At 39.2% G+C, this 57671-nt stretch carries 59 protein-coding genes, 1 tRNA gene and 1 other annotated feature (1 of these 61 running past the window's edge); of the genes, 51 read left to right on the top strand and 9 right to left on the bottom strand.

Annotation, left to right across the window (positions count from 1 at the left end; translation table 11 throughout):
- A protein-coding gene (gene cydC / locus FF105_RS02315; protein WP_290046324.1) for a thiol reductant ABC exporter subunit CydC crosses the window boundary here: on the top strand, positions 1-1073 show its 3' portion. 649 nt of this gene lie to the left of the window's left edge; 1073 of the gene's 1722 nt are visible here — the last part of the coding sequence; its start codon lies beyond the left edge, outside the window; the stop codon is at positions 1071-1073.
- Positions 1073-1705, top strand: a complete 633-nt coding sequence (locus tag FF105_RS02310) for a glycoside hydrolase family 73 protein (protein WP_010280152.1) — start codon at positions 1073-1075, stop codon at positions 1703-1705. The genes cydC and FF105_RS02310 overlap by 1 nt, the downstream gene beginning before the upstream one ends.
- Before the next feature lie 31 nt (positions 1706-1736).
- On the opposite strand, the gene FF105_RS02305 is transcribed toward FF105_RS02310, so the two are convergent.
- Entirely contained in the window at positions 1737-2243 is a 507-nt protein-coding gene (locus FF105_RS02305) for a GNAT family N-acetyltransferase (protein ID WP_031941070.1), read from the bottom strand.
- Between the two features lie 174 nt (positions 2244-2417).
- Here FF105_RS02305 and pcrA point away from each other — a divergent pair, with 174 nt between their 5' ends.
- From pcrA to FF105_RS02285, 4 genes are read left to right on the top strand one after another with little or no spacing between them, the layout of a single operon-like run.
- Positions 2418-4667 carry a DNA helicase PcrA gene (gene pcrA, locus FF105_RS02300; RefSeq protein WP_010281275.1) on the top strand — a complete coding sequence of 750 codons (2250 nt, stop codon included), beginning with the start codon at positions 2418-2420 and terminating at the stop codon, positions 4665-4667.
- Positions 4664-5152, top strand: coding sequence for an AAA family ATPase (locus FF105_RS02295; RefSeq protein ID WP_010281277.1), 489 nt, complete (start codon positions 4664-4666; stop codon positions 5150-5152). The genes pcrA and FF105_RS02295 overlap by 4 nt, the downstream gene beginning before the upstream one ends.
- 8 nt (positions 5153-5160) lie before the next feature.
- On the top strand, positions 5161-7206 hold the full coding sequence (gene ligA, locus FF105_RS02290; RefSeq protein WP_147651290.1) for an NAD-dependent DNA ligase LigA: 2046 nt from the start codon (positions 5161-5163) through the stop codon (positions 7204-7206).
- Positions 7203-8345, top strand: a complete 1143-nt coding sequence (locus FF105_RS02285; protein WP_290046321.1) for a CamS family sex pheromone protein — start codon at positions 7203-7205, stop codon at positions 8343-8345. Before ligA ends, FF105_RS02285 begins: the two co-directional genes overlap by 4 nt.
- A gap of 35 nt (positions 8346-8380) precedes the next feature.
- Here the strand turns inward: FF105_RS02285 and FF105_RS02280 are convergent, their stop codons facing one another.
- Together FF105_RS02280 and FF105_RS02275 are read right to left on the bottom strand one after the other, a co-directional pair.
- A complete protein-coding gene (locus FF105_RS02280; protein ID WP_010281281.1) occupies positions 8381-9073 on the bottom strand; it encodes a MucBP domain-containing protein in 693 nt (230 codons plus the stop codon).
- A gap of 66 nt (positions 9074-9139) precedes the next feature.
- A complete protein-coding gene (locus tag FF105_RS02275) occupies positions 9140-11185 on the bottom strand; it encodes an ATP-dependent Clp protease ATP-binding subunit (protein ID WP_031941071.1) in 2046 nt (681 codons plus the stop codon).
- 163 nt (positions 11186-11348) lie between these two features.
- Here FF105_RS02275 and FF105_RS02270 point away from each other — a divergent pair, with 163 nt between their 5' ends.
- The 27 genes from FF105_RS02270 (at position 11349) to trxB (ending at position 36569) form a co-directional block, all read left to right on the top strand.
- Positions 11349-11522, top strand: a complete 174-nt coding sequence (locus FF105_RS02270; RefSeq protein WP_010281286.1) for a hypothetical protein — start codon at positions 11349-11351, stop codon at positions 11520-11522.
- A gap of 88 nt (positions 11523-11610) precedes the next feature.
- Positions 11611-12618 carry a rod shape-determining protein gene (locus FF105_RS02265; protein ID WP_004914314.1) on the top strand — a complete coding sequence of 336 codons (1008 nt, stop codon included), beginning with the start codon at positions 11611-11613 and terminating at the stop codon, positions 12616-12618.
- A 106-nt stretch (positions 12619-12724) separates the two neighbouring features.
- Entirely contained in the window at positions 12725-13582 is an 858-nt protein-coding gene (gene mreC / locus FF105_RS02260; protein ID WP_010281291.1) for a rod shape-determining protein MreC, read from the top strand.
- The gene (locus tag FF105_RS02255) at positions 13582-14109 is read left to right on the top strand and encodes a rod shape-determining protein MreD (protein ID WP_010281295.1); all 528 of its coding nucleotides are present in this window, start codon (positions 13582-13584) and stop codon (positions 14107-14109) included. Before mreC ends, FF105_RS02255 begins: the two co-directional genes overlap by 1 nt.
- Positions 14110-14144: 35 nt before the next feature.
- Positions 14145-14366 (top strand) — a binding site (T-box leader).
- A gap of 196 nt (positions 14367-14562) precedes the next feature.
- Entirely contained in the window at positions 14563-15204 is a 642-nt protein-coding gene (locus FF105_RS02250) for an amino acid ABC transporter permease (protein ID WP_010281297.1), read from the top strand.
- A 4-nt stretch (positions 15205-15208) separates the two neighbouring features.
- Positions 15209-15847, top strand: a complete 639-nt coding sequence (locus tag FF105_RS02245; protein WP_010281299.1) for an amino acid ABC transporter ATP-binding protein — start codon at positions 15209-15211, stop codon at positions 15845-15847.
- Positions 15847-16701, top strand: coding sequence for an amino acid ABC transporter substrate-binding protein (locus FF105_RS02240; RefSeq protein WP_010281303.1), 855 nt, complete (start codon positions 15847-15849; stop codon positions 16699-16701). Before FF105_RS02245 ends, FF105_RS02240 begins: the two co-directional genes overlap by 1 nt.
- An 81-nt stretch (positions 16702-16782) precedes the next feature.
- A complete protein-coding gene (cls, locus tag FF105_RS02235) occupies positions 16783-18237 on the top strand; it encodes a cardiolipin synthase (protein WP_139967137.1) in 1455 nt (484 codons plus the stop codon).
- Positions 18234-19496 (top strand): EF-P 5-aminopentanol modification-associated protein YfmF, encoded by a 1263-nt coding sequence (yfmF, locus tag FF105_RS02230; RefSeq protein ID WP_139967136.1) that lies wholly within the window; start codon positions 18234-18236, stop codon positions 19494-19496. Before cls ends, yfmF begins: the two co-directional genes overlap by 4 nt.
- Before the next feature lies 1 nt (position 19497).
- Positions 19498-20769, top strand: coding sequence for an EF-P 5-aminopentanol modification-associated protein YfmH (yfmH, locus tag FF105_RS02225; RefSeq protein WP_010281310.1), 1272 nt, complete (start codon positions 19498-19500; stop codon positions 20767-20769).
- 14 nt (positions 20770-20783) lie between these two features.
- The gene (locus tag FF105_RS02220; RefSeq protein WP_010281313.1) at positions 20784-21671 is read left to right on the top strand and encodes a helix-turn-helix domain-containing protein; all 888 of its coding nucleotides are present in this window, start codon (positions 20784-20786) and stop codon (positions 21669-21671) included.
- 11 nt (positions 21672-21682) lie between these two features.
- On the top strand, positions 21683-22264 hold the full coding sequence (gene pgsA / locus FF105_RS02215) for a CDP-diacylglycerol--glycerol-3-phosphate 3-phosphatidyltransferase (protein WP_010281316.1): 582 nt from the start codon (positions 21683-21685) through the stop codon (positions 22262-22264).
- A gap of 139 nt (positions 22265-22403) precedes the next feature.
- Positions 22404-23558 (top strand): recombinase RecA, encoded by a 1155-nt coding sequence (gene recA / locus FF105_RS02210; protein WP_010281319.1) that lies wholly within the window; start codon positions 22404-22406, stop codon positions 23556-23558.
- An 83-nt stretch (positions 23559-23641) separates the two neighbouring features.
- Positions 23642-24328: a response regulator transcription factor gene (locus FF105_RS02205; protein WP_010281321.1), complete on the top strand. Its 687-nt coding sequence runs from the start codon at positions 23642-23644 to the stop codon at positions 24326-24328.
- A gap of 180 nt (positions 24329-24508) precedes the next feature.
- Positions 24509-25417: a phosphate ABC transporter substrate-binding protein gene (locus tag FF105_RS02200; protein WP_010281324.1), complete on the top strand. Its 909-nt coding sequence runs from the start codon at positions 24509-24511 to the stop codon at positions 25415-25417.
- A gap of 95 nt (positions 25418-25512) precedes the next feature.
- Entirely contained in the window at positions 25513-26853 is a 1341-nt protein-coding gene (locus tag FF105_RS02195; protein ID WP_290046306.1) for a sensor histidine kinase, read from the top strand.
- Positions 26854-27051: 198 nt separating this feature from the next.
- Positions 27052-27933 (top strand): phosphate ABC transporter substrate-binding protein PstS family protein, encoded by an 882-nt coding sequence (locus tag FF105_RS02190; protein WP_010281329.1) that lies wholly within the window; start codon positions 27052-27054, stop codon positions 27931-27933.
- A 52-nt stretch (positions 27934-27985) separates the two neighbouring features.
- Entirely contained in the window at positions 27986-28909 is a 924-nt protein-coding gene (gene pstC, locus FF105_RS02185) for a phosphate ABC transporter permease subunit PstC (RefSeq protein ID WP_010281332.1), read from the top strand.
- Positions 28909-29793: a phosphate ABC transporter permease PstA gene (gene pstA, locus FF105_RS02180; RefSeq protein ID WP_010281335.1), complete on the top strand. Its 885-nt coding sequence runs from the start codon at positions 28909-28911 to the stop codon at positions 29791-29793. The genes pstC and pstA overlap by 1 nt, the downstream gene beginning before the upstream one ends.
- A gap of 7 nt (positions 29794-29800) precedes the next feature.
- Positions 29801-30643 (top strand): phosphate ABC transporter ATP-binding protein PstB, encoded by an 843-nt coding sequence (gene pstB / locus FF105_RS02175; protein WP_139967129.1) that lies wholly within the window; start codon positions 29801-29803, stop codon positions 30641-30643.
- Positions 30640-31410 (top strand): phosphate ABC transporter ATP-binding protein PstB, encoded by a 771-nt coding sequence (pstB, locus tag FF105_RS02170; RefSeq protein ID WP_010281342.1) that lies wholly within the window; start codon positions 30640-30642, stop codon positions 31408-31410. The genes pstB (FF105_RS02175) and pstB (FF105_RS02170) overlap by 4 nt, the downstream gene beginning before the upstream one ends.
- Positions 31411-31465: 55 nt before the next feature.
- Complete coding sequence (gene phoU, locus FF105_RS02165; RefSeq protein ID WP_004913284.1) at positions 31466-32140, top strand: phosphate signaling complex protein PhoU; 675 nt, start codon at positions 31466-31468, stop codon at positions 32138-32140.
- Positions 32141-32258: 118 nt separating this feature from the next.
- Complete coding sequence (locus FF105_RS02160; protein WP_010281350.1) at positions 32259-32615, top strand: phage holin family protein; 357 nt, start codon at positions 32259-32261, stop codon at positions 32613-32615.
- 1 nt (position 32616) lies between these two features.
- Positions 32617-33582: an HPr(Ser) kinase/phosphatase gene (gene hprK / locus FF105_RS02155; RefSeq protein WP_139967127.1), complete on the top strand. Its 966-nt coding sequence runs from the start codon at positions 32617-32619 to the stop codon at positions 33580-33582.
- Positions 33575-34585, top strand: coding sequence for an NAD(P)H-dependent glycerol-3-phosphate dehydrogenase (locus tag FF105_RS02150; RefSeq protein ID WP_031941072.1), 1011 nt, complete (start codon positions 33575-33577; stop codon positions 34583-34585). The genes hprK and FF105_RS02150 overlap by 8 nt, the downstream gene beginning before the upstream one ends.
- 16 nt (positions 34586-34601) lie before the next feature.
- Positions 34602-35477, top strand: coding sequence for a UTP--glucose-1-phosphate uridylyltransferase GalU (gene galU, locus FF105_RS02145; RefSeq protein WP_010281362.1), 876 nt, complete (start codon positions 34602-34604; stop codon positions 35475-35477).
- Between the two features lie 132 nt (positions 35478-35609).
- On the top strand, positions 35610-36569 hold the full coding sequence (gene trxB, locus FF105_RS02140; RefSeq protein WP_147652028.1) for a thioredoxin-disulfide reductase: 960 nt from the start codon (positions 35610-35612) through the stop codon (positions 36567-36569).
- A gap of 76 nt (positions 36570-36645) precedes the next feature.
- On the opposite strand, the gene FF105_RS02135 is transcribed toward trxB, so the two are convergent.
- Genes FF105_RS02135 through FF105_RS02125 form a run of 3 tightly spaced genes read right to left on the bottom strand, consistent with a single transcriptional unit; the run spans position 36646 to position 38839 of the window.
- A complete protein-coding gene (locus tag FF105_RS02135) occupies positions 36646-37029 on the bottom strand; it encodes a VOC family protein (protein WP_010281368.1) in 384 nt (127 codons plus the stop codon).
- A 57-nt stretch (positions 37030-37086) separates the two neighbouring features.
- Positions 37087-37821, bottom strand: a complete 735-nt coding sequence (locus tag FF105_RS02130) for a hypothetical protein (protein ID WP_010281371.1) — start codon at positions 37819-37821, stop codon at positions 37087-37089.
- A 1-nt stretch (position 37822) separates the two neighbouring features.
- Positions 37823-38839: a zinc-dependent alcohol dehydrogenase family protein gene (locus tag FF105_RS02125; protein ID WP_010281376.1), complete on the bottom strand. Its 1017-nt coding sequence runs from the start codon at positions 38837-38839 to the stop codon at positions 37823-37825.
- A gap of 148 nt (positions 38840-38987) precedes the next feature.
- On the opposite strand from FF105_RS02125, the gene FF105_RS02120 reads away from it, so the two are divergent.
- The 5 genes from FF105_RS02120 to FF105_RS02100 all read left to right on the top strand — a co-directional run bounded on the left by FF105_RS02120 (position 38988) and on the right by FF105_RS02100 (position 44358).
- Positions 38988-39968, top strand: coding sequence for a LacI family DNA-binding transcriptional regulator (locus FF105_RS02120; protein WP_147651292.1), 981 nt, complete (start codon positions 38988-38990; stop codon positions 39966-39968).
- Positions 39969-39994: 26 nt separating this feature from the next.
- Complete coding sequence (locus tag FF105_RS02115; RefSeq protein ID WP_010281379.1) at positions 39995-40654, top strand: DedA family protein; 660 nt, start codon at positions 39995-39997, stop codon at positions 40652-40654.
- Positions 40655-40694: 40 nt separating this feature from the next.
- Entirely contained in the window at positions 40695-42395 is a 1701-nt protein-coding gene (locus tag FF105_RS02110) for a phospho-sugar mutase (protein WP_010281385.1), read from the top strand.
- Between the two features lie 123 nt (positions 42396-42518).
- Complete coding sequence (gene rplS, locus FF105_RS02105) at positions 42519-42878, top strand: 50S ribosomal protein L19 (protein ID WP_010281387.1); 360 nt, start codon at positions 42519-42521, stop codon at positions 42876-42878.
- A 124-nt stretch (positions 42879-43002) separates the two neighbouring features.
- Positions 43003-44358, top strand: coding sequence for a gluconate:H+ symporter (locus FF105_RS02100; RefSeq protein ID WP_031941073.1), 1356 nt, complete (start codon positions 43003-43005; stop codon positions 44356-44358).
- A 323-nt stretch (positions 44359-44681) separates the two neighbouring features.
- On the opposite strand, the gene FF105_RS02095 is transcribed toward FF105_RS02100, so the two are convergent.
- On the bottom strand, positions 44682-45383 hold the full coding sequence (locus tag FF105_RS02095; RefSeq protein WP_010281391.1) for a YslB family protein: 702 nt from the start codon (positions 45381-45383) through the stop codon (positions 44682-44684).
- Between the two features lie 86 nt (positions 45384-45469).
- On the opposite strand from FF105_RS02095, the gene murI reads away from it, so the two are divergent.
- From murI to FF105_RS02050, 9 genes are all read left to right on the top strand, one after another.
- Positions 45470-46309, top strand: coding sequence for a glutamate racemase (gene murI, locus FF105_RS02090; protein ID WP_031941074.1), 840 nt, complete (start codon positions 45470-45472; stop codon positions 46307-46309).
- A complete protein-coding gene (locus FF105_RS02085) occupies positions 46306-46908 on the top strand; it encodes an XTP/dITP diphosphatase (protein ID WP_010281400.1) in 603 nt (200 codons plus the stop codon). The genes murI and FF105_RS02085 overlap by 4 nt, the downstream gene beginning before the upstream one ends.
- A 28-nt stretch (positions 46909-46936) precedes the next feature.
- Positions 46937-47473 carry a YfcE family phosphodiesterase gene (locus FF105_RS02080; RefSeq protein WP_010281402.1) on the top strand — a complete coding sequence of 179 codons (537 nt, stop codon included), beginning with the start codon at positions 46937-46939 and terminating at the stop codon, positions 47471-47473.
- A gap of 86 nt (positions 47474-47559) precedes the next feature.
- A complete protein-coding gene (ruvB, locus tag FF105_RS02075) occupies positions 47560-48618 on the top strand; it encodes a Holliday junction branch migration DNA helicase RuvB (protein ID WP_010281405.1) in 1059 nt (352 codons plus the stop codon).
- Entirely contained in the window at positions 48615-49475 is an 861-nt protein-coding gene (locus FF105_RS02070) for a metallophosphoesterase family protein (protein WP_010281408.1), read from the top strand. Before ruvB ends, FF105_RS02070 begins: the two co-directional genes overlap by 4 nt.
- Positions 49476-49477: 2 nt before the next feature.
- A complete protein-coding gene (gene queA / locus FF105_RS02065; protein WP_010281410.1) occupies positions 49478-50539 on the top strand; it encodes a tRNA preQ1(34) S-adenosylmethionine ribosyltransferase-isomerase QueA in 1062 nt (353 codons plus the stop codon).
- A 15-nt stretch (positions 50540-50554) separates the two neighbouring features.
- Entirely contained in the window at positions 50555-51469 is a 915-nt protein-coding gene (locus FF105_RS02060; RefSeq protein ID WP_010281413.1) for an alpha/beta hydrolase, read from the top strand.
- Between the two features lie 151 nt (positions 51470-51620).
- Positions 51621-52211 carry a Holliday junction branch migration protein RuvA gene (gene ruvA / locus FF105_RS02055; protein WP_031941075.1) on the top strand — a complete coding sequence of 197 codons (591 nt, stop codon included), beginning with the start codon at positions 51621-51623 and terminating at the stop codon, positions 52209-52211.
- A 95-nt stretch (positions 52212-52306) separates the two neighbouring features.
- Positions 52307-52939, top strand: coding sequence for a deoxynucleoside kinase (locus tag FF105_RS02050; protein ID WP_010281416.1), 633 nt, complete (start codon positions 52307-52309; stop codon positions 52937-52939).
- A gap of 77 nt (positions 52940-53016) precedes the next feature.
- Here FF105_RS02050 and mscL read toward each other — a convergent pair whose 3' ends face one another.
- A complete protein-coding gene (gene mscL / locus FF105_RS02045) occupies positions 53017-53397 on the bottom strand; it encodes a large-conductance mechanosensitive channel protein MscL (RefSeq protein WP_010281419.1) in 381 nt (126 codons plus the stop codon).
- 166 nt (positions 53398-53563) lie between these two features.
- Here mscL and FF105_RS02040 point away from each other — a divergent pair, with 166 nt between their 5' ends.
- The 3 genes from FF105_RS02040 to FF105_RS02030 all read left to right on the top strand — a co-directional run bounded on the left by FF105_RS02040 (position 53564) and on the right by FF105_RS02030 (position 56483).
- Positions 53564-55024 (top strand): ABC transporter permease, encoded by a 1461-nt coding sequence (locus FF105_RS02040; RefSeq protein WP_290046282.1) that lies wholly within the window; start codon positions 53564-53566, stop codon positions 55022-55024.
- 33 nt (positions 55025-55057) lie between these two features.
- Positions 55058-55717, top strand: coding sequence for an ABC transporter ATP-binding protein (locus FF105_RS02035; protein ID WP_010281424.1), 660 nt, complete (start codon positions 55058-55060; stop codon positions 55715-55717).
- Positions 55718-55868: 151 nt separating this feature from the next.
- Complete coding sequence (locus FF105_RS02030) at positions 55869-56483, top strand: ECF transporter S component (RefSeq protein ID WP_139967111.1); 615 nt, start codon at positions 55869-55871, stop codon at positions 56481-56483.
- Between the two features lie 5 nt (positions 56484-56488).
- Here the strand turns inward: FF105_RS02030 and FF105_RS02025 are convergent.
- Positions 56489-56561, bottom strand: a tRNA-Arg gene (locus FF105_RS02025).
- Positions 56562-56670: 109 nt separating this feature from the next.
- On the opposite strand from FF105_RS02025, the gene FF105_RS02020 reads away from it, so the two are divergent.
- Complete coding sequence (locus tag FF105_RS02020; RefSeq protein ID WP_010281430.1) at positions 56671-57285, top strand: ECF transporter S component; 615 nt, start codon at positions 56671-56673, stop codon at positions 57283-57285.
- Positions 57286-57671 lie beyond the last annotated feature (386 nt).

The following is a 57671-nucleotide window of genomic DNA, read 5'->3' as shown; positions in this document are numbered from 1 at the left end:
GGGTACTCTCGGGCAGGCAAGCGGATTTGGTTTCACGGCAGGGTAAAGTGATGTCAGAATTGGCTGATGTCAAAAATAAAGGCATGAAATTTGGTTGGTGGCGTGATTTCATAATTCAAATGTTGGTGTTGCTGCTAACGCTTACAACTTTGATTTGGGCTGGTAATCAATTTGCTAATGATCGTGATTTGGTCAACTATATCGCAGCCTTCACACTAGCCATATTTCCGCTGGTTGATAGCTTTGTTGGTGTCAATCAAGGCGTTAGTGAGGCCTCGTTTTATGAAGATAGTATTACACGTTTAAATCAGTTACCAGTTGTTAAAAAAATTGAAAGTGCACCAATTCCTACAAATACCACAGTAAAATTTGACAAAGTAACGTTTGCTTATGATGATAAAACAATAATTGATCACTTAGATTTGACAATACCAACAGGTGAAAAAATTGCGTTATTGGGTCGTTCGGGTGCTGGTAAAACAACAATATTAAAACTGCTAGCAGGGGATATTAAGCCATATCAAGGTGAAGTGACTATTGGGGGTCAGTCAGTTAGCCAATTACAGCCAAAAATGTCAGAATTGGTAGCTGTTTTGGACCAACAAGCTTATTTATTTGATTCAACAATCTTAAATAATGTGCGCATGGGTAATATTCATGCTTCTGATGAGGCAGTAGCAGCAGCTATCAAACAAGCTGGTTTACAACCGCTAATTGATGCTTTGCCAGAGGGATATCACACACAAATGCGTGAGGCTGGTGCTCGATTTTCGGGCGGCGAACAGCAACGGTTTGCCTTGGCGCGTATTTTATTGCAAGCTGCACCGATTGTTGTTTTGGATGAGCCAACAGTATCTCTTGACCCAAAAACTGAACATGATGTCTTGACACAAATCTTTTCAGTATTGCAAGATCGTACGATTATTTGGGTAACGCACCATTTGACAGGTATTGAAAATGTTGATAAAGTATACTTTTTAGAAGCAGGCAAATTTGTTTTGTCAGGTAAACCATCACTTCTTCGTGATGAATCAGAAAGATTTAAGCAATTACTACTAATGGATCAATATTAATGGCAAAGAAAAAGCGTCGTAAATCCAAAAAAAAGCTTCGCCACCAACGATTATTGTGGTTAATCGGTGGTCTTTTTGTTTTGGTGATTGTTGCTTCTATAGTTTCAGAAACGGTTATTTATCAGAAGCAACAAGCACAATCAGAGAATACTGACCATGAGCAAAAAGTTGCTTGGATTAATCAACTTGCGCCTTATGCCCGTGAATTGCAAGAAAAATATCATGTCATTGCCTCAATCAGTATTGCGCAAGCTATCTTAGAATCCAATTGGAATACAAGCACATTGGCGACACAATATCATAATTTATACGGTATCAAGGCAGACACAGGACAAAAAAGTGTGGTATTGCCAACTAAAGAATTTGAAAATGGGCAGTGGATCACGATTCAGGGACGTTTTGCTGCTTACAGTAGTTGGCAAGAGAGTATGAAAGCTCACGCGATGCTCTTGTATCGCGGGACTAGTTGGAATACAAACCAATATCAACACGTTTTGGCGGCAAAGGACTATGCCACTGCTGCACAAGCTTTGACACAAGATGGCTATGCGACTGATCCTTCTTATGCAAAAAAACTAATTACAATCATTCAAACGTGGCACCTCGATAGATTTGATGTGCCAACAAAATAAAAAACTAACAATTATTATCATTGTTAGTTTTTTATTTTGTTGGTTTTTCAAATTCTGATTTAAAAATGCCCATCATGAGACTATCGTGATAGCGACCTTCGGCAAAGAAATGCTGTCGCAACGTTCCCTCAGCGATAAAACCAATTTTTTTATAAATATGAACAGCTGCTGCATTTTTGACATCAACATACAGATAGACCTTGTGCATATTAAGGACTGTAAAAGCATATTCAATGCCGGCTTTCATCGCACTTTGTGCATAACCATGGCCCTGATATTTACTATGAATGATAATTTGAATTTCAGTATGCCGATGGAGTGTGTCGATATCCATTAATTCGACGACACCAATGAATGATTCGTTGTCTTCAATAACAAAGCGACGTTCAGTTTGGTCCAGAATGTGGCGATCATATAAAATCTGTAGTTCATCAAATGAAGAATAAGGTTCTTCAAACCAAAGTGCCATGACGCGACGAGAATTTTCCTGTTCATAAATATAGGGTAAATCTCTTTTCTCTAATGGTCTAAGTTTCATTTTTGATACACTTTCTTTTGTTTTGTCCATAAAATAGGATTTGGTCACTCATAGTTTAACACAAATTGATATTTTATCATAACGGGTAATAAAAAATCCTGATGCAGTGAATAGAGATATCGGCCTATTGGTGGTAAAATAGAAAGAGCTAATTTACAGATAAAGGACAACAATATGCCATTAGAAACACTTGTTTCAGGAATGAATGATCGACAATCAGAAGCAGTACAAACGACGCAGGGACCATTATTGATTATGGCGGGTGCTGGCTCAGGAAAAACGCGTGTGTTGACACATCGTATCGCACATCTCATACAAGATTTAAATATTTATCCTTGGCGCATTTTGGCAATTACATTTACTAATAAAGCAGCACGAGAAATGCGTGAAAGAATTGCCCAACTTGTTGATGCTGAAGTAGCAAAAGAAATTTGGGTTTCAACATTTCATGCCTTAGCAGTACGGATTTTGCGACGTGATGGTGAAAATATTGGCTTATCACGTAATTTCACCATCGTTGATACTAGTGCGCAGCGTACTTTGCTCAAAAGGGTGATTAATGATTTAAATCTTGATACAAACCAATATGATCCCAGAACAATTTTAGGGACAATTTCCAATGCCAAAAATGATATGCTGACACCTAAAGCCTATGCAAAACAAGCCGGCAATGTATACGAAGAAACAGTAGCAGAAGTATATGCAGCCTATCAATCTGAATTGCGTCGTGCACAAAGTGTGGACTTTGATGATTTGATTATGCTGACAATCGATTTGTTCAATCAAGTACCAGATGTATTGTCAAAATATCAAAATCAATTTGAGTATTTACACGTCGATGAGTACCAAGATACAAATGATGCGCAATATACAATTGTTAATATGTTAGCCAAGAGGTCACGTAATTTGGCCGTGGTTGGTGATGCAGATCAATCGATTTATGGCTGGCGTGGCGCTAATATGAATAATATTTTAAATTTTGAGAAAGATTATCCTGACGCCCATACCGTCATGTTAGAGCAAAATTATCGGTCAACACAAAATATTTTGGACGCCGCCAATGCTGTTATCAATAACAATAATGAGCGCATTGATAAAAATTTGTGGACCGAAAATGGTAAGGGTGACAAAATAACTTATTATCGTGCCCAAAGTGAACGTGATGAGGCTAATTTTGTTTTGTCAAATATTCAAAAAATGCGACAAACGGAAAAAATGGCGTACAGTGATTTTGCTGTTTTGTATCGTACTAATGCCCAATCACGAGGTATTGAAGAAGCTTTAGTTAAAGCTAATATGCCATATACGATGGTAGGTGGGCATAAATTCTACGAGCGTAAAGAAATTTTAGATATTATGTCGTATATGAATTTAATCACCAATCCATCAGATAATGCTGCGTTTGAACGTATCGTGAACGAACCCAAACGAGGCATTGGCGCAACTTCAATTAATCGTCTACGTGCTTTTGCCAATCGTATGGATTTATCCTATATGGGTGCCATTGAAAATATTGAGCTAGCGCCCGAAATTACTGCAAAAGCCGCTTCAAAGTTGATTAGTTTTGCTGAAATGATGCACAATCTGCGTCAACAAGCTGAGTTCTTGAATGTTACTGAATTAGCAGAAATGGCGATGACAACCTCTGGCTATCGCAAAATGTTAGCAGAAAAAAATGATCCAGAAAGTCAAGGACGTTTAGAAAACTTGGAAGAGTTCTTGTCAGTTACCAAAGAATTTGATGCTAAATACAATCCCGATGATCCTGATTCAGTTGATCCAATGACAGATTTTCTCGGTTCAACTGCTCTGATGAGCGATTTGGATGATTTTGAAGAAGGTGATGGCGCAGTGACATTAATGACACTACACGCTGCCAAAGGTTTGGAGTTCCCTGTTGTATTTCTTGTCGGCATGGAAGAAGGTATTTTCCCGCTATCGCGTTCAATGATGGATGACGATCAACTTGAAGAAGAACGCAGGTTGGCTTATGTGGGTATTACACGTGCAATGAAAAAGTTGTTCTTAACAAACGCTTATTCACGCTTACTTTATGGTCGTACACAATCTAACGAAGCGTCGCGTTTCATTGATGAAATATCACCTGAACTACTCGACATGGTTAATAGTGGATTTAATAGTTCTGCTAGTCTAGACCGCCATTTACCGTTTGACAATCGTACGCAACGCGCCACGGCAACAACCTATAAAGCAAGTCCTGTAACAAAAACGACATCAGGCACAACTGGAGCTGATCAAACACCATGGCGAGCTGGCGATAAAGTGTCACACAAGAAATGGGGCATTGGGACAGTGGTCGCCGTTTCCGGAGACGCCCAAGATCAAGAATTGAAAGTAGCTTTTCCTTCTGAAGGGGTTAAACAACTTTTGGCAGCTTTTGCACCAATTACACGTGCCGAATGACAAAAATTATTATTATTAGAGGGAATTCTGGAAGTGGTAAAACCACGTTAGCACAAGCTTTGCATGATCAGTGTGATAGTAGTTTTCTAATTTCACAGGATGTTGTTCGCCGACAGATGCTGCAAGTCGACGATCATGCAGGCAATTTAGCCATTAATTTGATGGCGGAATTAATTGAATTTGGACGATTGCATGTTGACGTTGTGATTTTGGAAGGTATTTTACGTCAGGATGTATACAGGGAATTATTACAATCTGTCCTAACAAAATTTGATATTGTTATACCAGTTTATTATGATTTGCCGCTGACAGAAACAATCAGTCGTCACCGAACAAAACGATTTGTATCATTTACAGAGTCAGATGTTGCCAAATGGTATCGAAAAAACGATTATCTTGGATGGCCGGACGAAATAATTTTCAATCAAACAATCACGTTGAAACAAGCCATGGCAGCAATTATGCAACGAATCAATCATCAGTGAGGTAGGAAATGTTACCAGAATTTACACCAATCGAAAAAATGACCACAGAGACAGCGCAGCAGGAAATTGCGCACTTACAGACCGAGTTAATAAATTACGGCGTTGCCTATTATGAAAACGATGAGCCCTTGGTTGAGGATCATATTTACGACACACTATATGCACGACTTGTTGCATTAGAAAGTGCATTTCCTCAATTTGTAACACCAGATTCCCCAACACAAAATGTTGGTGGTGCCGACACTAAATCGGAACTGGCCAAAGTCACGCATCCTGCGCCAATGTTGTCACTCGGGGATGTGTTCAGTTTGGCAGAACTCGAGGAGTGGGATGAGCGTACGACTAAATCATTGGGATTTCAATCGGCGTACAATTTAGAACTCAAAATTGATGGCTTAGCAGTGGCACTCACCTATGAACAAGGCAAACTCGTACAGGCCTCAACACGTGGTAATGGTGTTGTTGGTGAAGATGTCACGCGTAATGTGAAAACAATTAAATCAGTGCCACAAACGCTGACAGAGCCACTCACCATTGAGGTACGTGGTGAAATTTATATGCCGAAAAAAAGTTTTGCTAAGTTGAATTTGCAACGCGAAGCGGATGGATTAGAGCCCTTTGCAAACCCTCGTAACGCGGCTGCTGGCTCATTGCGCCAATTAGACGTAAATATCACGAAATCACGTGAATTGTCTGCGTTTGTTTATTACACAGCTGAACCGGAAGTTTTGGGTGCGACGACACAAAGTGGCGCTTTAGAGCGATTTGCATCACTTGGGTTACCAACCAATCGACAAAACCGTGTGATACCAAAAATGGTAGATATTGCTGACTATATTTCAGAGTATACTGCTAAGCGTGATGAATTAGCATACGGGATTGATGGTGTAGTTGTCAAAGTTGACCAACTAGATTTGCAAATTGATTTAGGCAATACGGTTAAAATCCCTCGTTGGGCAATTGCCTATAAGTTTCCGCCAGAAGAAGCTCTTACGGTGGTCAGAGACATTGAATGGACAGTTGGTCGAACTGGTGCTGTGACACCGACTGCTGTGATGGATCCGGTTCAGTTAGCCGGCACAACAGTGCAACGCGCCAGTTTGCATAATCCTGATTATTTGAATGAAAAAGGGGTGCGAATTGGTGATACTGTGACACTTCACAAAGCTGGTGATATCATTCCAGAAATCGGGCAAGTGATATTAGATAAGCGACCAATTGATAGTACCATCTATGAAATTCCCACTTTTTGTCCAGCCTGTCAATCGGAATTAGTCCATATTGAAGGTGAAGTTGCCTTGCGTTGCATTAATCCATTTTGTTCAGCTCAAATTCAAGAAGGGTTAACGCATTTTGCTTCGCGCAATGCGATGAATATTGATGGCATGGGGCCACGCGTTATTGGTCAATTATTGAAAGCAGATTATATTAAAGACGTTGCTTCAATTTATCGATTAGAGTTGTCACAACTTTTAACGCTAGACAAATTTAAGGAAAAATCTGCAACTAATTTAATCAATGCGATTGCTCAATCAAAGAATAATTCGTTAGAACGTTTGTTGTTTGGACTAGGCATTCGTATGGTTGGGGCAAAAGCGGCACGGTTAATTGCCGAAAAATTCAAAACACTCACCGAAATAGCAAATGCCAATGTTGATGAAATTTCGGCTATTCCTGGAATTGGTGAAGCAATTGCTCATTCGTTAGTACAATACTTTAGTATGCCTGCTGCACACCAGCTTCAGCAAGAATTAACAGATGCAGGTGTTAATCAAATTTATTCATCTGGCGTAGAAGTTGATGAAAATTCGTTTTTTTATGGCAAAAAGGTCGTGTTAACTGGTAAACTAGAACAGAGTAGTCGTCCGGTTGCGACTAAGTGGTTGCAAGATCATGGTGCTAGTGTTGCTGGGTCTGTTTCAGCAAAAACAGATCTGCTCATCGCTGGCGGCGCTGCTGGTAGCAAGTTAGAAAAAGCAAACGAACTGGGCGTCTTGGTTTGGACAGAACAAGCATTTGTTGATGCACAGTTAAAAGAGGATAACAAGTCATGAAACGCATTAGTTTCCGAATTTATATGATAATTGCCGTGGTAGTTTTGGCAGTGGCGGTTGGCGCATTATATTTTTTTAATGCCAATCGGGTTACACCAACAACGACTAAAAAGTCTAGTGGCGTACAAATTACACAGAGTACACCGGGGGAGTACCAAACGGTCATTAAGAATGGTCGATATTTGGTCAGTGCTGCACGAGGCATTACTGCTTCTTCTGAACCAAACAGTCTTGATGTTAAAAACTTTGAATCTTCTTTACTAGATTTGGCAAAAAATCACTTTAAACCTAGTCGTTATATTTTTCAAGAAGGACAATATTTGGGTTCATCCCTAGTGACAGATTTATTGGGACGTAAAAGTAGTAGTGACACCATTGGTCTTAACCCAGAAGATAACGGTAAAACCGATAGTTCACGAAACCCGATTTATGTACAGACATTGACTGAGCAAGACTTTATGGTCAAAGACGGCGATAATTTGAAACTGTCGGGTATGATTATTGGTGTTGCCATGAACACGCAAGATGAATATCAAAAAGAACAGTATGGTGCAACCTATACGCAGAATATATCTGAGGCGGATCGTGTTGCTTACGGTAAAAAAGTTGCCGCACAAATTCTTAAGCAAGTACGTGAACAAAAAGGTGTAAGTGATGATACGCCTATCGTGATTGCAATGTATGCTAATTCACAAGCAGATTCACTTGCACCAGGTAGTTTCTACGCACAGACAACAAGTGATAAAGGAACAACAATTGAAAAATGGTCAGATATTGACGACCAATCCATTGTGTTACCGAAAGAAGCAACTGATACCTCAAAGTTGGGATCAGTTGCTAATACGGGTTTTGCTAATTTTAAAAATGATGTTGCCAATTTCTTCCCAAATATAGCAGGCGCGACAGCTGTAGCTGACTTCAAGAACGGCACATTGTCAAGCATGACTGTGAATGTTACAACGCAATTTTATAGTCAAACTGAAATCGAAAGTTTCACAACCTATATTTCACAATCGGCCCTGAAGTATTTACCCAGCAATGTACCAATAAAAATTATAGTGCAAACAGCAAATGAAATGCAGGCAATTTTGATTCGTAAATCTGGTGAAAAAACTTTTACAACAACGCTATTAGATTAAAAAAGAAGCAAAGTAGAAATACTTTGCTTCTTTTTTTATAAACGGTCAATATACACACCGTTTATCCAACCCTTAGTAGCTAATTTTAACCATACGACACCGTTAGCATCATGCAACTCATCTGAAATAGCCACGAAGTCGCCATCTAGAACACTGCCAACAGGTAATCCGTATGGGGCTTCAAAAACTTCCGTTGATTGTCCTGGCAGAAAGTTAACAATCGCATTAGGTTGATCATTTTCAACCTTTTCAGGATTATTGAAATAATTGACATTTGTTTGATCTGGTGCGTTATCTGATAGCGCCATTTGACTTGCGTCGTATCTTAACCAGTGATGATCACCTATCTGATACCAAAATTGACCATTACTAGTAATGACGCGAAGGTGAGTGCTCCAATATTCTTTCGGAGAAATTGTGGTGCTAATTGGACTAAGATCACTAGGCGTGGGATAAACTGGCAGTTTGGTTAACGTTTCTACAAACATATCAATACGGTGTACAGCTCGCCAGTCATTAGGACGATAATATAAGACTGCTGTTTGTGGTAAATTACCAAAAACCCCTGTCAATTGACCAGAGCTATCAACATATTCATATTGTTTAATCGCGACAGGTGATACGTGGTAATCATTGCCAGATTCTCCGTCTAATCGACGTGGTTCCTGTAATAGTTCACCCGTTGCAATATCTTTATCGTAAACCCATACGGGTGCAGTATTTGCCATAGAATAATCCCCTTTGAATATGTCACCATTATATCACAAACAAAAAAAGACCCGCAGGTCTTCAATTTACTTTTCAATTCGGGCTGGCTCGTTTTGAACTTCGTTAATGGTAAAGTCTTGGTCTTGCCAATCGGCATACAATTGATGGACATTTGGATGAGCCAGATAATAATCAGCAATGCCATCGGCAATTTTGTCTTGTAACACTCGCCGCAACGGACGAGCACCCATTGAAGGATCATATCCTAAAGATACTAACTGCTTTTTTGCAGAATCACTCACTTCAATGTGTAGACCGTTTTCTGATAAATTATCGTTCATATTGTGCAACAATAAATCAACAATCTTAAGCAAGTCATCCTGTGATAGGGGTTGAAATTCAACGATATCATCAAAACGATTCAAAAATTCAGGTCTAAAATAATTTGCTAGACGCTGCATCAGTCGATTTTGAGTGTCCGCTTGTGCAAAGCCAACAGGTGAATTACCAGTATCTGTTGAACCGGCATTAGATGTCATAATAACAATTGTGTCCTTAAAGCTAACCACGTGACCTTGGGCGTCTGTCAAGCGACCATCGTCTAGAATTTGTAAGAACATATTCATAATATCGGGATGTGCTTTTTCAACTTCGTCAAATAGCACCAGAGAATATGGGTGACGGCGAACCTGCTCAGTAAGTTGACCGGCTTCTTCATAACCAACGTACCCCGCAGGCGCACCAATCATTTTTGAGGCAGTGTGTTTTTCCATGTATTCTGACATATCAAAACGAATCATTGCATCTTCACTGCCAAACATTTCTTTGGCAAGCTGCTTTGCAGTTTCGGTTTTACCGACGCCGGTTGGACCGACAAATAAAAATGAGCCAATAGGGCGACCCGATTTTGTCAAACCAATCCTGTTTCGGCGCACTGCTTTAGCGACAGTTTCAACAGCATTTTCTTGACCAATAACGTGTTTGGACAAATTTTTATCCAGATCTTGTAGTTGATTGGCTTCATTTTCTTTCAATTCGCCAACCGGAATATCTGTTTTTTCTTCAACGATATCTAAAATGTCTTTTTCATTAATGTTTTGTGGTTTCGACATTTCGGGATGTGCCTCAACTTGTGCTTTTTGTGACTCGAGTTGATTCACTTGATCACGCCAATAACTAGCTTTTTCAAAATCTTCCTTGTCAATTGCTTCTTGCTTGAGACGATCGGCGGCGTCGATTTTACCTTGAATCGTTTGTGGATCAGCAACATTCATAGTTAAGTTTTTACGTGAACCAGCTTCATCAATCAAGTCAATGGCCTTGTCGGGTAAAAAACGTTCTGGAATGTAACGATCGGATAAATCAACGGCAGCCTTTAAGGCATCATCTGTGTAAATGACATGATGATAATCTTGATATCGTTGGCGAATTCCTTGCAAAATTGTGAGTGTTTCTTCTTTAGATGGTTCTTCAACTTGGACTGGTTGAAAACGGCGAGCGATTGCGCCATCTTTTTCAATTTTACGATACTCATTTAAGGTGGTGGCACCAATTAATTGAAATTCACCACGAGCCAGAGCTGGCTTTAAAATATTGCCAGCATCCATTCCGCCCTCTGCGTTACCAGCGCCCATAATTTCATGAATTTCATCGATAAATAAAATGACATCATCATTGTCAGTCACTTCTTTCATCAATTGTCGCATTCTTGCTTCAAATTGCCCACGCATGCTCGTTCCTTGAACCAAAGCTGACATGTCGAGACGAATAACTTCTTTTTGTTGAAGCTTATCGGGTACTTTTCCTGCCACAATAGCTAAGGCCAAGCCTTCAACAACTGCTGTTTTACCAACTCCAGGCTCACCAATAAGTACGGGATTGTTTTTTGTACGTCGATTTAAAATTTCAATTGTTCGTGATACTTCATTGCCACGTCCAATAACGGGGTCGAGCTTACCGTCACGAGCTTGTTGAGTTAGGTTAATGCCGTATTCATCCAGCAATTGATGTTTGCTATTTTTATTCTTTTTTGATTGTGTATTTTGTTGACCTTGAACCTGTGCCATTTGCTCGTTCATAGCGCGGAACATGTCGTCTAAGTTATTAAAACCAAAGGGATCTTGTTGTGCCATATTTACTATATGTATGGCTTGTACGATATTGAAAGCCATACTCTCCTTTCATAGGTTATAAGACTATTATAACATAAAGCAAGCAAAAAAGTTCATTGAATTAGCACTCTGTAATAATGAGTGCTAAAAATAAAACGTGTTACAATTGTAGTTGAGGTGAAACATGGATTACACAATAGCATTGAATGACTTGCGTGATGGCAAGATAGATGAAATTAAAATCAACCCCGAGAACTTTCCAGCATTCCAAAAGGCGTGGGCGTTATTTGCGTACCAAAATGCGATTCGAGGTGTTGCACACGCCCACGGTCAGGTGACGTATGTCCGTGCAAATTAGTATACGAAAAGCAGGTTTTTTATGCTACAATGTTATAAGTTAAGTAAAAAATAATAGTATTTTAAATGGCAATTAAAGGGGCAGTGACGTGGCATTTTCATTTGGACAACGCAATGTCGGTATTGATTTAGGTACCGCAAACACTTATGTATATATTGAAGGTCGTGGCATTGTTTTGCGTGAGCCTTCAGTTGTCGCGCGTAACACTCAAACAAACGAAGTAGTTGCAGTCGGTTCAGAGGCAAAAGATATGTTGGGTCGCACACCAGCTAGTATTGCGGCTATTAGACCAATGCGAGATGGTGTTATTGCTGACTATGATACAACAGTTGCAATGATTCGTTATTATTTGCAAAAAGCCCTTGGGGGTCGTATAGGTAAGCCATATGTTACCATTGGTGTACCTTCTGGCGTGACAGCAGTTGAACGGCGTGCTGTAATTGACGCTGCTCGCGTTGCAGGTGCACGCGATGCCTACGTTATTGAAGAACCTTTTGCCGCTGCCGTTGGAGCAGGGTTGCCCGTTATGGATCCTACTGGTTCAATGGTTGTTGACATGGGTGGTGGTACAACGGATGTTGCGACAATTTCTCTAGGCGGTATTGTATCGAGTCGCTCAATTCGTATTGCTGGTGACAAGTTAGATGAAGCAATTGCCAATTTTGTACGTAATAAGTACAACGTTACGATTGGTGAACCAACTGCCGAACGCTTGAAAATTGAAATTGGTGCTGCGTCACTAGATTTGGCGCGTACTTTACCCAATGCAACCGTACGTGGTCGCGATTTGCTGACAGGATTACCAAAAACAATTGATGTTACAGCGGAAGATGTTGCTGCTGCTATTCAAGAGCCAGTGCAAGAAATTGTTGCAGCTATTCGTGAGACTTTGGAATCAACACAGCCTGAGTTGGCAGCTGATGTGATTGATCACGGAATGGTTCTAACTGGTGGCGGGGCATTGTTGCGCGACATGGATAAAATTATTCAGGAAGCGACTAAAGTACCTGTTCTGATTGCTAACGAACCACTAGATGCTGTGGCGATTGGTACTGGAGAGGCATTAAAGTCAATTGATGTCATGCGACAAAGTTAATCTTAATTTTGTGTTTTAGAGCGTGGCGCTTGCGCTACGCTTTTATATTTTTAAGTTATTTTGCGGTTAGTGGCATACGCTGCTACTTCACGTTTTGGGGAAAAACATGAAAAAAATATTTTCATCACGTACTGTAGTCACATTGATTGTTAGCATTATTGTGATCGTTAGTTTAATAGCAGGATCAAATTGGTGGGCTAAACGCACAAATACGCCCCCTTTTTTGCAGAGGTTTGGGAATGATTTGGCTGGGGGCGTCAGTCGCGTTATTGCTGTTCCTACAACGGCAATCGGTCGGACAGCCAACAGCATTGGAAACTTGCTTGATACTTTTGAAGAAAATAAAGCCTTAAAAGCAAAAATTGATGCTTTTGCGCAAGACAAAGTTAGGCTTCAAACTGTAGAAGAAGAAAATAAGTCTCTTAAAGAACAGTTAAAATTGAAAGCAACGTTAACAGATTATAAAACAATATCAGCTGTAACAATTAGCCGCTCGCCAACTACCTGGCAATCACAGCTTGTTATTAATCAGGGTTCGAACGCTGGCTTAAAAAAGGGTATGCCGGTTCTTGCTGGCGCTGGTATTATTGGACGTATTAGTGAAGTTAATACCACTAACTCAAAAGTCGCTTTAATTTCTGATACAAGTTCTGATGCTAATCGATTTGCTATCACTATAAAAGGTGACAATGGGGATGTTAATGGCATTGTAACAAGCTTTAATCGTGAAAAAAATCAGTTGATCATGGGACAGGTGACTTCTGATAATAAAATCAAAAAAGGTGACTTAGTCGAAACATCGGGACTCGGTGGTGTTATTCCTGCTGGTTTATACGTTGGAAAAGTTGCTAAAGTCAGCACTGATGATTATGGTTTGTCAAAGAAAATCTATATTGAACCAGCTGCTGATTTGGGCAACATCACGACGGTGATGGTTGCAGTTTCTCAGATTGGAGCAAACTAATGGCTTTTTGGCAACTAACAAGATTACGTGTCATTTATCCGATATTGTTGATATTGACATTATTTATTGATGGGACATTGATGTCAGGATTAGGTGGCATATTAACACATTTTCCATGGCATGTTTTACCTACCCTCACACTAGGATGGGCGTTTCTGGGTGTACAGTTTGATGTTGACAATGACTTGCCACTATGGTTTTATGTTGCGCTTGTGGGTATTTTGTTTGATATGTACTATACTGGCATTTTTGGTACTTATACGTGCGCATTCTTGGCCGCAGTCGGAGTCATGAAGCAGCTTCATCGTATTTTAGATGAAAGATTATTAAGTGGATTATTTCTCTATTTAGCTGGATTAGTGGTGTATTTATTCATCACCTATTTTGCCGGTTTTATCATTGGACTAGCTAATATTAGCTTGTTGACGTTCTTGATGTATGAAGTGCTACCAACAGTCTGTCTAAATGTTGGGTTAGCAGCTGTGGTTTATTATCCGATATGGTCTTTTTTTCAATTTTTGCGTTGACAAATTAGATAATCCTAGTATAATTAGAAACATATAATAAAACGTTGAGCGAAAGAGTAATTTTTCATAGTATTAAGAGAGTTTGCGGTTGGTGTGAGCAAGCAACTATGATTGATGAACCACATTCGCGAGTGAATGATTGAATTGAGTAGGTCATGCCGGTGATGCCCGTTATTGCATACAGTCTTTGACTGATTGAGGTGTTGACAGTGATGGCAACATAATCAAGAGGTGGTACCGCGTTAAACGCCCTCTAAATACTAATTGTATTTAGAAGGCGTTTTTGTTTAGTAGTAGATTGACTGATTGAGAAGTTTTGTGTGAACAAAACTTAAACTTGGGGTGGCACCACGCTTTAGCGTCCTCTTGCAATGATAAAATCGTTGTAAGAGGACGTTTTTCGTTTTATGATATATCAAAATTATAATTAATTTCTTAAAAGGAGTACAGGACATGAGTTATTTAGCGACAATATTACCGAGTTTGTTATCAGGTTTGAAAATGACATTGGGGATTTTCTTTCTAACTATTGTTGGATCAGTACCATTGGGGATCATTGTTTCTTTGGGATTGAAATCACAATATTTCACTATCAGATGGTTAATTAATGGTTATATTTGGATTATGCGTGGAACACCATTATTGCTTCAGTTGATTTTTATCTATTATGGTCTAGGCATGATTGGGGTAACATTTCCTCGTTTTGAGGCAGCAATAATTGCATTTATTATTAATTATGCAGCTTATTTGGCGGAAATATTCCGTGGTGGGTTACAGGCGATACCCGTTGGACAATATGATGCTGCCAAAGTATTAGGATTCAACAAGTTTCAGACATTTTTCAAAATCATTTTGCCGCAAGTGATTAAAATTGTAGTTCCGTCATTTGGTAATGAAGTGATTAATTTAGTTAAAGATACGTCACTTGTTTATGTTATTGGTCTAGGTGATATGCTTCGGGCCGGAAATATTGCTGCAAGTCGTGATGTGACATTGATGCCATACTTGTTAGTTGGTTTGATTTATTTATTAATGACTGCAATCGTGACGCTGCTATTACGTCGTAGTGAAAAAGTACTAAATACTTGGAGGTAAGCCGATGTTAACCATTAAAAATTTGACCAAAATGTATGACCAAAATGTCATCTTCAAAAACCTAAATCTGACAGTGCAAGAGGGTGAAGTTCTCAGTATTGTCGGGCCATCTGGTATTGGAAAGACAACTTTGATTAAAATAATGGCAGGATTAGAGCCTGCCAATGGTGGTGAAATTACAATCAACAATGAAGCAATTAGTATAGATGGTGAGCGATCAGACGCTAATATTGGGCTCATTTTTCAAGATTTTAATCTGTTTCCTAATTTTACAGTAATGGATAACATTACTTTGGCACCTGTTAATGTCAATAAAGTGCCAGCTGAAAAGGCTAAAGAACAAGCCTTATCACTTCTGGAGTCACTGGGTATGGTGGACAAAGCGGATTTATATCCATATCAACTTTCAGGTGGTCAAAAGCAACGTGTTGCAATTGCGCGGGCATTAGCAATGAATCCTAAAATATTAGCCTACGATGAGCCCACTAGTGGTCTTGATGAATCATCTACGAAACAAGTAGCAGAAGTTGTGAAAACATTAAAGTCTCGTGGTGTAACGCAAGTGATCATTACTCATGATCAATTTTTTGCAGAGATTGTCTCTGATCGTATCTTTGATTTTGCTAAGGAGGTGGCACGCTAATGCCGAGTCTGAAAAAGAAAATTATTGTCAACAGTTTTGTTGGATTACTTTTTGTGGCTGTCGTTGTGTGGGCGGGTCTCGCGCTATCGCGACCATCACAAACAAACACGAGCAGTAATCAAACGACTGTGCAGACTGATGAGTGGTCGAGAATTAAAAAAGCTAAACAGATTACGATCGGATTAGATGATACATTTGTACCGATGGGTTTTCGTGATAAAAATGGTAAACTTGTCGGGTTTGATGTTGATCTTGCTAACGCAATTTTCAAGAGCATGGGCATAAAAGTTAAATGGCAACCAATCGATTGGTCAATGAAAGAAACAGAATTGAATACTGGCAACATTGACGCAATCTGGAACGGTTACACTATTACGGCAGCCAGAAAAAAGCAAGTCGCATTTTCCACCCCATATCACAAGGCCACACAGGTTTTGGTAACGTTGAAAAAAAATAATATTAACAGTTTTGCTGATATGAAAGATAAGGTTTTAGGCGATCAAACTGCTTCAAGTGGTGATGAGGGATTTAATAAATATCCAAAGGTCTTAAAACAATATGTCAAGAATAATTCTGTTGTAGGATACGATACCTTTGATAAAGCATTCAATGATTTGAACGCTGGACGGATTGATGGTCTATTGATTGACGAAGATTATGCCCGTTACTATGTCGCACATCAGGCTAATCCAAGTGATTATACAGTGACCGTTGGGGATTTTCCAACTGATCATACAGGTGTTGGATTCCGTAAATCAGACAAGGCGCTTCGAAAGGCTGTTGACAAAGAATTAGCGATTTTTGAAAAAGATGGTCGTTTACAGAAGTTGAGTACAAAGTGGTTTGGAAAGTAGTTAAAATCATGAAAGCGCCGAATTGGCGCCTTTTTTTGTGTTAAAATATGATTATGCCTAAATCAGTTTAACGGGGGAGATATGCTTAGAGATTCATTTTGGATTATGATAATTTTTACCTTAGTTGTCAATACGATAGTAGCTTTTATTACAGTTTTTCGCCAGAAGCGAGATATTGCGACAATTTGGGCATGGATGTTAGTATTGCTTTTTCTACCAGTAATTGGATTTGCTATTTTTTTCCTAGCGGGCAGTCGTATCTCCAGTAAAAAAATTTTTCGTTTGAGAACACAAGAGCAACGTGGTCTTGAACAAATTGCGATTAACCAACGTCATCAATTGGCTGATATTGAAACATTATTGCCTATTCCTGAAAGCGCTAGCGAGCTATTGGGTTTATTTTTGACTTCTGACAAATCTGTATTAACACGTGGTAACAAGATTACGACATTCACTAATGGTGAAAGTAAGTTTGAAGCTTTATTTGACGATATACGTATGGCAAAGGAACATATTCATTTAGAATATTTTACGATTTATGATGACACCATTGGTAATCAGTTAATTGATTTGTTAACCAAAAAAGCCAGTGAAGGTGTTGAAGTGAGAGTTATTTTTGACCAGTTTGGTTCTCATGGGCAGCATGTTGACATGTATAAACGGTTACGGGCTGCTGGTGGGGTAGCCGTACCCTTTTTGATGCGTCGTTTTCAAGTTCTGACTTTGCGTTTTAATTTCCGAAATCACAGAAAGATTGCAATAATTGACGGAAAAATTGGTTACATTGGTGGTTTCAATGTTGGAGATCAATATTTAGGCAAATTCAAAAGATTTGGCAATTGGCGTGACACACATACCAGAATTTCTGGTGATGCGGTATTGTCACTACAAAGTCGTTTTTTGATGGATTGGAATGCCACAGCTGAAGGCAAAGAAATATTGACACAAACGACAGCGTATTTTCCTGAAAATTTTTCATTACCGGGTAAATCTATGATTCAAATTGTTTCAAGTGGACCTGATAATGATATGAAGCAAATTAAACAAGGTTTTATGCGGATGTTTGCTTCTGCACGAAAAAAAATAATGATTCAAACACCTTATTTTATTCCTGATTCACCAGTTTTAGAAACATTGGAAATTGCGATTTTGTCAGGCGTTGAGGTTTGCTTGATGATTCCAAGCATGCCGGATCATCCGTTAGTTTATCGTGCAACTCAGTACTATGCAAAGGAATTAATTGACTTAGGAGCGACTGTTTATCGTTATGACGGTGGCTTTCTACACAGTAAAGTGGTGATGATTGATAATGAGGTGGCCACAGTGGGATCTGCTAACATGGATATTCGCTCGTTTTCACTTAATTTTGAAGCTAATGCGTTCATTTATGATCCCGAATTTGCGGTACAATTAGAGGAACTCTTTATAAAGGATATTGAGGAATCAACACTTTTGACAGCGGATTATTTTGATCAACAGTCTGTCTGGATGAAATTCAAGCAAAAGTTTAGTCGATTATTCTCGCCAATATTATGAAAAAATACAGAATTAATTCAGGGGTAAATTTAGTTGTTTTACCCACCACACAATTTAAAACACTGCATATTGCCATTGATTTTGTGGCACCTGCATTAACCTCTAATATTAGTGCGAGATCGCTTTTATCTTATCTTATGGCAGTTAGTGCACGGCAATATCCGACACAACAAGACGTGGCGCAAAAAACAATTGATTTATACGGGGCACAATATCAAACTGATGTGTATCGCTTTGGTCAAACACATCATGTGCGCGTGACACTGCAATTGCCAGCTCCTGATTACGTTGATGACGGCAATGATTTGTTAGTCGATGCGTTTAGTTTTTTACAAGAAATGATTTTTGACCCGCTTCTAGATGGTCAAAAATTTGACCGAAACGTCTTTGCCAAAGAGCAACAAAGCCTGATTAATGAATTAGAAAGCATTAAAGACGATAAATCACGCTATGCAATTAGTCAATTACGAAATATCACTTACGATGTGCCAAATTTACAATCATCATCAGCAGGTGACATTGATTTGGTCAAAAATTTGACATCTGAGTCGCTCTACACTGCTTACCGGAATATGATTTCAAGTGATCTTGTTAATATTGTTGTTTTGGGTAATGTCAATGAAAGTGATGTTGAATCAATAATCAAGGACTGGTCGATTTCTCCACGAAGGCTACCAGTATTGCAGCCATTTTATCGTCAGGCGCTACGGCCAGCCACTGTTGAAAAGAAGCAATATCAGCGGGACATTAACCAAGCAATGTTGACATTAGCAATGCGTTTGAATGTACCACCGTTGGATAAACAAAGATTTGCGGCTATGGTGATGAATGCTTTGTTGGGCGGATCTCCTTTGTCTAAGTTGTTTATGAATGTACGAGAAAAAGCGTCGTTGGCATACAGCATTTATTCAAAATGGCAATATGATACTGGTTTCTTATTGATTGCGGCCGGCTTAGATGCTGACAAAGTGGTGCAAGCAGAAAAAATGATTGACGAAGAGATTCTGGCAATTCAAAACGGTGACTTTGAGGACAAGGTAGTAACCTCAATTAAAAAAAGTTTGATAAATGATTATCTCAGTCAGCAGGATTCGCCTAATAGCCAAATAGAAATTGCTTTTTCACGTTTGCTGACTGGTAGTGAGACTAGTGAGTCTGAATGGATTAGCCAAGTACAGGCGGTCACTACCAATGATATTCGACTTGTAGCAAAAAAACTTCAGATACAGAGCAGATTTATATTGTTGCCTAAGGAATAGCATGCTAGAAAAGTATTACAAACAATTAAAAGAAAAAGTATTAATCGAAACAATGCCGGATGGGTTAAATGTGGTGATGGTGCAAAAACCGGAGTACCACAAGACATTTGCTGTTTTGACAACCGACTATGGTTCACTTGATGAAAAATATCAGATAGGACATGACTCACCGAAGCAAATTCCTGCTGGCACTGCTCATTTTTTAGAACATAAACTTTTTGAAAAAGAAAATGAGGATGCGTTTACGCGTTTTGGTCAATTAGGGGCGGATGCTAATGCCTTTACAAATGCATATCAAACCAGTTATTTATTTTCTACGACGCAACATGTTGTACCCGCACTCCAGCATCTTTTGCAATTTGTCCAAACACCTTATTTTAGCGATAAAACGGTTGCAAAGGAGCAAGGCATTATTGGGCAAGAAATTCAAATGTACCAAGATGATCCAAATTGGGCTGTTTACATGGGCATCTTGTCTATGATGTATCCTGACTCGCCAATGGCGCACGATATCGCGGGTACACAACAATCTATTGCTACGATTACACCAGAATTATTATATGATGTGCACCACGCTTTTTACCAACCTAGCCAACTCACACTGCAAGTAATTGGTCATTTTGATGCACACGAAATTTTAGAAACAATTAGTCAAACACAACAATCTTTTTCAACCACCTCTTCAGAAATTAAGCGGTTAGTGCCAAATGTTCAACCACTTAGTAGTCTATCTACCACACGTCAGTTTAATATTTCACGCCCCAAAGTTGCATTTGGAATTCGCATTGATGGCAAACCATTAAACGGGACAAATATTACGAAGCGTACTTTAGCGGCAGACTTACTATTAGATTTACTTTTTGGTGAGCAAACGGACTGGTATCAAAAGTTGTATAATGAAGGTATTATTGATTCAGAATTTGACACATCTTTTGATTTAATACGAGAGTATCAGTTCATCACTATCTTCGCTGAAACAACAGCCTATCAGGCTTTAGAAAAGGCGATTCAAACGCAAACTATTCAATATCGAAGTGCGCTAAAAAATCAGGTCCACAGTTTTGAACAACTTAAACGAGCAACAATCGGTGAAGGCATACAACGCCTGAATTCACTTGAAAATATAGCACTTCGAGGAGATGATGCCTTGTCTGGGGTTAATCTTTTTGATAAGATAGAGTTGTTACAAGATTTAACATTTGATGACATTCTTGTAACAGCCGATAAAATTTTTCAGAATGCAGTGCTGCAACGATTTGTGTTGCAAAAATAGGTTTTAGGACATTTATGAGTGAAACATTAACCAATCAAATTGGCGAGCAGTTAAAAGCTGCTCGCCAAGCCAAAAATTTATCATTGGATGATATTCAGGATATTACCAAGATTCAACGTCGCTATTTGGTGGCGATTGAAGAAAACAATCTCAGCGTCTTGCCGGGAGATTTTTATGTACGCGCTTTTATTCGTCAATATGCCTTAGCTGTGGGTTTACATCCAGACGAGGTTTTAGGGGAAAAGCCACCAGTGTCGATTTCACGTAGTAGTGATTTGAGTCGTGCGCACCAAGATGATGATGGGATTATGCGCGCCGGAATTGATCACACAATGACGGCTAGGTCTAGATTGTCCAACTTTATGCCGACAATATGGATAGGTCTGCTGATTATTATTGCACTTGCGGTGATTTGGTTTGTTCTGACTCACGTTGGTACTGGGACGTCACAAAACAGTGATGGCGGGAATGTTTCTGTTTCGTCTTCGGCTGTACCAAAATCTTCGTCAAGTAACACTTCATCTAAAAAATCAAGTTCCTCAACATCTGCCTCTAGCTCTAGTGCAAAAAAGTTGGATTTGGGTTCTCCAGAAACAAATGCCAGTCTACAAACAACGATTTTTAATTTATCTGATGAGAACGCAAAAAAGCATACTGTTGTGATTAAAGCACAAAGTACAGGGACAACTGTCAAGGTTAGCGATGGGAATAACGCCATATTGTTGAATGAGACGGTTTCGGCTGGTACTGATAAAACAGTCGAAATCCCATCCGGTACGAACTCTTTCAACGTGCAATTTACCAACGTTAGCAATGCAACCTTAACTGTGGACGGTGAATCTGTACCAGTAGATGGTGCGACAACTGCTTTTTGGAATGTGTTATTTAATCTAAATAAATAGAAGGATGTCCCATGAATTTACCTAATAAATTAACCGTTTTTCGTATTATTTTAATTCCGATTTTTATCTTGTTATTAACACTGCCATTAGATTGGGGAAACGTAAAGTTGGTGGGTACTGCAGTGCCCACCACATGGTTGATTGCGGCAATTGTCTTTGCAATTGCTGCAATAACTGATTTTCTAGATGGTAAAATTGCACGGAGTCAACACTTAGTAACAAATTTTGGTAAGTTTGCAGATCCATTAGCGGACAAATTATTAGTGATGACTGCTTTGATTTTTCTGACTAGTTTTGGGGTTGTGCCAGCTTGGATGACTGCCGTTATCGTCATTCGTGAACTGGCTATTACTGGCTTAAGAACACTGATCGTTGAAAATAATGGTCAAGTATTAGCTGCACAAATGCCCGGTAAAATCAAAACTTTTTCTCAAATGTTTGCAATTTTCTTTTTGTATATTCATAATGCACCGTTCGCCGTGATTGGCTTTCCAATAGGAGATGTCTTATTGTGGATAGCAGTCATATTTACGATCTATTCAGGATTGGACTATTTTTGGCAAAACAGAGTTGTTTTTTCTGACGGTTTATAATACCTTTTTAAAGCGCGGAAAGCGCTTTTTTCGTATAACAAAGTATGAACAAAAGACAACGAACAAATGTTCGAAAAAGACTTGCTTTTGGTTCTAGAAACAGTTACACTAATCAAGTAAGATAAAAGGAGTTCGCCGCATGGTAACAAAAAAGACGACAAAAAAAGATGATAAAGCTAAAAAGGATGGCCGACAGGCTGCACTTAATGAAGCGCTAAAAAAAATTGAAAAAAATTTTGGTAAGGGCTCTGTGATGACTCTAGGAGACAATGCGCTGACCCAAGTGGAAACAATTCCCTCGGGATCTGTTAAGTTAGACATTGCTTTGGGCGTTGGTGGCTACCCTAAAGGGCGTATTATTGAGGTTTACGGGCCAGAATCTTCTGGAAAAACAACCATTGCACTACATGCTGTTGCTGAAGTACAAAAACAAGGGGGGACAGCAGCGTATATTGATGCTGAAAATGCCTTAGATGTTAAGTACGCAGAGGCTTTAGGTGTCAAAAAGGATGAACTATTACTTTCTCAGCCTGATACAGGTGAACAAGGACTAGAAATTGCCGATGCCTTGGTACAATCTGGAGCGGTTGATATGATTGTGATTGATTCAGTTGCTGCGCTAGTGCCTCGCGCTGAAATTGAGGGTGAAATGGGCGACGCACATGTCGGTCTTCAGGCTCGTTTAATGAGTCAGGCTTTGAGAAAGCTTGCTGGGACTCTAAATCGAACAGGGACTATCGCTATCTTCATTAATCAAATCAGAGAAAAAGTCGGTGTCATGTTTGGTAACCCAGAAACAACACCTGGTGGTCGTGCACTTAAGTTTTATTCAACGGTTCGCCTAGAAGTTCGTCGCTCGACACAAATTAAAGATGGTACTGATGTAACTGGTAATTTAACGAAGGTTAAAGTTGTAAAAAATAAGGTTGCCCCACCGTTTAAGGTAGCAGAAGTAGACATAATGTATGGTAAAGGAATTTCACAGACCGGTGAGATTTTGGATTTGGCAGTTGATCAAGATATTATTGATAAGGCCGGTGCTTGGTATGCATACGAAGGTGAGCGAATTGGTCAAGGGCGAGAAAAAGCTAAAGATTACCTTGATGATCCTGAACACGCTGATTTAAGACAGGAACTTTATATTAAAGTTCGCCAAGCGTATGGCATCAATGGTGATGGCGATGATGTTGCGCCAACCTCAGATGTGCCTGTAGAAAAGGATGGTGCGGTTAGTCAAACTGCAGACTTGGATTTGGGCATTGATGATGATCTAACAGATGAACCAATTGTATAAGTTATGTAAACATTTTAGGAAAACGCTAGGGCGTTTTTCTTTTTTTTGTTACAATGCAGATAATAGATTCCATGGAGATTAACATGACTAAAATATTGGTTGTCGATGATGAAGTAGCAATTTCAACGTTGTTGCAATATAATTTGGAGCAAAATGGGTTTGAGGTGACAACGGCAGGGGATGGTAGTTCCGCTTATCAATTAGCGAAATCAGAACAATTTGATGCAATTTTACTAGATTTAATGTTACCTAACGTGGATGGCATGACAGTTTTAAAACAAATTCGTCAAGATAAAATCACAACACCAGTCATTTTAGTGACGGCCAAAGGGGACGAATTTGACCGAGTGTTTGGTTTGGAACTTGGTGCTGATGATTATATTACCAAGCCGTTTAGCCCACGAGAAGTGATTGCCAGATTAAAAGCAGTGTTACGCCGTTCACAAATACCCACCGTTGAATCAGAAGAAACTGTGATTACGATTCAAGACTTGAATATTAACGATGGCAAAAAGATTGTTACTAAGGCTGGTCAGAGTGTTGCATTGACACCACGTGAATATGATTTATTATTGTATTTCGCCCAGCGATTGGGTCGCGTGATCGATCGCGAAACTATTTTGACCGCAGTTTGGGGCTATGAGTATACTGGTGAAAGCCGTATGGTCGATATGCATATTAGTAATCTACGTGAAAAAATAGAAACAAATCCCAAGTCCCCGGAAATATTGAAAACAGTTCGTGGATTTGGCTATACAATGATTAATTGACGGTCCTAGACCGTTTTTTTTGTAAATATGTCTTTACAATTATTTACATAAACACGACGAAAATAGGTTACTATTCCTAACAATGGCACCGTATTATATAACTTGTAAACAAGGAGTGGCCCCCAAGAGCCTCTACTACGACCTTGTTTTCATTACATAATCCAAAGGGAGAAGTACATCATGAACAAAAAAGTTGCAGGTATTATTGGAGGAATCGTTGTCATTGCGGCAGGGATTGCGTTATATACCTCTGCTAATAACAAGTCGAGTGACAGCAAATCATCATCAACGTCATCGACGAAAGTTAGTGGTAAAGTGCTATCTTTGGGATCAACTGCTTTGCAGCCATTGGCAGAACAAGTTGCTTCCTCGTTTCAAGATAAGAATCCAGATGTTACAGTGACAGTTCAAGGTGGTGGTTCAGGTGCGGGTCTTAGCCAAGTATCAGACGGATCAGCGCAAATTGGTAACTCAGATGTTTTCGCTGAAGAAAAAGAAGGCGTAGATGCAAGCAAGTTAGTTGATCATAAGGTTGCTGTTGTTGGTATTGCACCTGTTGTCAATAGTGATGTTCAAATTAGCAATATTTCAAAGACGCAATTGCGTGAGATTTTCACTGGCAAAATAACGAACTGGAAAGACGTCGGTGGAAAAGATGAAAAGATCGTTGTGATTAACCGTGCAACTGGATCAGGCACACGTGCTGTGTTTGAAAAGAATATCTTAGATGGTCAAAATGCCGTGCAAGCAACTGAACAAGATTCAAATGGTACTGTTCAAAAAATTGTTAAAACTACACCCGGTGCTATTTCATATCTAGCATTTGCTTACTTAGATGCTGATGGTATCAAGGCACTTAAATTGGACAACGTTAAGCCTAGCAAAGCAAATGTTGAAGACAATTCATGGCCTATCTGGGCATACGAACACATGTATACAAAGGGTAAGGCAACTGGTGCCACTAAGGCATTCTTGGATTACTTCTCAACAAAATCAGTTCAAAAGACGATTGTGCCAAAGTTGGGTTACATTGGTTTGACAGATATGAAAGTAACACGTGATTCAAGCGGAAAAGTCACTGACAAATAACTAAATGATATTATTAATTCAAAACAGGGTAATACCTGTTTTTTTGTTAATCAAATTAGTGCTGATTTTTGTAACGAAGATGATATGATAAACGTATGAAAAATAAATTTGAAAAATTCATTATTATTTTGGGTTTAAACTTGATTTTACTGATCTCCTTAACTCAAATAGTGTCATTGACAAGGCAGACTTTGACTGCTTTAATTTTTATTGTGATTTTGATTTCAATTGTCGAGGCTTGGCTCTCTCAACTTTGGGAAAGGAGTGATGCGACTGAATTAGCTGTGATGAAAAAAAGGATGCAGGACACGTTAGACGGCGAGACACCTAGAGGTGTATTAGTATCACCTGAATCACCTTACTATGACTTGTTGCAATCTTTTAACGCATTACAGACATATGTTCGGCATTCTCAATATGATAATAAACGTGATGTTGGCAATTATCAAACATTACTTACTAGCTTACCTGTTGGCGTGATCAATGTTGATCGACATCATACGATTGATGTTTTTAATCAGAAAGCTGCTGATTTATTGGGGGTTTCTTTACCAAAATTACCGATTTCAGAAAATTTGATAATTCGTCAATTTACATTATCGGAGTTAATTAGCCAAACATTTAATACACAATCAAAGCAACAATCAATTCTAAACCTAACAATCAATGGCGAAACGCGTCAATACGATGCCAGCACACTATACCATCAATCTGGCGCAGAGGGTGAAGTCATGATTATGCTTTATGATTTGACGAGTGTTTTGCAAATTGAACGTATGCAGGCAGACTTTTTGGCCAACGCTTCGCATGAGTTTAAAACACCGCTGACTGCGATCACGGGATTTGTTGAAACGTTACAAGGCCCTGCCGGGGATGACCCTAAAACGCGAGCTCAGTTTTTGACAATCGTAGCAAATGAGTCGCAGCGTCTTTCTGATTTAGTAAATGATATTTTGTCTCTGTCTCGTCTCAAACATAAGGCTGATGGAGAAGTGTCAATGATTAAAGTCTCTGAAATTATCAATCAACAAATTCAAAAAATTAATAGTCAACGCGTTAAAATTCACAATGATGTTGCAGATAGATTCGAAGTGGTGGGTGTTTCTGAAGATGCCACGACGATTATTCAAAATTTATTGACTAATGCCGTGAAGTACAATGTTGAAAATGGTGAAGTGTGGGTGACGGCCAAAAAAGATAAATCACAATGGACTTTAAGTGTTCGAGATTCTGGGATTGGTATTCCTTTGAGTCAACAATCACGTATTTTTGAAAGGTTCTATCGTGGTGACGAGTCTAGACAGCGCAAAATTGCCAGTGGTACTGGTCTTGGGCTGGCAATAGTAAACGAAATTGTGACCAAACATAACGGTCAACTGCAAGTGAAATCTCAAGTAGGCGTTGGAACAACTATTACACTGACGTTGCCTTTGTAAAGAAGATATTGTGACTATCTTCTTTTTTTGTGTTTAAAAAATTATAGAACTTATAAATCGTGATGTCAGTCCATAAAAGAGAACATATAGTTTCCATATTTTAAATTCCTTTACACAAACTTTACAAAAAGGCGTTCTGATATTTACACAAGTTTAAGATAATTAAAACGTAGTAGTAAATCTTGGGAGGCATTAAACATGTCGAAATCACATCGCGGCGCGATTGTATCTTCAATCGTTGTCGTGGCTATTGTTGCAGCACTCGGAACAGCTTATGCCACGCGTGATCAAAGCGCATCTGGCACTTCAATCACAGCTGTTGGATCGACCGCACTTCAACCACTTGTTGAAGCGGCTGGTGAAGAATATGCTAAAGAAAATCTTGGTACATTTATTAATGTTCAAGGTGGTGGTACGGGAACAGGGCTCAGTCAAGTTTCTCAAGGCGCCGTAGATTTAGGTAATTCGGATGTTTTCGCTGAAGAAAAAGAAGGCATTAAAGCCAGCCAGTTAGTAGATCATCAGGTTGCTGTTGTCGGTATAGCACCCTTGTTAAATAAAGACAATGGGGTCAAAAATCTATCAACGGCGCAATTAAAAGCTATTTTTACCGGTAAAATAACGAACTGGCAAGAAGTGGGTGGTAAAAACCTTGACATTGTCATTATCAATCGTGCAACTGGTTCTGGTACAAGGGCGACTTTTGAAAAATGGGCCTTAGATGGTGCTGAAAGCATCTCAGCGCAGGAGCAAGATTCGTCAGGTATGGTACGTTCGATCGTTGCAACAACGCCTGGTGCGATTTCATATGCTGCTTTTGGCTACATCGATTCATCTGTTGTAGCTGCTAGTGTTAACGGCATAAAACCTAATAATCAAAATGTTGCCACTGGAAAATACGCCATTTGGTCATATGAGCATGTTTACACTAAGGGGAAACCCGATGCTCAGGTTAGTAAATTTTTAAAATATCTCACATCAACAAAAATTCAATCTACTTTGGTTCCAAAGCTGGGCTATATTTCAATTCATGATATGAAAATTAGTCGTAATGTTAATGGTCAAGTGGTTGAAAAATAAGCGTGTTCGTTGCTGACGCTGATTGCGCAACAACACTCACCGTGGAGAAAACATGGATAATATCACAAAAAAACTAATGCAACGCTCTGAATCAACTCGAAAAGATACTATTGGTCGTGCAATCAGCATGACAGCATTGATCTTGATTGCAATCGTTGTTGTTTCAATTTTCGTTTTCGTTTTGAGTCGCGGCCTGTCCACTTTTTATAAAGATGGTGTCAATGTGAAAGATTTCTTATTTGGCACAACATGGAATCCTTCTGTAACTGATCCTGCAACTAAAAAGCCTTATATTGGGGCTTTGCCAATGATTTTGGGCTCATTTTTAGTAACGTTCTTGGCAGCCATTGTTGCAACACCGTTTGCAATCGGTACTGCTTTGTTCATGACTGAAATTGCACAAAAGCGCGGCGCCAAAATTATGCAACCTATTGTTGAATTATTGGTTGGTATCCCATCAGTTGTCTATGGTTTTATTGGCTTAACGGTCGTTGTGCCAGTTATAAGAACAATTGCGGGTGGTTCAGGATTTGGTATTTTGTCAGGTACAATTGTACTTTTTGTTATGATTTTGCCAACTATTACTTCGATGACCGTCGACACATTGAGATCTGTGCCACGCCATTATCGCGAGTCTGCTTTAGCGATTGGTGCTACGCGTTGGCAAATGATTTACAAGGTTGTTTTACGGGCTGCAACACCTGGAATACTGACGGCCATTGTATTTGGAATGGCCCGAGCATTTGGTGAAGCTTTGGCGGTTCAGATGGTTATTGGAAATGCTGCTCTGATGCCACACAGTTTGACGACGCCTGCCTCAACATTAACTTCTGTCTTGACGATGGGAATTGGTAATACTGTCATGGGATCATTACAGAATGACGTATTATGGACCTTGGCAATGATTTTGTTAATCATGTCATTGGTATTTAACTTAATTGTGCGTGCAATTGGACGTAGAGGAGCGATGAAGTAATGAAAGCAAAAACTGCTGATAAAATAGCCACCGGCTTTATTTATGCCATTTCAGGTATTGTCGCATTAATTTTGTTTGCGATGCTGTCATTTATCCTCGTAAGAGGAGTACCACACTTGTCATGGCATTTTCTGACTTCACCGGCCCGAGCTTTTGAGGCGGGTGGCGGTGTAGGTGTGCAACTCTTTAACTCATTTTATTTATTGATTTTGGCTATGGTAATTAGCTTCCCAATCGCATTGGGCGCAGCAATTTACTTAAATGAATATGCTAAGAAAAATTATTTTACAGCGATTGTCCGAACGGCAATTGAAATTCTAAGTTCGTTACCATCTGTTGTTGTTGGTTTGTTTGGTTTTCTATTGTTCGTTGTTCAATTCAAATTGGGATTTTCAATTTTGTCTGGTGCCATTGCATTAACTTTGTTTAATTTACCATTGTTAACACGTTCGATTGAGACAAGTTTGGCTCAAATTCCAGACTTACAACGTGAAGCGGGATCTGCACTGGGATTGTCACGTTGGGAAACGGTTCTACATGTAATTTTGCCAGCGGCTGTGCCTTCAATTGTGACAGGGGTTGTTCTGTCAGCAGGTCGTGTATTTGGTGAAGCTGCCGCACTAATCTATACTGCTGGACAATCTGCACCAGCTTTGAACTTTGGGGATTGGAATCCGTTCAATATTTCAAGTCCCTTGAATCCAATGCGTCCAGCAGAAACTTTAGCAGTTCATATTTGGAAAATTAATTCTGAAGGCATCATGCCAGATGTTAACGCAGTTTCTGCGGGTGCATCAGCAGTGTTAATTATTGTTGTATTACTGTTCAACTTTAGTGCGCGTAAATTAGGTACCAAGTTGTATAAGAAACTAACTAGTTCGTGAGGCGACTATGACAAATCCTAACTTTGAATTTAAACCTGCCAGTGATTTTATTAGAGAAGACGCTCCCGAACGTTATATCTATAATATGGCTTCTGACAAGCATGAAATTGCAATTTCTACACATGACTTACAAGTGTCTTATGGCGATAACCTCGCTTTGAGTGAAGGTGATTTGGAATTTGAACGCTATAAGATTACGAGCCTTATTGGTGCGTCTGGTTCTGGTAAGTCAACATTTTTGAGATCTTTGAATCGTATGAACGACGATGTTGCTACTGTTAATGGTCAAATTATGTATCGTGGTGTTGACATTAACACTAAAAATATTGATGTTTATGAGATGCGTCGTCACATTGGTATGGTCTTCCAACGACCCAATCCATTTGCTAAATCAATTTATGACAACATAACCTTCGCGCTAACGCAACGTGGCAACTACACGAAAGAACAACTTGACGAAATAGTTGAAACCAGTTTAAAACAAGCGGCATTGTGGGATCAAGTTAAAGATGAATTAAATAAATCAGCCTTAGCCTTGTCAGGTGGACAGGCGCAACGATTGGTTATTGCACGTGCCTTGGCACTAAAGCCCGATATTCTTTTGCTGGATGAACCCTCAAGCGCGTTGGATCCAATTTCTTCTGCTCAGGTTGAAGACACATTGATTGAATTAAAAAATCAATACACAATCATCATTGTGACACATAACATGCAACAGGCTGCCCGTATCAGTGATTACACGGCTTTCTTCCATTTAGGTAAAGTCATTGAATATGATTTAACACGTAAAATATTTACGCGACCTAAAGTTGCTTTGACAAATGATTATATATCAGGTAATTTCGGATGACAGACAAACAAGAAAAAACAATTTTATCCACACGTGATGTTCGTCTTTGGTATGGTCAAAAAGAAGCCCTACATGGTATTGATTTGGACTTTCCAAACAAGGGAATCACAGCTTTAATTGGTCCTTCTGGTTCAGGGAAAACTACCTATTTACGCGCATTAAACCGAATGCACGATTTGGAAGATGGTGTGACTGTAACAGGTTCATTTAATTTCAATGGGACTGATATATATGCACCAACGACTGACACAGTTGATTTACGCAAGCGAATCGGGATGGTTTTTCAACAACCTAACCCATTTCCATTCTCAATCTATGAAAACGTTATTTTTGGATTGCGTTTAGATGGCGTTAAAGACAAAGCAGTATTAGATGAAGCAGTAGAACGCTCATTAAAGCAAGCCTCAGTCTGGGATGAAGTCAAAGATGATTTACACAAATCGGCATTGGGGTTGTCTGGTGGGCAGCAACAGCGTGTTTCAATTGCACGTGTATTAGCAATGTCACCAGAATTACTTTTACTTGACGAACCAACTTCAGCATTGGATCCTATTTCGAGTCGTAATATCGAGGAAACATTGTTGAAATTAAGAGAAGATTATGCCATGATTATTGTGACACACTCAATGTCACAAGCTTCAAGAATTTCTGACCGTACTGCTTTCTTCTTGAGTGGGGATCTGATTGAAGTTGATCAGACGAAGCACATTTTTCTTAATCCACAAAAGCAAGAAACACAAGATTATGTTTCTGGACGTTTTGGTTAATTAAAACCAAAAAAATTGCAAGACCACACTATACAAAGTCATGGAGGAGTTTGTTATGCGTCGATTATTTGATGAAGAATTAGCAGATTTAGATAGCTCATTTACAGAAATGGGTATGCTAGTGTCTCAAACTATTCAAAAAGCTGTTCAGTCATTTGTGGATCATGACCGCGAGGGTGCGCGTCAAATTTTAGAAAATGATCATCAAATTAATGAACGAGAAGCTGCTATTGAAAAGAAAACCTTTGAGATGATTGCACTATATCAACCTGTGACCACAGATTTACGTGAAATTGTCACAATTTTGAAAGCTGTCTCGGTTTTAGAACGAATGGGTGATCAGGCACGTAATATTGCTAACTCAACTATTCGAGTGAAAGGGACAAAGCATATTGCTAGCATTGAACAAGAACTTGGGGTTATCGGAGAAATGGTAGCCAATATGGTTTCTCAAGTGATGGAATATTATGTTAAAAACGATGCCCTCGGTGCTGAATCAATAGCTGAAGCTAACCATAAGTTGTCACAAAGTGCTGCTAAAGTCAGAACTGATTCCGTAAATGGTATGAAAGAAAATGCTGATTTGGTTGATTCTGCTGCTGATTATTTAGTGATTGCTGGTTACTTGAAACGTATTGGTGATTACACGACTGATATTGCAGAATGGATTGTCTATAAGCGTACTGGTAAGATCATCGAATTGAATCCAGGCTACAATTTCTTTATTTAACAGTCAAGCGTCTGTAAGGCGCTTTTTTTTATAGTCTACATTTGGTATAATTGTAATGTGAAAGTGTTATTGTATCAATATAGTAACCGTTTTCATAGAAAATTTTACGGGGGTTTAAATGCGCTTTATTGTTCGATTAGCAACAAACATGTTAAGTTTTTTGGTTTTATCAATGATATTCACTTCTGGATTTCGAGTTGATAATTGGGTTTCGGCATTGTTTGCAGCGTTTGTATTATCAATATTAAACGCTATCATCAAGCCGATTTTAACGGTTTTAACATTGCCGTTAACTATTTTAACATTCGGATTTTTTGCCATCGTTGTTAATGCGTTTCTCCTTGAAATAACGGCTAATCTCGTTGGTGGCTTTGAATTTACCAGTTTCGGCTGGGCAATGTTGATTGCTTTCATCCTATCAATTATCAATACAATTTTAACCAATGATTTGCATGTGCAAGTAGAAAGAAATTAAAATGGCACAAAACTCAGTAACAGTAGAACAACTAGTGGCTAACACGCGCCTGAAAATTGTTTCAGGTGAGCAGTTTCTTGACAGAGAAATCACGACGGCTGACATCTCACGTCCCGGTCTTGAAATGACCGGATATTTCAACTATTATGCACCAGAACGTGTTCAGTTGTTAGGCATAACAGAAACATCCTTTTCAGAACGTATGAATCATGACGAATTGTTGATGGTTTATCGACGAATGGCCGATAAGACAACACCAGCGTTTGTTGTCTCAACAGGCTTACCGATTAGTGATGAATTAAAGCAAGCGGCAGAGGAAGCACATATTCCGATTTTGACTTCAACGTTGACGTCATCTCGTATTTTATCAAATATGACTTATTATCTGGGTGGGCAACTGGCCCCAAGAGAAAACGTCCATGGTGTTTTAATTGATGTTCATGGTCTTGGTGTATTGATTACAGGAGATGCGGGCATTGGCAAAACGGAATCTGCGCTTGAATTAATTCAACAAGGGAAAGCCAGGTTAGTGGCTGATGATCGTGTTGATATTTATCAAGAAGATGAAGAACGCTTAATCGGTGAACCCAATGGTGTTTTGCGAAACATGATGGAAGTTCGTGGTGTGGGCATTATTGATGTTCAGCAAGTTTATGGTGCCGTATCCGTTCGGTCGCATGCCACCATCGCTTTGAACATTCATCTTTCAAATGGAAAAATTGGTGAAGCTAATTTTGACCGATTAGGAAATGATAATGATTCATTAGAAATCATGGGTGTTCAAATCAAGCGCATGGTTGTACCGGTCACCCCAGGACGTAATACGGCCAGTGTGATTGATGCAGCTGCTGTTAAATTTAGAACAGCAAATATGGGAATTGACGCGCTACAAACATTAGAACAACGCATGACGGCCGAAATGGCGAAAAATGAAAAGATTGATGCAGCAGGTGAAAAAAATGACTAAAATTGCCATATTAGGTGCTGGATCATGGGGAACAGCTTTGGCTAATGTTGTTGCTGAAAATAACCAGGACGTTCGTTTGTGGACTCATAACCCTGCTCAAGCCAGAGAAATAAGCGATCAGCATACAAATCAGAAATATCTACCAACAGCAATATTAAATGATAACTTGATGGCCACTGATAATATGGCACTAGCGGTCTCAGACGTCGATATTGTACTAAGTGTTGTGCCAACTAAAGCAGTTCGCCAAGTTGCACATCAATTAGCAGATGTTTTGGTAAAACAAAACCATCGTGTTATTTTAGCGCATGCAACAAAAGGATTAGAACCTGTTACATTTAAACGTATTTCAGAGATGCTGTCCGAAGAAGTACCGGCACAATACCGTACAGCTTTGGCCATGTTATCGGGCCCGTCACACGCTGAGGATGTTATCAAACATGATTTGACAGCTGTTTCAATTGCTAGTGATGATCCTAATGCAGCCAAATTAATGCAATCAGTTTTTGCAAATGATGTGTTTAGACCATATACGAACCACGATTTATTGGGTTCTGAATTAGCTTCTGCGTTAAAAAATATTATCGCGATTGGTTCAGGGGCATTAATCGGGTTAGGATATGGCGCTAATGCCCAAGCGGCATTGCTAACACGGGGATTAGTAGAAATGCGCGCGTTAGGTCAGGCAATGGGTGCTAAGCCAGAAACGTTTTTGGGGTTGGCAGGCATTGGTGATTTGATTGTGACAGGCATGTCACCAAATTCCAGAAACTATCGAGCAGGTCGAGAATTAGGTTCCGGCAAATCGCTAGCTGAAGTGGAAAACACCATGGGAATGGTCATTGAGGGTGTTAGCACGACGAAAGCTGTTTATGAATTTTCTGTACAACATCAAGTGGATATGCCCATTACAAAAGCAATTTATCAAGTATTGTATGAACAACTGCCGTTGCAAAATGCGATTACACAATTAATGCAACGAAATTTGCGAAGTGAAGATTAAAGAAAAGAGAAAAATTATGAAACCAGTACGTAAGGCAATTATTCCAGCAGCAGGGTTAGGTACACGTTTTCTACCTGCAACAAAAGCATTAGCAAAAGAAATGCTACCAATTGTTGATACACCAACAATTGAATATATTGTAAGAGAAGCAATTGAATCTGGTATTGAAGATATTGTTATCGTGGACGGTAAGTCAAAGCGTTCAATTGAAGATCATTTTGATTCAAATCCTGAATTGGAAAATAATTTGCGCGAAAAAGGTAAAGATGCTTTGCTCAAGGTTGTTGAAGAAACAACAGATATCAATATGTATTTCATACGTCAATCACATCCTAAAGGCCTAGGTGACGCTGTATTGACGGCCAAGGCTTTCATTGGTGATGAACCTTTTGTTGTGCTACTTGGTGATGATTTGATGCAAGATGAGGTGCCACTGACAAAGCAGTTGATTGATCGATATGAAGAAACGGGAGAATCAACTTTGGCCGTCATGAAAGTGCCTCATGATCAAGTATCAGAATATGGTGTGATTGATCCAGCGGCTCAAGTGAACGACGACGGTCTGTACCGTGTTAAGAGTTTTGTGGAAAAGCCAAAGCCAGAAGAAGCACCTTCAGATTTGGCAATTATTGGACGTTACTTGTTAACACCAGAAATTTTTGAAGAATTGGAAAACACAAAGCCTGGCAAGGGCAATGAAATTCAATTGACAGACGCAATTGATTCTTTGAATAATCGCCAACACGTTTATGCTCATGAATTCAAGGGTAGTCGTTACGATATTGGCTCAAAGATTGGTTTCTTAGAGACAAACATTGAATTCGGTTTGAAACACCCACAGACTAAAGATGCACTGCGTGCTTATATCAAGGAGTTAGCGGCCAAACTTTAATTACTAAAAAACGAGACTAGCTCTCGTTTTTTCATATTAATCATTAAACGATTTAATGACAGGTTTTGCCCTCGACATTTTCTATAATAACGAGTACAATAGTCATAACAAAAAGTAAGTGTAGGTGTAATGATGCCAGAAAATATTAAAATATATGATGTTATTATCGTTGGAGCAGGTCCTGCCGGCATGACAGCAGCTACCTATGCTTCACGTGCCAATTTATCAGTTCTAATGCTTGATCGCGGGATTTACGGTGGGCAAATGAATAATACGGCAGAAGTTGAAAATTATCCTGGTTTTGATTCGATTTTAGGCCCCGACTTAGCTGAAAAAATGTACTCATCATCAACACAATTTGGTGCGGAATATGGTTTTGGGACAGTCGAACGTGTTGAATTAAAGGATGACTTGAAGTATATTCATACTGACATGGACGATTATGTTGCCAAAGCGGTTATCATCGCGACGGGCTCTGAGCATATTCATTTAGGAGCCGATGGCGAGGAAGAATATCAAGGTCGTGGCGTGAGTTATTGTGCAGTCTGTGATGGTGCGTTCTTCCGTGATGAGGATGTTGTTGTTGTTGGCGGTGGAGATTCGGCAATTGAAGAAGGACTTTATCTTACTAACCTGGCAAAGTCTGTTACTGTTCTACATCGCCGTGATAAATTGCGTGCCCAACAAATTATTCAAGATCGGGCATTTGCGAACCCAAAGATGTCATTTATGTGGCATACAGAAGTAGAAGCGATTACTGGTGATAATGACAAAGTCACAGGACTGGATGTTATCAATAATCAAACAAAGGAAAAATCGCATATTGATGCAGCTGGTGTCTTTATTTATGTTGGCCTAAAAGCAAACAATCAAGGGTTCGAAAATCTAGACATTACTGACTCTGAGGGATGGATATTAACTGATGATAAGATGCAGACGACAATTCCTGGCATTTTTGCAGTAGGAGATGTCAGAGTCAAGGATTTGCGTCAGATTACGACAGCTGTTGGTGATGGCGGCTTGGCTGGACAAGGAGTTTATGACTACATCAGCCATTTACAAACTGCTGTTCAAACAACTACAACTGACTGAAAAATGCGCACAGTATTGTGCGCATTTTTTGTCGATTTAATTATAGAATTAAAAAGCGCCAAAAGGCGCTTTTTGCTTATTTAACTATTTCGCAAAACTCTACAATAACGCCATCGGGTCCTTGCAAGTTAAAGAATTTAATTCCTTTTTCCCAAAATGGTAAATGTTGCACTTCCGTGTTAAGCAAATCAAACCCTTCTGACTTTGCTGCCGAAAAAGCAGCATCAGCATCAGTTGTATCCATTGAAATATGATTGATTGCACCTGGTTTACCAACAACTTCATCTCCGGCCCAAGTTTCGATGACTAAATTGTCACGCTGCATGAAGATAACTTTACCAGCAGGAAAATCGCCAGTTTTTTTAAATCCTAATTTCGTCCAAAAAGCCTCTGATTGTGTCAAAGATGATGTGGGAATACCAATGTGTTGTACACCACTGTAATAATCTGAAAATGTCATAATAATACCTTTCTAGTAGTATTGCTACTGATATGTTCATTTTACGTAATAATTGCGTTAATTACCAACATCTATTGCCTGATGCTTTAAATTCTTAAAGACGTACTTGTCCGCGATTCCTGTGATGCCACCCTGGAATAAGAATGCAAAAATAGTTCCTAACCCGAAATTATACAAATTAGGGAAAGTGATCACAAAGGCAATAATTGCAAAAATCGTTGGCGGAATATAGGACGCCCACATAGCCTTGAAAGCCGACCCGTGAAAATATTTGAAACGTAAAATTTGCATCAAATCATCGGCAGGGTGTAACACTAAATTCACACGTTGATAAATCGAAATAGCAACGGCGATCAAGCCAACACCAATAAAATTAATTACTGTATATAACACAGTTGCTGCCACTGAATTAGCATTTGGCATAATTTGATTGAAAATATTTGAAAACCATTGAATAAAAATTGAAAATGGTAACATAAACAAGAAATTACCAATGATACGATGCCAATCTAACTTTTTCATTAATAACGCATTCAGGAATGAAATAAGCATGCCAAGAACTAAAAATGCCCAAAACAAGACAAGTGAATTATTTCCTAATAAAGCTTGACCTAGATTAGCCTCTGCAGCAGTCCAATAAGCTGATCCCAAAAAAGCGGGTTTTATATGTGAAGCTGTGACGAGCGTCAAAACATTTCCCATCGCATTTAAAATCAATGAGATGGCAAAAAACATAAGTGATTTGCTCATTGAAATGCTTCGCGGATTATGATGTTGCGCGTTTTGTGCCATTTTATGCCTCTTCGCCACCAACCTTAACGACTGCCTTTGAAACGACACCTAACTTGCCATTCACAAAGTCATCAACAGTCTGGTAATCTAATTCGTGTGACATTAGCGATTCGACGTCTAACTTGCCTGATGATAACAATGCCAATGAGTCTTCAAATGCGTTTGGATTGATAAATGATCCTTGAATCGTCAATTGCTTTTGGAAGACTTCGTAAGTGTTCATTTGGAACTTTGCGTCGGGACCGCCAACACCAAACATCAAAACCTGAGCGCCACGAGCTGAGGCTTCAATTGCGGCTTCTTGTGTCTGTGGTAGGCCAACTGCTTCAACAACAACATCGTAAGTGCCTTCGGGAATTTTGTCGCCATCTTTTGTATTGTACGTATTTTTCACGCCGAACTTTTCTTTGTTCATAGCAAGCTTTTCAGGAACAATACCAGCCAAGTCGACTTGGTGAATGCCATAAGCTTGCAGAATTTGAACAAAGAGTTCACCCATGAAGCCGTCACCAATAACTAATGCCTTTTGGTATGGTGTCACTTTAAGAAGTTGAATACCGTGAACAGCACATGAAATCGGCTCAACCACGGCAGCTGACTTAAGTGAAACATTATCTGGAATTTGGTAAACAACTGATGCGGGCGCAGTAAAGTATTCTTCAAAGCCACCATTGCGTGTTACACCAACTGCAGACAAGTTTTCGCAAAGCTCTGGACGTGCTGTACGGCAATACTTGCATTGACCACAGTAAATATTGGGATCAATTGTGACACGATCACCCACCGCAACGTTTGTAACATCAGAACCAATTTCAGCTACAACACCAGAATTTTCATGCCCCAAAACGATTGGTGGCACAGCATCGGCTGAGCCAGGAAGACCGGCATACAAAGCGTGATCAGTACCGCAAATACCAGCGAATGCTGTATGAATCAACACTTCATTCGGCTTTACCTCAGGTTGTTCAATGTTTTCAACCTCTAATTTTTTTGTACCAGTTAACACAAGTGCTTCCATGTTTGTTCTCCTTTTTACTTTGTGATTAAATTAACTTACGAGGACAATGGTAAACCTTTAACAAGATAAAGTCAAACGTTTATCACATTTATTTTAGTAAGGGGAGTAGACCATGTGATAGAATATTAAGAGAGTATGGAGGATTGCAATGGTAGCAAAATTAAGTGATGTCGCGGCGTTGGCTGGTGTTTCAGTAACAACGGTATCGCGTGTCATCAATAACTATGGTTCATTGAGCCAAAAAACAATTAATAAAGTTCACGAAGCTATGCGAGAGTTGCACTATCAGCCTAATGCCATGGCTCGCTCGCTGCAAGGAAAATCATCGCAATTTATCGGATTGATTTTTCCAAACATGGAAAACCCTTTTTTTACAGCTTTAGCCAGCGAAATTGAACAACAACTATTTGAGCTAGGATATAAGGTCATTATTGCAACTTCAGCTAATAATGTTGAAAAAGAGCGTCAGTATCTTCAAATGCTTGCCGCAAATCAAGTTGAAGGAATCATTACCTCTTCTCATAATTTGGGGATTGGTGAGTATCAAAACACCTATTTACCAATTGTTTCTTATGATCGATATTTGGCGGATAATGTGCCAATTGTAAGCGAGGATAATGAACAAGGGGGCTACTTAGCTGGCGAGTATTTGTTGTCTACTGGTGCAAAAAAACTGTTAATGCTGAGCGATGATGATGGCTCAGAATCACCAACTCATCAACGATATGCAGGATTTTTACGCGCTACACGACAGAATTCTATTCCTGTTGTCAGACAAAATTATAGTTTACAAGGGTTTGCTACAAATAAAGACATCAACAATATGGTGTCTTATATCGTTGAAAATGGCATTGAGGGGGTCTTTGCCTATAACGACGTGGCTGCTATTCAGCTAGAAAATGCGCTGCAGAGGGCAGGTAAAAAAGTGCCAGAGGATATTAACATTATTGGGTACGATGGTACGCCAATTGTTCGACGTTTGCATCCAAATTTGCCAACAATTGTGCAGCCGATTGCGGCGGCTGCATCACAATTGATAGAAGTATTGTTTGCACTGATTAAAACACCAAGAACGACTGTGCCAACTGATAGTTTGTTGCCAGTGTCACTGTATTTACCAAAAGACTAACTTTTGGTGACATTTAGGAGGGGAAAATGTTTCTAAATTCAATCACTGCATTGCCCAACTGGCTAGATCATTTAATTGCCAGTGATCACCATTTCACATTAACGGCATTTGCCATCATGTTTGCCTTGATATTCATTGAAACTGCTGGGATTGTGACAGGTTTTATTCCTGGTGATACTATTTTGATTACAGTAGGTAGCTTGGCTGGTGCCCATCACAATATTTGGGAATTATTTTTGGCGATTAGTATTTTTGCGATTGCTTCGTTTTTAGGAGATGCTGTTAATTATTGGTTGGGGGCATTGATTACGACACAAGTAGCTAAAATACCTTGGATTAAAAAATATTCACACAGTAACTTGACTGATGAAATTGCTAAAGATTTTCATCCAAAAAGGTGGTTACTATTCGTTGTATTGGGTCGTTTTTTGCCATTTATTCGTGTCGCTGTTCCATTGCTAGCACATCGGTTGGGGTTAGCTTTTCCAGTTTATTTACGAATGGCTGCTTTTGCTAGTGTTTTGTGGTCAGCCAGTATTGTCTCAATTGGTTATTTTGTCGGTCATTTAGAGATACCAAAGGCAGTGACTGTGACCATTTTTATCATAATTGCTGTGATAGCAATTACTGTTTTGCGTACGAAAAAGTTTAGAAACTGGATTTTGACATTGTTCACACGGAAATAATTTTGTTATAATTTAAGAAAATGGGAAAAGAAGGTTAATCATGAGTTATCAAGAAAAATTGGCACAGTGGCAATCGGCGAATTTGCCTGACTATCTAGCTTCTGATTTGGTATCATATTCAGCTGAAGAGCAGGAAGATGCTTTTTATCAAAACTTGAGTTTTGGTACAGCGGGTATGCGTGGCCTACTTGGTGCCGGTACTAATCGCATGAACATTTATACTGTTCGTCAGGTGACTGAAGCATTGGCACGTTATATTGCTTCGCAAGGGGAGACAGCAAAACAGCGTGGCGTGGCAATCAGTTTTGATTCTCGTCATTTTTCTCCTGAATTTGCGGCAGATGCTTCACAGGTACTTTCTGCACATGGTATCAAGAGTTATTTGTTTACATCATTGCGTCCAACACCTGAACTATCATTTGCTGTGCGCGAATTGAACGCATTTGCCGGTATCATGATTACTGCTTCACATAATCCTAAAGAATACAATGGTTATAAGGTGTATGGTGAAGATGGTGGCCAAATGGTTCCCGACGCTGTTGCAGCAGTTGTGAAAGAGTTGGAAGGTATTGCTGATATTTTTGATATCTCATTGGATGAGAAAAACACCAATGTTCAAATGATTGATGACGATATTGATAACCTTTATTTATCAAAAATGAAAACAGTAACAGTTGATCCTGAACTAGTAGCACGTGAGGGGGCTTCACTCAAATTTGTTTATTCACCACTTCACGGCACTGGTCAGTATATTGGTGAAAAGGCTCTTCAACAGGCTGGTTTCACTAACTATACTGTCGTTAAAGAACAAGCTGTCATTGACGGTGATTTTCCGACAGTCAAAAAGCCCAATCCTGAAGATGCAGCAGCTTTAACACTTGCGATTGAATATGCAAAGCGCGAGGGTGCTGATGCGGTGGTCGCGACTGATCCTGACGCCGATCGGATGGGTGCCGCGGTTAAGTTGGCGGATGGTAGTTTCCAAGTGCTTACGGGCAATCAAATTGCTGCTGTATTAGTCAATTATCTCTTGACGGCGAAGAAAAATACGAAATCATTGCCTGAAAATGGCGCCATTGTGACGTCAATTGTTTCATCAAGATTTGCATCAACTGTTGCTGAAAGCTTTGGTGTTGAGACTGCGGACGTGTTGACTGGATTTAAATATATTGCAGCAACAATTGATGAATACGAAGCAACAAAATCACATGAGTTTTTGTTTGGATTTGAAGAGAGTTTCGGCTATTTGGTAAAGCCCTTTGCTCATGATAAAGACGCAATTCAGGCACTAGTGTTATTTGCTGAAGTCGCGGCATACTATAAGTCACAAGGCAAAACATTTGCCGATGGTGTTCACGAATTGTTTGAAAAGTTTGGTTACTTTGAAGAAAAAACCATTAGTTTGGACTTTCCGGGTATTCATGGTAACGATGAAATGGCAGCCATCATTTCTGAATTCCGAAATAATCAACCAGACGCGATTGGCAGTGTCAGTGTAGCGCGTGTACAGGATTTCTTGTCTTCACTAGAAACTGATAACACAGGTGAAACGGTCACACTCAAGCAACCAAAAGCTAATGTTTTGAAATATTGGCTAGCAGATGGTTCATGGGTTGCGGTTCGACCTTCCGGTACAGAACCAAAACTAAAGTTTTATATTGGCGTCGTTTCCGATACACAAGCAATATCTCAAGCTAAAATTGATAAAATTGCAAGTGATTTAATGACCCGTGCTAAGTAATACTGGACACGGGGCATTGTGTCTGATATACTGTTATGTGGCTGATAATTGCCATATTAACGATAATCCGCTGTGCGTTTAGCCTACGGGCAAGTGCAAGATTGTCGAATAGGAGAATGACCAATGCGTCAAAATAGTATTTTAGAAAATGTAACATCAGCACAATTGCGTACTGATATTCCTGAATTCCGTGCCGGTGACACTGTTAAAGTGTATGCTAAGATCGTTGAAGGTTCACGCGAACGTATTCAGTTGTTTGAAGGTGTTGTGATCAAGCGCAAGGGTGCTGGTATCCAATCTACTTACACTGTTCGTAAGATTTCTTCAGGTGTTGGTGTGGAACGTACTTTCCCATTGCACTCACCACGTGTTGACAAGATTGAAGTTGTTCGCTTTGGTCAGGTTCGCCGTGCAAAGTTGTACTACTTGCGTGCATTGCAAGGTAAGGCAGCTCGTATTAAAGAACGTCGTCGCGACGTTTAAGTTACTGCAAAAAGCATCTCCATGTGAGGTGCTTTTTTTTGCGACAAAATTTAACCACAAATATGAATTGTGTGATAAAATGAAAGCGGTTACAAAAAATAACATATTGTTTAGGAGAATGCGTATGATGTCATTTGTTGTTTTAGGATTGGGCATCCTATTTTTATTAGTCTTGATTATCAAGTTTAAGATTAATACTTTTATTTCACTGATTTTAACTGCTGCTCTAGTTGGCGCGGGATTAGGTATGCCACTGGATCAAATTCCCACTTCAATTCAAAATGGTATTGGTTCATCCCTTGGTGAATTGGCCATTGTGTTTGGCTTTGGTGCAGTATTAGGAAGATTAGTCGCTGATGCCGGTGGTGCTTATCGTATTGCACACACACTGATTGCTAAATTTGGAAAAAAGCGTGTTCAGTTAGCAATTATGGTCGCGGCTTTTATCATAGGTATTGCGTTATTCTTTGAAGTGGGCATGGTGTTACTGATTCCGATTGTTTTTGCGATTGCTTTAGAAGCTTCAGTGCCTTTACTTTATCTTGGTATTCCAATGGCTGCTGCTTTGTCAGTAACGCACGGTTTTTTGCCGCCTCATCCAGCACCAACAGCGATTGCGGGGGCACTAGGTGCTAATCCGGGAACTGTATTAGTGTATGGCTTAATCGTGGCCATTCCGGCTGCTATTATTGCGGGACCGATTTTTACAAAATTAGCACAGAAATTTGCACCAGATGCTTTTGTAGTTAAAAAGCAATTAACGGCATTTGGGCAACAAAAGACTTTTCAAATTAATGAGACACCCAGTTTTGGTATTTCAGTTTTGACGTCATTGTTTCCTGTTTTATTAATGGGAATTACGACCATTTACACAATTATCTACAATGATGGTCAACCTTTTAAAAACCCGAAGGGAATTGACGCTTTCATTACTATGATTGGAAACCCGGTTGCTGCAATGATTATTTCTTTGGTATTTGCTTTGTGGGCAATGGGATGGCATCAAGGTCGTGCTACAAAAGATATGATGGTAACGGTTGAAGATGCTGTTAAATCAATCGCTATGTTGTTATTGATTATTGGTGGAGGTGCTGCTTTCAAACAAATATTGATTGATGGTGGCATTTCAAAACAAATTTCCGATTTGTTCATTCATTCAGCAATTTCGCCTCTGATCTTGGCTTGGTTAATTACTGTATTATTACGTGTTGCATTGGGGTCTGCTACGGTAGCTGCCTTAACCGCGGCAGGGCTTGTCCAGCCGTTGATGGCGGCTTCAGGTATCAATCCCGCTTTGATGGTATTGGTTATTGGAGCTGGATCGTTAGCATTTTCACATGTCAATGATGCTGGCTTTTGGATGTTTAAAGAATATTTTGATTTAAATGTTAAGCAAACACTGCAAATATGGACTGTATTAGAGACAATCATTGCTGTTGTGGGACTGGGAATGGTTCTATTGTTGAATCTAATTGTGTAATTGTTAACTTATGTGACAAGTTTTAACGTAATTTTTCTGTAATGTTTTTGTCAAAATGTAGATACTTTTTTTGGTCATAGTTGGTCTATAATAGAAACATACTCAAATAACATTTGAGTTTCATTACTCCCCCCAGTAATGTTTCAATCAGTTCCCCCAATTACTGGTTGAACACCGATAGCTTCGGCTATCAATTCCCTTGACCATCCCCCTCTTAGGTCAAGGGATTTTTTATTATAAAAAAATATAATAATAAAAACCACTAATTTAAACATGTACAAGCGGCTGGAAGAGGCACTGTAATGTATAAAAATTAGTGGTTTTTATTGATTCTTATTTGGATGAGAGGGTACATTGAATGGATCAATTTCTTCACCGGACAAAGCACTCAGACTAGAGTGTTCCTCGGTGGGCATCAATGTGTCATCAAAATTAAAGGCTAAGAGGGAATCGGTAATTGATTGTTCGCGGGAAATGTCATCATCATTGCGAACCTCAATCATAGTAGCATTTTCTGTTGTATCGTGTGTTTTCTTTAAAAAAGTTTCACGAGCTGCAACGCGTTGCTTAATATCTTCGACATTAACTGTTTCGGTTAAGTCAGTTACGACTTCAAATGAAACGCCTTCATTTTTTTTGAGATACTTGAAATTTGCCTCAGCAATAGCACCAGTCTGAACTTCAAGCTGTTGTGCTAAAAAACCTGCTTCTAGACTAAAATCAGCATTCTTATTCAGACTAAGACGTTGCTTGACTAGATCGCCAGTCAACTCCCAGCGCTGATTTTTACTATCTTGAGATTTGATTTCTAGATCGCCGAAAGCAGCATCAGCAAAAAATTCTTTGACAGAAGTTAAAGTATCAGTTGGAAATTGGCGTGCAATCTCTTTTCCAGCCCAGTACAGAATGTGAGGATAGTCTTCTTGTAATAAATTAACGAGTAAACCATCGCGTAAAAGGCTAAGTGCGAAGCTATTGACTTGAAAATTTGTTCGTAAAATTTTATCGTAATCATTGATGTCCATAAGTGCGGTAATCCTTTCATTTCATTATACACAATTATGACTGTGAAATGCTTGCATTTTTAATTAAGCCGTTCATAATTAATAATATGAATAAAAATAATCCAATTGGGTTCATTGATTCTGGCATTGGTGGTTTAACCGTTGTTAAGGCTGCCCAAGAACAACTACCTAACGAACAATTTATGTATATTGGCGATACAGCACGTATGCCGTATGGTCCTCGGCCAGCTCAAGAAGTAATCGATTATACTTTTCAGATGGCCAATTTTTTGATTGAAACAAAAAAGATTAAATTACTGGTGATTGCCTGCAATACTGCGACGGCCCGAGCACTACCACTGTTACAGACAAAGTTACCAATTCCCGTCATTGGCGTAATTCAATCTGGTGCTGAAGCAGCAGTTCGTATGACTAAAAGTAACCATATTGGTTTAATTGCTACCCAAGGTACGGTAACAAGTGGTATTTATGAAAAAGAAGTGGCTAACTTGGCGCCGAATGTTATAGTGCAGGCCCAACCTGAACCTGATTTTGTTACGTTGGTGGAAGACGATGACTATGAATCCGAATACGCCCAAAAATTAGTGGCAGATCACTTAAGTCATTTTGGTGATGACACAGTTGATACGCTTATTCTAGGGTGTACACATTTTCCGCTTTTATCACCATTTATACAGTCAGCCGTGGGGAGCCAAGTCAAGCTAATTGATGCTGGTGCTGAAACAGTGACAGTTGTTAGGCAATATCTTGATACATACAACCTGCATTCAGATGTTGTTCATGGACATGATCAAGATATTTATCATACGACTGGTGATAAAGTAACATTCCAGAAAATTGCGACGAACTGGTTGTCACGAGCACAGCCACTGGATGTTCGTCATTTAGTGATAACCAATAATCATTTAGAGGACGAAAGCGTATGAAAAGATTGATCATTGCCAGTAATAATGAACACAAAATGCAAGAATTAGAATCGATATTACGTGATATCAATGTTGATTTGAAAGTCGTACCGTTGCGGGAATTAGATAATGTGCCAGAAATCATTGAGGACGGTCAAACGTTTGAAGAAAATGCCACAAAAAAAGTTACCACAATCGCAAAAATCGCGCCTAATGACTATATTTTAGCTGATGATTCGGGTTTGACGATTGATGCTTTAAACGGCGAACCGGGTGTTTATTCTGCTAGATATGCAGGTGATCATGATGACGACGCAAATATAGAAAAAGTTTTCTCTAAGATGGGTGATACTACTAACCGTGCGGCACATTTTCACAGTGTAATTGTATTGTTATCGCCTAACAGGCAACGGCTGGTCACTTCTGGTACCATTGATGGTGTTATTACAACGCAACGACATGGTGATAATGGATTTGGCTACGATCCCATTTTTTGGGTGCCACAGTTCAATCGAACTTTTGCTGAATTAACGGCTTCAGAAAAAAATGCTGTTAGTCATCGTGGCCTTGCGTTGCAGTCACTTGGCAAACAACTCCCACAATGGTTGGCAGAAAATTAAGTTTAGCAATGAAAGGATAATTCATATTATGAGTCAATTTTTAATCGTATCAGATATTCATGGTGATCGTGCTATCTTTTTGGATATTTTAAAGCAATGGCAATCACGGGTTGATGGTATTTTTTATGATGGTGATTCGGAACTACCTGCTGATGATAAAGTGTTTGAAGGCGTTTCTACCGTGATTGGCAATATGGATGATGATCCTGACTTCGTTGATGCACGCGCAACAACGATTGACGGCGTTACTTTTTTCCAAACACATGGTCATCTGTATGATGCTACTTCCCTACTAGGTTGGGCTAATTTACAGCAAATGAGCCGAGCGGCGGATGAAGCAAACGCGCAAGTAGTGCTTTTTGGTCATACACATAAAGAAGGTGCTGTCACTTACCAAGGTAAATTGTTTATCAATCCTGGTTCTACAACCATTCCAAAAGGATCACACGCTAACTTAGGCGGCACGTATGCTGTATTGTCAGTTAATGAGACTAAGTTTACAGTGACATTTTATAATCGTCGGCATGAAGCTCTACCAGATTTAACAGTGATTGTCGCACGATAAGAGTAGCGTGTTGTTGTTCAAAAAAGCCATTGTATCGTCGATAGAATGGCTTTTTTACGTTATGATAAACGTGTATAATAATGTGTATGACAGAAACAGAACCACAATTTAACCAATGGTATGAAGAAAATACTGAAGTTGATGAACTATTACGTGATGCAGAAGCAAATGAGGCGGAGCGTCATGACGAATTATCATTGAGACCACAATATTTACGAGAATATATTGGACAGACACCGCTCAAAGATGAGCTGTCTGTCTATATTGCTGCTGCCAAGCAACGAGAAGAAGCGTTAGATCACGTACTGTTATTTGGCCCACCAGGACTAGGAAAAACTACGTTAGCGATGATTATTGCTAATGAAATGGGGGTTCATATCAAGACGACATCAGGTCCTGCTATTGAGAAGCCAGGTGATTTAGTGGCATTGCTAAACGAACTTGAGCCAGGAGATATTTTATTTATCGATGAAATTCATCGTATGCCAACTAACATTGAAGAAATGATGTATTCGGCAATGGAAGACTATTTTGTGGATATTATGGTTGGACAGGGACCAACCGCTCGAGCAGTCCATTTTCCCTTGCCACCGTTTACGTTAATTGGTGCGACAACTAGACCTGGCATGCTATCGAAACCTTTGCGGGATCGGTTCGGTATTATTAACGCGCTCCAGTTTTATACACCAGAAGAGTTGCAACATATTGTGGTTCGCACAGCCGATATTTTGCACGCGCCTGTTAAGCCAGAAGGAGCTTATGAAGTTGCCTTGCGGTCACGCGGGACACCCCGAATTGCCAATCGTTTATTAAAACGGGTAAGGGACTTTGCGCAAGTACAAGGGAAACAAGCAATTGACAAAGAAATTGTTAGAGTTGGTCTAGACAAACTACGTGTTGACAATCGTGGCTTAGACGAAACAGATCATAAATTTTTAGATACTATGATTGCCTATTATCATGGTGGACCAGTGGGATTAAATACAATTGCAGCTAATATTGGTGAAGAAGCTGAAACATTGGAGTCTATGGTTGAACCTTATTTGCTGCAAATTGGTTTTTTGCAACGTACCCCGCGTGGACGGGTGGTGACGCAGGCAGCTTACGAACATCTTGGCGTACCTTATCAAGAGGAACTATCATGAATTTTATTATTTCTGATACGCATTTTAACCACGAAAAAATTTTATATTTTGATAAATCAAGAGCAGATGCGTTGCGGAACTTAGACATTGAGCCTACAGTTTCCAATATGGATCAGTATCTTGAAAACCAATGGAACGATACGGTAAACGATGATGATGTTGTGTATTTCTTGGGTGATTTAGGTATGTTTCGTAAGAAACAGGACTTTGTTGCACAATTGGCTCGTCTAAAAGGACAAAAAGTTTTTTTCAAAGGCAACCATGACCATTCTGATCAACTTAAAGCAGCCTTGAAGGCGCCTGAAACAAAACTCATTGAGGTGGTCGATACAGCGAAGGCTATTAAAATAAATGGCATTCAGGTTTGGTTAAGCCATTACGCAATTGATTTGCCATATCCAATTTTGTCGGTACATGGTCACATTCACGAAGCAGAGTATGAAAACCACGGTATGGTCAATTTATCGCTTGACTCTGTTTTGATGCAGCAATATCCTTTTGGTCAACCCTTGTCATTTGATAAGTTATGGCTGGAATTAAAAAAGCGGTTAGAAATGATTGAACAATCATATGCTATTGAGTCGGAAAATAAGCGATTTGACCGACAAGTCGAGCGGGCATTTGATGAAGTCATCACCATCAACAAACCGACACCCACACAACGTCATGAACTCGCTTTATTGGTTGAATATCTCAACAAGAATCATTTAACTTATGCAGACGTACTAGAGCGTTTTGACATACCGAACGTGAATAAACAGCTGTCACTTGATGAAAAAATGGCTGTTTCACAAACGGGATATGAATTTGAAAAAGCAACGGGGCTAGCTGGGAACAGCGGCGGAAAAGGAAACTAATAATGACAACAGAGAAACACTACACGTTATCAGATTTTGATTATGATTTACCGGAAGAATTGATTGCGCAAACACCGCTAAAACAGCGCGATGCCTCACGTTTGTTAGTTCTTAACGCAGAGACAGGTCAATATGAGGATAAGCATTTTTATGATATTTTGGACTATGTCAACGCTGGGGATGCAATTGTGATGAATAATTCACGCGTTTTACCGGCACGTTTACATGGAGCTAGACCAGAAACAGGCGGTCATGCCGAAGTATTATTGTTGCGTCAAGATCACGGTGATGTTTGGGAAACGTTGGTGAAACCTGCAAAAAAATCACCAGTTGGTTCAACAATTGTTTTTGGGGATGACTTGGATAATCCGATTATGACAGCTACGGTCGTTGGTGAGTTGGAGCACGGTGGTCGTTATGTTGAATTCCATTACGATGGCATTTTCATGGAATTATTGGAGCAGTTAGGTGAAATGCCGTTGCCACCTTATATTAAAGAAAAGTTAGATGACCAAGAGCGATATCAGACTGTTTATTCAAAAGTAGATGGTTCCGCTGCTGCGCCAACTGCAGGGCTGCATTGGACGCCTGAATTATTAGACAAGGTTCGAGCTAAGGGAGTTAAAACAGTCGAGCTAACACTTCACGTTGGGCTGGGAACATTTAGACCAGTTGATGAAGAAAATATTGACGATCACAAAATGCACAGTGAGTTTTATCAATTAAGTCAAGAGGCAGCGGATCAATTGAATGAAGTGCGTGCTAATGGCGGACGTATTATTGCTACTGGTACGACATCAATCAGGACGTTAGAAACAATTGGGTCAAAGTTTGATGGTGACCTAAAAGCTGATTCTGGATGGACTGATATTTTCATTAAGCCTGGTTATCATTGGACTGTTGTGGATGCATTCATAACCAATTTTCATTTGCCTAAATCAACGCTTGTTATGCTGGTGGCTGCTTTTACTGGCCGTGATAATATTTTGAATGCTTATTCGCACGCTGTTGCAGATAAATATCGCTTCTTTAGTTTTGGAGATGCCATGTTCATTCACAAATAATAGGGGTATAAATGAATGAAAAAAAGAACAACAACGCTTTTAGCTGCGAGTCTGGCTTTAGGTGGTGCTATTCTTGGTACAAATCAACTTTTTAGAATGGCCACAGTGGCTAGTGAAAAAACAGTTGTGCCAGATGATGTGTATCCAGATAACGTTTTATTTGCTAATCAAGAAAGGTTTAATCGACTACCACGAGAAACTTGGACAATAACTTCGTTTGATGGTTTGAAATTGAAAGCGTGGTATGTTGCTAATCAGCACAGTGAAAAAACTGTCATTTTAAGTCATGGCTGGCGTATAACAAAAGCTAGAATGGCAACTTATGGTGATTTGTTTTACAGCTTAGGCTTTAACGTTTTAGTGCCAGATAATCGGGCACATGGTGAGTCGGGTGGTAAATTTATTGGGTTTGGTTATTTGGATCGCTTTGACTATTTGCAGTGGATTGATATGGTGTGTCAAAAAGATAAACAGCAGAAAATTGTTTTGATGGGCATGTCCATGGGCGCGACAACGGTTTTGTCTGTAAGTGGTGAAAAGCTACCAAATAATGTCAAAGCCGTGATATCTGATTCGGCCTATACAAGCGCCTACGATGAACTCAGATATCAGGCTGGACATATGTTTCATTTGCCGGCATTCCCTTTTTTAAACGTTTTAAATTGGATGTCTGGTTGGCGGGCTGGCTTTCAGTATTCTCAGGCAGATGCCCGTCCTTTAATTGGAAAAAGTCAATTGCCAACGCTGTTTATTCATGGCTTAGCTGATGATTTTGTGCCGACCAAAATGGTTTATGAATTGATTAAACTGCATCACGGAGAGCATGATGTGTGGTTGCCGCAGGGCGCAGGGCATGTTGCTGCTTTTGAAGAATATCCGCAAGAATATATTGAACGAGTTGCTGCATTTTTGAAACAGCATGTATTATAGGTCGCGTTATTAAACGCTTTGTTTGGGTGGTAATTCAAGTAAGTTGATTCAATAGCTGACGTCAAGAAAAATTATGAAAAAACAGATAGTTTAATCTGCTAAGAACTAATTTTCTGATTGAATGACACTAATAGTGAAAGAGAGTATGAATATGTACGAATATATTAACGGATTAATTACGAATATTACACCAGCTTATATCGTGATTGCCTCACGGAGTGGCGTCGGGTATCGTCTTTACACTGCAAATCCTTATCGTTTTGAGGAGAATGTTGAATCACATGTTTATGTGCAACAAATTGTCAGAGAAAATGATATCAGCTTGTTTGGCTTTATTGATGCGAATGAAAAAGCATTGTTTAATAAGCTATTAAATGTTTCTGGTATTGGACCCAAAAGTGCCTTGGCAATCTTGGCTAGCGCTGATGCTACTGGATTGATTAATGCGGTGGAGAATAACGATAGCGCATACTTAACGCAGTTTCCAGGTGTTGGTAAAAAAACTGCGCAACAAATTGTATTAGATTTAAAAGGAAAATTAGACGATTTAGCAGTTGAAAATAGTACGGCAACACCAGCCACAGCGACAAATGATTCTCGAGCACTTGATGACGCGCTTGAGGCACTTTTGGCATTGGGATATACTAAAAAAGATATTAAAGTCGTAGGTGAGCAATTAAGTCAAACGAGCGATTCGACAGATGGTTATATTCGATCTGGCTTAAAGATGTTAGTGAAATAGTTCGGCTTTTACTGTCAATACGTCCAACAATTGACCTTGTTATTTGGGCGTTTTTTTTGTATGATAGGTAGGCTAATAAATTATTGGAGGTCGTTATGGTGATTATTACTGCGGGCATGATCGGCGTTGGAAAAACGACATTAACAGGCTTAATTGCAGAGCATATGGGTACACAAGCATTTTATGAGCCAGTAGGTGATAATCCTGTGCTACCACTTTACTATTCAGATCCAAAACAATACGGCTTCTTGCTTCAAATTTATTTTTTGAATCGTCGTTTTGATATGATTAAACAAGCACTTGCAGATGACAACAATGTGTTAGATCGTTCTATCTATGAAGACGCTTTGTTTACTGAGGAAAATCATAAAGATGGTAATATTTCTGATGCTGAAATGGATGTCTATACGAGTTTACTTGATAATATGATGGCTGAACTGCAAAAAATGCCTAAAAAAGCACCTGACTTGATGGTATACGCCGAAACGGATTTTGACACCATTTTGTATCGCATTAAAAAGCGTGGTCGCAACTATGAGCAATTTGATAACAATCAAGGATTGCGTGACTACTATTTCAAGATGTGGTCGGCCTATCGTGATTGGTTTGATGCTTATGATGCTTCACCAAAACTTAAAATTGATTTACAAACATACGATTTGGAGCAAAAGGATAACCAACAGGTGATTCTAAACCAAATTGATGATGCTCTAAAAGCGATTCGTTAATATTGACACCATGTTGTGGTGTTTTTTTTTGAACAAAAAAACCTACCACGTTCATTGTGGTAGGTCAAAAGTATCTATTAAGCTTTTTTCTCTGTTTCCAATAAATTACGAATTTCTGTCAGAACTTCAAGCTCAGGATTAGCTTGAACGGCTTCCTCTTTGTTAGCTTTGAAGACGCGGTTAATCACTTTGACAAGTATGAAAACAACAAATGCTGTAATCAAGAAGTTAATCAAATCGTTTAAGAAAGCCCCATACTTGAAGGTTAGCGTTTTGCTAATGACTAATTGTAGTTTGTCTAAGTCTGAATGACCACCAGTCGCAAAAGCAATGATTGGCCCGATCAAGTTGGTTGTCAATGACTTTACCAAACCAGTGAATGCACCACCAATGATAACACCAACTGCTAAATCGAGAACGTTCCCGCGCATAATGAAGGCTTTAAATTCTGATAACATAAAATATCCTCTAATCTTACTAATATAATGTAACTCTATCATACAGGATAACCGTTGATTTACCAACATATTAACAGTTTTGTTCATTTAATTTTCATTTAATTGATATAAGTTTAATTTTTGATTGATATATTGTCGTCATTAAGTAAGTTTAAGGAGTGTTATCATGGATTTTATCAAACGAGCTGGTTTGTATTTACGGCAAAAAATTGGTCGAACTTTACTCATTACCTTGGTGATGAGTGCGATTATGATCTTTGTTTTGGCGGGCATTATTATCCAAAATGCAGCGATTCAAGCAACTAATAGTGCTAAAAACGCTGCAGGAACCACTGTTACGTTGAGTGCTAACCGTGAGAAAGCTTTCGCAGCAATGCGAAAAAGTCAGGAAAGTGCGTCATCATCGAGCAGCAGTTCCACAACTAGACCAAGTATTTCATTACCTGGGGTTAGTATAACCACAGCTGAAAAAATAGCTGCACTAAGCAACGTGGCGGGATATCAATTTAGCAATAGTGCTTCAGTAAATGCCAGTGGTTTCACAGCGATTACAACAACATCATCAAGTGGTGGTTTCAAAGGTGGACCTTCCGGTGATACTTCAACCCAAGGCGATATTACTATCAGCGGTGTTTCAACGACGGCCGCCGAAACTAATTTTAAGTCAAAATCCTATACAATTACTTCTGGTCGAGGCATAACATCAGCAGATAAAAATACGAATAATGTGGTAATCGAAAGTGAATTAGCAACAAGCAACAAGCTAAAAGTTGGCGATACCATTAAAGTTAAAACAACTGCCACGACGTCTAAGACTTACGAAATGAAAATTGTCGGTGTCTACAAAGCCAAGACAACTTCTGGCAGTGCGGCACAAGGTGGACCTGGTCAACAATCTGATCCATCTAATACTATTTTCAGTAGTTATACATTCGCCGGTACGGTAAATGGTGATAGCACCACAGTTACCAGTGTTGTGTACACATTGACAGACTCTTCAAAGGAAGCTGCCTTTACCAAAGCCGCTAAAAAGTTAGTCTCAAGTAGTTTCAGTTTAACCTCAAGTGCTGAGACCTATGCTTTGCTAATGAAACCAATGAAAAACGTTCAAAGCTTTGCTAATAAGATCGTGTGGGTTGTTGGTATTGCCGGTACAATTATTCTTGCATTAATTACTGTATTGATGATTCGTGAACGGCGTCATGAAATTGGCGTGTTAATGTCATTAGGTGAAAGCAAAGTTAAAATTGTACTGCAATTATTCTCTGAACTATTTGCAATATTGGTTGTTTCACTTGTCATTGCGGGTGTTGCTGGTAATTTTGTTGGTAATGCCGTGGGTAAGCAACTAGTTTCACAGCAAACAACAGCTACACAAACAACCACAGCCGGTGCTGGATTTGGTGGTGGGCGTGGCGGTGGATCTGGTGCACCAACTGCTGGCGGTGCAAATCGCGGCACAATGACAGCAACGGGTAGTCAAGTACAAAACTTAAAAACAAAGTTAAGTGGCTCAGCCATGGCTGAACTCGGTGGATTAGGCTTGGGTATTATTGCTATCGCAGTTGTTGCAGGGTCAACACCAATCTTCCGATTGAAGCCAAAAAAGATTTTGTCAAATGAATAGAGTCTCACTTGAAACAATAAAAGGAGTTAGTCAATGACATTAGCAATTAAAAATTTGACACATCAATATAATGCGCAGGAACGTCCCTTATATGAAAATGTGAATATGACATTCGAGCCACGCACACTGTATAGTATTGTCGGTCAATCAGGTTCTGGTAAAACAACATTATTAAGTTTTTTGGCAGGATTGGACACACCATCTGAGGGAACAATTACTTTGGATGATCAGGATATCAAATCCTATGGTTTAACGAAATATCGTAACCAAAAGGTGGCCATTATATTTCAAGCATACAATCTTTTGAATTATATGACCGCAACTCAAAATGTTGCCTCAGCGTTGTCAATGACAAAATCAAAGCATACTGGTGATAAAGAATATATATATAGTACGCTCAATAAGTTAGGCATTGATCGAACACTAGCTGATAAAAACGTGCAACAATTATCTGGTGGGCAACAACAACGTGTGGCGATTGCTAGAGCTTTGGCAGTAGATGCAAAAATTGTCATTGCTGATGAGCCGACTGGGAACCTAGATGAAGAAAATACACAAGAGGTAATTAGCATATTTCAAGAACTGGCTCATGAAGTTGGGAAAACAGTCATTATTGTTACCCACGAACCAAACGTTGCCAAAGCTGCTGATATTCAAATCAGTCTTAAAAATCGGCAGTTTTCAGTTGTTTGAACTTACTGTCAAACATATCATCTTTCGTTAATGTTGATTACAATAAGCTTATAAAAAATGTCTGTTTTGAATCTATAAACAGACATTTTTTTATTGACAAACTTATCTTTTGAATGTATAGTATATGGCATAAACTATTTAGGAGAATAACATGAGTACCAAAAAAACAAAATATTTGGTTGTAACAACCTTTTTTATGGCGATTGTGTTAGTTCAAATGATTGTGCCGTGGTTAGGCATGTTGCCACTTGGCGCATTTGTTGTTGGCGCTTCTGCAACAATTATTCAATTTACAGTTGCTATTGCGGCGATTATTTTAGGACCTAAGTATGGCGCATTTATTGGTGGCTTCTGGGGTGTGTTATCATTTATAAACGCGTTAACACATCCTGGGACTATCGGTTCATTGATGTTTCAAAATCCATTAACGGCGATTGTACCGAGACTCTTGGTAGGTTTGTTAGTTGGCTATCTATTCAATGCACTATTCCGAAATCGTCGAGTAGGCACGAAAGTCTTTGGATTGGGATTACTAGGCGCAGTCGCGGCTATCATTAACACAACGGGTGTTGTATTGCTAACGACAGTGGGTTTTACCGTTATGCATACCAATTTCACTGGTATTCCAACGCATGGTATTTTGCCTTGGTTAGTCGGTATTGTATCATTCAATGCAATTTTTGAGATAATAGTTGGTTTTATTGAAGTCGGCCTTGTTGCTGGTATTTTGTTACTCATTGCAGAGAAAGCTGATATTAAAGGGTAATTAAATACGTCCACCCAGACTCGAACTGGGAGCAAAGACTTAGGAGGTCCCCGTTTTATCCCGTTAAACTATGGACGCGGTACTCATAAATTATACCGATTTTAGATGATAAAAACAAATATTATATTGAGAAATCTTCAATCGAATAATGTATACTAACAATAGATAAGTATAAGAGGTGATCATCATGACAAATAATAAGACAAAATATTTGATTGTAGCGACGTTTTTTATGGCGATTATTTTACTGCAAGTCTTAGTGCCATGGCTCGGGTACATTCCGTTAGGCGCTGTTATTGTTGGTGCACAACCAACAATTATTCAATTTACTGTGGCACTAGCCGCTATTATTTTAGGTGGCAAGTGGGGTGCGTTCTTGGGTGGTTTTTGGGGTGTGATTACTTTATGGCAAGCCTGGTCAACCCCTGGTACGATTGGCTCATTGATGTTTCAGAATCCTTTCACAGCACTTGTACCAAGGATTTTGATTGGCGCTGTTGTAGGCTGGCTGTTTAATCGGTGGCTCCGTCAGAAAAAGTCCGGTTTTCGTACAATTGGTTTAGGTGCACTTGGCGCATTATCAGCTCTCATCAATACAGTGGGTGTGGTATTATTCACGGTAGTTGGTTTTACAGTCATGAAAACCAATTTTACCGGTATTCCAAATCACAATTTGTTAGGCTGGCTTTTAGGGCTTGTATCCTTTAACAGCCTGTTCGAAATTATTACTGGCATTATACTTGTATCTGTCATTGGTAATATCATTTTACCGATTGCACAGCGAGCTGGTATTCACGGATAAAAAATCAAACCGCATTGGCGGTTTTTTTATTTGTATTCTGTTAAAAAATATGTAATATTCCGATGAATTATCATATTTCAGGGATTGATTCAGTATTTTTTATTGAAAAAAATGATGATTAAACGATTTAGAAATGGATTTATTGGTCAAACGATTATGATATGACCATTTATTTGCTATTACATTGATGCACAAACTACTGCGTTTTTGAAATATTATCATGCCAATGTGTTGTTAAAAAACTAGTATCACTAATCGATGCTCTTATACTAAAAAACTTACTAACATTAAAGGTGAAGATTATTCTCGACGGAGATGATCTTCACCTTTTTTGGATTTATTCTAAAATTGGTAGTGAAACTTAGGTCGTTGGTCCTTTTGACACC

Source organism: Leuconostoc sp. UCMA20149 (assembly GCF_030400235.1).
Lineage (GTDB): Bacteria > Bacillota > Bacilli > Lactobacillales > Lactobacillaceae > Leuconostoc > Leuconostoc pseudomesenteroides.
The sequence above is the reverse complement of the archived record's forward strand: the minus strand, read 5'-3'. Positions and strand labels throughout refer to the sequence as shown.

Excerpts from the sequence above, each read along its gene's own strand:
- recA (WP_010281319.1), top strand. The coding sequence starts at position 22,404 with ATGGTAACAAAAAAGACGACAAAAAAAGATGATAAAGCTAAAAAGGAT.
- FF105_RS02275 (WP_031941071.1), bottom strand. The coding sequence starts at position 11,185 with ATGGCACAACAAGATCCCTTTGGTTTTAATAACTTAGACGACATGTTC.
- pstB (WP_139967129.1), top strand. The coding sequence starts at position 29,801 with ATGACAAATCCTAACTTTGAATTTAAACCTGCCAGTGATTTTATTAGA.
- FF105_RS02255 (WP_010281295.1), top strand. The coding sequence starts at position 13,582 with ATGGCTTTTTGGCAACTAACAAGATTACGTGTCATTTATCCGATATTG.
- yfmH (WP_010281310.1), top strand. The coding sequence starts at position 19,498 with ATGCTAGAAAAGTATTACAAACAATTAAAAGAAAAAGTATTAATCGAA.
- pstC (WP_010281332.1), top strand. The coding sequence starts at position 27,986 with ATGGATAATATCACAAAAAAACTAATGCAACGCTCTGAATCAACTCGA.
- FF105_RS02295 (WP_010281277.1), top strand. The coding sequence starts at position 4,664 with ATGACAAAAATTATTATTATTAGAGGGAATTCTGGAAGTGGTAAAACC.
- ligA (WP_147651290.1), top strand. The coding sequence starts at position 5,161 with ATGTTACCAGAATTTACACCAATCGAAAAAATGACCACAGAGACAGCG.
- FF105_RS02200 (WP_010281324.1), top strand. The coding sequence starts at position 24,509 with ATGAACAAAAAAGTTGCAGGTATTATTGGAGGAATCGTTGTCATTGCG.
- FF105_RS02050 (WP_010281416.1), top strand. The coding sequence starts at position 52,307 with ATGGTGATTATTACTGCGGGCATGATCGGCGTTGGAAAAACGACATTA.
- FF105_RS02120 (WP_147651292.1), top strand. The coding sequence starts at position 38,988 with ATGGTAGCAAAATTAAGTGATGTCGCGGCGTTGGCTGGTGTTTCAGTA.
- pstB (WP_010281342.1), top strand. The coding sequence starts at position 30,640 with ATGACAGACAAACAAGAAAAAACAATTTTATCCACACGTGATGTTCGT.
- FF105_RS02070 (WP_010281408.1), top strand. The coding sequence starts at position 48,615 with ATGAATTTTATTATTTCTGATACGCATTTTAACCACGAAAAAATTTTA.
- FF105_RS02270 (WP_010281286.1), top strand. The coding sequence starts at position 11,349 with ATGGATTACACAATAGCATTGAATGACTTGCGTGATGGCAAGATAGAT.
- hprK (WP_139967127.1), top strand. The coding sequence starts at position 32,617 with ATGGCACAAAACTCAGTAACAGTAGAACAACTAGTGGCTAACACGCGC.
- FF105_RS02240 (WP_010281303.1), top strand. The coding sequence starts at position 15,847 with ATGCCGAGTCTGAAAAAGAAAATTATTGTCAACAGTTTTGTTGGATTA.
- queA (WP_010281410.1), top strand. The coding sequence starts at position 49,478 with ATGACAACAGAGAAACACTACACGTTATCAGATTTTGATTATGATTTA.
- FF105_RS02150 (WP_031941072.1), top strand. The coding sequence starts at position 33,575 with ATGACTAAAATTGCCATATTAGGTGCTGGATCATGGGGAACAGCTTTG.
- FF105_RS02160 (WP_010281350.1), top strand. The coding sequence starts at position 32,259 with ATGCGCTTTATTGTTCGATTAGCAACAAACATGTTAAGTTTTTTGGTT.
- yfmF (WP_139967136.1), top strand. The coding sequence starts at position 18,234 with ATGAAAAAATACAGAATTAATTCAGGGGTAAATTTAGTTGTTTTACCC.
- FF105_RS02280 (WP_010281281.1), bottom strand. The coding sequence starts at position 9,073 with ATGGCAAATACTGCACCCGTATGGGTTTACGATAAAGATATTGCAACG.
- trxB (WP_147652028.1), top strand. The coding sequence starts at position 35,610 with ATGCCAGAAAATATTAAAATATATGATGTTATTATCGTTGGAGCAGGT.
- cls (WP_139967137.1), top strand. The coding sequence starts at position 16,783 with ATGCTTAGAGATTCATTTTGGATTATGATAATTTTTACCTTAGTTGTC.
- mscL (WP_010281419.1), bottom strand. The coding sequence starts at position 53,397 with ATGTTATCAGAATTTAAAGCCTTCATTATGCGCGGGAACGTTCTCGAT.
- phoU (WP_004913284.1), top strand. The coding sequence starts at position 31,466 with ATGCGTCGATTATTTGATGAAGAATTAGCAGATTTAGATAGCTCATTT.
- FF105_RS02245 (WP_010281299.1), top strand. The coding sequence starts at position 15,209 with ATGTTAACCATTAAAAATTTGACCAAAATGTATGACCAAAATGTCATC.
- pstA (WP_010281335.1), top strand. The coding sequence starts at position 28,909 with ATGAAAGCAAAAACTGCTGATAAAATAGCCACCGGCTTTATTTATGCC.
- ruvA (WP_031941075.1), top strand. The coding sequence starts at position 51,621 with ATGTACGAATATATTAACGGATTAATTACGAATATTACACCAGCTTAT.
- FF105_RS02030 (WP_139967111.1), top strand. The coding sequence starts at position 55,869 with ATGAGTACCAAAAAAACAAAATATTTGGTTGTAACAACCTTTTTTATG.
- FF105_RS02305 (WP_031941070.1), bottom strand. The coding sequence starts at position 2,243 with ATGAAACTTAGACCATTAGAGAAAAGAGATTTACCCTATATTTATGAA.
- FF105_RS02205 (WP_010281321.1), top strand. The coding sequence starts at position 23,642 with ATGACTAAAATATTGGTTGTCGATGATGAAGTAGCAATTTCAACGTTG.
- FF105_RS02220 (WP_010281313.1), top strand. The coding sequence starts at position 20,784 with ATGAGTGAAACATTAACCAATCAAATTGGCGAGCAGTTAAAAGCTGCT.
- FF105_RS02250 (WP_010281297.1), top strand. The coding sequence starts at position 14,563 with ATGAGTTATTTAGCGACAATATTACCGAGTTTGTTATCAGGTTTGAAA.
- mreC (WP_010281291.1), top strand. The coding sequence starts at position 12,725 with ATGAAAAAAATATTTTCATCACGTACTGTAGTCACATTGATTGTTAGC.
- FF105_RS02310 (WP_010280152.1), top strand. The coding sequence starts at position 1,073 with ATGGCAAAGAAAAAGCGTCGTAAATCCAAAAAAAAGCTTCGCCACCAA.
- FF105_RS02190 (WP_010281329.1), top strand. The coding sequence starts at position 27,052 with ATGTCGAAATCACATCGCGGCGCGATTGTATCTTCAATCGTTGTCGTG.
- FF105_RS02135 (WP_010281368.1), bottom strand. The coding sequence starts at position 37,029 with ATGACATTTTCAGATTATTACAGTGGTGTACAACACATTGGTATTCCC.
- FF105_RS02040 (WP_290046282.1), top strand. The coding sequence starts at position 53,564 with ATGGATTTTATCAAACGAGCTGGTTTGTATTTACGGCAAAAAATTGGT.
- FF105_RS02115 (WP_010281379.1), top strand. The coding sequence starts at position 39,995 with ATGTTTCTAAATTCAATCACTGCATTGCCCAACTGGCTAGATCATTTA.
- FF105_RS02080 (WP_010281402.1), top strand. The coding sequence starts at position 46,937 with ATGAGTCAATTTTTAATCGTATCAGATATTCATGGTGATCGTGCTATC.
- FF105_RS02035 (WP_010281424.1), top strand. The coding sequence starts at position 55,058 with ATGACATTAGCAATTAAAAATTTGACACATCAATATAATGCGCAGGAA.
- FF105_RS02095 (WP_010281391.1), bottom strand. The coding sequence starts at position 45,383 with ATGGACATCAATGATTACGATAAAATTTTACGAACAAATTTTCAAGTC.
- pcrA (WP_010281275.1), top strand. The coding sequence starts at position 2,418 with ATGCCATTAGAAACACTTGTTTCAGGAATGAATGATCGACAATCAGAA.
- galU (WP_010281362.1), top strand. The coding sequence starts at position 34,602 with ATGAAACCAGTACGTAAGGCAATTATTCCAGCAGCAGGGTTAGGTACA.
- FF105_RS02020 (WP_010281430.1), top strand. The coding sequence starts at position 56,671 with ATGACAAATAATAAGACAAAATATTTGATTGTAGCGACGTTTTTTATG.
- rplS (WP_010281387.1), top strand. The coding sequence starts at position 42,519 with ATGCGTCAAAATAGTATTTTAGAAAATGTAACATCAGCACAATTGCGT.
- FF105_RS02285 (WP_290046321.1), top strand. The coding sequence starts at position 7,203 with ATGAAACGCATTAGTTTCCGAATTTATATGATAATTGCCGTGGTAGTT.
- FF105_RS02100 (WP_031941073.1), top strand. The coding sequence starts at position 43,003 with ATGATGTCATTTGTTGTTTTAGGATTGGGCATCCTATTTTTATTAGTC.
- FF105_RS02125 (WP_010281376.1), bottom strand. The coding sequence starts at position 38,839 with ATGGAAGCACTTGTGTTAACTGGTACAAAAAAATTAGAGGTTGAAAAC.
- murI (WP_031941074.1), top strand. The coding sequence starts at position 45,470 with ATGAATAAAAATAATCCAATTGGGTTCATTGATTCTGGCATTGGTGGT.
- FF105_RS02130 (WP_010281371.1), bottom strand. The coding sequence starts at position 37,821 with ATGGCACAAAACGCGCAACATCATAATCCGCGAAGCATTTCAATGAGC.
- FF105_RS02110 (WP_010281385.1), top strand. The coding sequence starts at position 40,695 with ATGAGTTATCAAGAAAAATTGGCACAGTGGCAATCGGCGAATTTGCCT.
- FF105_RS02195 (WP_290046306.1), top strand. The coding sequence starts at position 25,513 with ATGAAAAATAAATTTGAAAAATTCATTATTATTTTGGGTTTAAACTTG.
- FF105_RS02085 (WP_010281400.1), top strand. The coding sequence starts at position 46,306 with ATGAAAAGATTGATCATTGCCAGTAATAATGAACACAAAATGCAAGAA.
- FF105_RS02060 (WP_010281413.1), top strand. The coding sequence starts at position 50,555 with ATGAAAAAAAGAACAACAACGCTTTTAGCTGCGAGTCTGGCTTTAGGT.
- pgsA (WP_010281316.1), top strand. The coding sequence starts at position 21,683 with ATGAATTTACCTAATAAATTAACCGTTTTTCGTATTATTTTAATTCCG.
- ruvB (WP_010281405.1), top strand. The coding sequence starts at position 47,560 with ATGACAGAAACAGAACCACAATTTAACCAATGGTATGAAGAAAATACT.